The organism is Marinobacter sp. F3R08 (genome assembly GCF_018860425.1).
GTDB lineage: Bacteria > Pseudomonadota > Gammaproteobacteria > Pseudomonadales > Oleiphilaceae > Marinobacter.
Genome location: NZ_JAHKPI010000015.1, coordinates 456232 through 513902 on the forward strand (window position 1 = coordinate 456232; position 57671 = coordinate 513902).

53 protein-coding genes and 1 tRNA gene (2 of these 54 only partly in view) are annotated in these 57671 nt (G+C 54.6%); 28 read left to right on the forward strand and 26 right to left on the reverse strand.

The features are described from left to right. The 8 genes from thrS to KO499_RS11185 form a co-directional block, all read left to right on the forward strand. Window positions 1–450: the 3' end of a threonine--tRNA ligase gene (gene thrS, locus KO499_RS11150; RefSeq protein WP_215983809.1), read on the forward strand. It extends 1476 nt beyond the left edge of the window; 450 of the gene's 1926 nt are visible here — the last part of the coding sequence; the start codon falls outside the window, past its left edge; it ends in the stop codon at window positions 448–450. Beyond that, on the forward strand, window positions 447–992 hold the full coding sequence (gene infC, locus KO499_RS11155; RefSeq protein WP_228339913.1) for a translation initiation factor IF-3: 546 nt from the start codon (window positions 447–449) through the stop codon (window positions 990–992). Before thrS ends, infC begins: the two co-directional genes overlap by 4 nt. 94 nt (window positions 993–1086) lie before the next feature. Continuing rightward, window positions 1087–1278, forward strand: coding sequence for a 50S ribosomal protein L35 (gene rpmI / locus KO499_RS11160; protein WP_215983810.1), 192 nt, complete (start codon window positions 1087–1089; stop codon window positions 1276–1278). Window positions 1279–1328: 50 nt separating this feature from the next. Then, a complete protein-coding gene (gene rplT, locus KO499_RS11165; RefSeq protein WP_215983811.1) occupies window positions 1329–1682 on the forward strand; it encodes a 50S ribosomal protein L20 in 354 nt (117 codons plus the stop codon). A 151-nt stretch (window positions 1683–1833) separates the two neighbouring features. Next, on the forward strand, window positions 1834–2832 hold the full coding sequence (pheS, locus tag KO499_RS11170; RefSeq protein ID WP_215983812.1) for a phenylalanine--tRNA ligase subunit alpha: 999 nt from the start codon (window positions 1834–1836) through the stop codon (window positions 2830–2832). Between the two features lie 59 nt (window positions 2833–2891). After that, entirely contained in the window at window positions 2892–5264 is a 2373-nt protein-coding gene (gene pheT / locus KO499_RS11175) for a phenylalanine--tRNA ligase subunit beta (RefSeq protein WP_215983813.1), read from the forward strand. 3 nt (window positions 5265–5267) lie between these two features. Further along, window positions 5268–5570: an integration host factor subunit alpha gene (ihfA, locus tag KO499_RS11180; RefSeq protein WP_007151838.1), complete on the forward strand. Its 303-nt coding sequence runs from the start codon at window positions 5268–5270 to the stop codon at window positions 5568–5570. Then, window positions 5551–5916, forward strand: a complete 366-nt coding sequence (locus tag KO499_RS11185) for a MerR family transcriptional regulator (RefSeq protein ID WP_215983814.1) — start codon at window positions 5551–5553, stop codon at window positions 5914–5916. Before ihfA ends, KO499_RS11185 begins: the two co-directional genes overlap by 20 nt. A 124-nt stretch (window positions 5917–6040) precedes the next feature. Here the strand turns inward: KO499_RS11185 and cyoE are convergent, their stop codons facing one another. From cyoE to KO499_RS11215, 6 genes are all read right to left on the reverse strand, one after another. After that, complete coding sequence (gene cyoE / locus KO499_RS11190) at window positions 6041–6931, reverse strand: heme o synthase (RefSeq protein ID WP_215983909.1); 891 nt, start codon at window positions 6929–6931, stop codon at window positions 6041–6043. Next, the gene (gene cyoD / locus KO499_RS11195; RefSeq protein ID WP_215983815.1) at window positions 6931–7257 is read right to left on the reverse strand and encodes a cytochrome o ubiquinol oxidase subunit IV; all 327 of its coding nucleotides are present in this window, start codon (window positions 7255–7257) and stop codon (window positions 6931–6933) included. The genes cyoE and cyoD overlap by 1 nt, the downstream gene beginning before the upstream one ends. Then, a complete protein-coding gene (gene cyoC / locus KO499_RS11200) occupies window positions 7257–7883 on the reverse strand; it encodes a cytochrome o ubiquinol oxidase subunit III (protein ID WP_215983816.1) in 627 nt (208 codons plus the stop codon). The genes cyoD and cyoC overlap by 1 nt, the downstream gene beginning before the upstream one ends. A 2-nt stretch (window positions 7884–7885) precedes the next feature. Then, a complete protein-coding gene (cyoB, locus tag KO499_RS11205) occupies window positions 7886–9883 on the reverse strand; it encodes a cytochrome o ubiquinol oxidase subunit I (protein ID WP_215983817.1) in 1998 nt (665 codons plus the stop codon). A 4-nt stretch (window positions 9884–9887) separates the two neighbouring features. Next, window positions 9888–10820, reverse strand: coding sequence for a ubiquinol oxidase subunit II (gene cyoA / locus KO499_RS11210; protein WP_215983818.1), 933 nt, complete (start codon window positions 10818–10820; stop codon window positions 9888–9890). 341 nt (window positions 10821–11161) lie between these two features. Continuing rightward, entirely contained in the window at window positions 11162–11350 is a 189-nt protein-coding gene (locus KO499_RS11215; protein ID WP_215983819.1) for a DUF2892 domain-containing protein, read from the reverse strand. Between the two features lie 128 nt (window positions 11351–11478). Here KO499_RS11215 and KO499_RS11220 point away from each other — a divergent pair, with 128 nt between their 5' ends. After that, entirely contained in the window at window positions 11479–12102 is a 624-nt protein-coding gene (locus KO499_RS11220) for a Crp/Fnr family transcriptional regulator (protein WP_215983820.1), read from the forward strand. Window positions 12103–12179: 77 nt separating this feature from the next. On the opposite strand, the gene KO499_RS11225 is transcribed toward KO499_RS11220, so the two are convergent. The 3 genes from KO499_RS11225 to KO499_RS11235 form a co-directional block, all read right to left on the reverse strand. Beyond that, on the reverse strand, window positions 12180–12563 hold the full coding sequence (locus KO499_RS11225) for a hypothetical protein (protein WP_215983821.1): 384 nt from the start codon (window positions 12561–12563) through the stop codon (window positions 12180–12182). Between the two features lie 489 nt (window positions 12564–13052). Next, window positions 13053–13994 (reverse strand): hydroxymethylglutaryl-CoA lyase, encoded by a 942-nt coding sequence (locus KO499_RS11230; protein ID WP_215983822.1) that lies wholly within the window; start codon window positions 13992–13994, stop codon window positions 13053–13055. A gap of 10 nt (window positions 13995–14004) precedes the next feature. Beyond that, the gene (locus tag KO499_RS11235) at window positions 14005–15210 is read right to left on the reverse strand and encodes a CaiB/BaiF CoA transferase family protein (protein WP_215983823.1); all 1206 of its coding nucleotides are present in this window, start codon (window positions 15208–15210) and stop codon (window positions 14005–14007) included. A 149-nt stretch (window positions 15211–15359) separates the two neighbouring features. Between KO499_RS11235 and KO499_RS11240 the strand changes: the two genes are divergently transcribed. The 4 genes from KO499_RS11240 (at window position 15360) to KO499_RS11255 (ending at window position 19447) form a co-directional block, all read left to right on the forward strand. Next, window positions 15360–16274, forward strand: a complete 915-nt coding sequence (locus tag KO499_RS11240) for a LysR family transcriptional regulator (RefSeq protein WP_215983824.1) — start codon at window positions 15360–15362, stop codon at window positions 16272–16274. Between the two features lie 262 nt (window positions 16275–16536). Further along, window positions 16537–17517 (forward strand): TRAP transporter substrate-binding protein, encoded by a 981-nt coding sequence (locus KO499_RS11245; RefSeq protein WP_215983825.1) that lies wholly within the window; start codon window positions 16537–16539, stop codon window positions 17515–17517. A 95-nt stretch (window positions 17518–17612) separates the two neighbouring features. After that, complete coding sequence (locus KO499_RS11250; protein ID WP_215983826.1) at window positions 17613–18149, forward strand: TRAP transporter small permease; 537 nt, start codon at window positions 17613–17615, stop codon at window positions 18147–18149. 2 nt (window positions 18150–18151) lie between these two features. Further along, window positions 18152–19447, forward strand: a complete 1296-nt coding sequence (locus KO499_RS11255) for a TRAP transporter large permease (RefSeq protein ID WP_215983827.1) — start codon at window positions 18152–18154, stop codon at window positions 19445–19447. A gap of 755 nt (window positions 19448–20202) precedes the next feature. On the opposite strand, the gene KO499_RS11260 is transcribed toward KO499_RS11255, so the two are convergent. Further along, window positions 20203–20279: transfer RNA gene (locus KO499_RS11260), tRNA-Pro, on the reverse strand. A 115-nt stretch (window positions 20280–20394) separates the two neighbouring features. Beyond that, window positions 20395–22038 (reverse strand): FMN-binding glutamate synthase family protein, encoded by a 1644-nt coding sequence (locus tag KO499_RS11265; RefSeq protein WP_215983828.1) that lies wholly within the window; start codon window positions 22036–22038, stop codon window positions 20395–20397. A gap of 251 nt (window positions 22039–22289) precedes the next feature. Here KO499_RS11265 and KO499_RS11270 point away from each other — a divergent pair, with 251 nt between their 5' ends. Continuing rightward, window positions 22290–23882, forward strand: a complete 1593-nt coding sequence (locus KO499_RS11270; RefSeq protein WP_215983829.1) for a BCCT family transporter — start codon at window positions 22290–22292, stop codon at window positions 23880–23882. Between the two features lie 63 nt (window positions 23883–23945). On the opposite strand, the gene KO499_RS11275 is transcribed toward KO499_RS11270, so the two are convergent. The 4 genes from KO499_RS11275 to KO499_RS11290 all read right to left on the reverse strand — a co-directional run bounded on the left by KO499_RS11275 (window position 23946) and on the right by KO499_RS11290 (window position 27743). After that, on the reverse strand, window positions 23946–24893 hold the full coding sequence (locus KO499_RS11275; protein WP_215983830.1) for an alpha-L-glutamate ligase-like protein: 948 nt from the start codon (window positions 24891–24893) through the stop codon (window positions 23946–23948). A gap of 1 nt (window position 24894) precedes the next feature. Further along, window positions 24895–26412 carry an inactive transglutaminase family protein gene (locus KO499_RS11280; RefSeq protein ID WP_215983831.1) on the reverse strand — a complete coding sequence of 506 codons (1518 nt, stop codon included), beginning with the start codon at window positions 26410–26412 and terminating at the stop codon, window positions 24895–24897. Continuing rightward, window positions 26409–27107, reverse strand: coding sequence for an ATP-dependent zinc protease (locus KO499_RS11285; RefSeq protein WP_228339879.1), 699 nt, complete (start codon window positions 27105–27107; stop codon window positions 26409–26411). Before KO499_RS11285 ends, KO499_RS11280 begins: the two co-directional genes overlap by 4 nt. A 246-nt stretch (window positions 27108–27353) precedes the next feature. Continuing rightward, window positions 27354–27743: a hypothetical protein gene (locus KO499_RS11290; RefSeq protein ID WP_215983833.1), complete on the reverse strand. Its 390-nt coding sequence runs from the start codon at window positions 27741–27743 to the stop codon at window positions 27354–27356. Window positions 27744–28239: 496 nt separating this feature from the next. Here KO499_RS11290 and rmuC point away from each other — a divergent pair, with 496 nt between their 5' ends. Together rmuC and KO499_RS11300 are read left to right on the forward strand one after the other, a co-directional pair. Then, entirely contained in the window at window positions 28240–29664 is a 1425-nt protein-coding gene (gene rmuC / locus KO499_RS11295; RefSeq protein ID WP_228339917.1) for a DNA recombination protein RmuC, read from the forward strand. A 5-nt stretch (window positions 29665–29669) separates the two neighbouring features. Continuing rightward, the gene (locus KO499_RS11300; RefSeq protein WP_215983834.1) at window positions 29670–30524 is read left to right on the forward strand and encodes a hypothetical protein; all 855 of its coding nucleotides are present in this window, start codon (window positions 29670–29672) and stop codon (window positions 30522–30524) included. A 1-nt stretch (window position 30525) separates the two neighbouring features. On the opposite strand, the gene KO499_RS11305 is transcribed toward KO499_RS11300, so the two are convergent. After that, the gene (locus KO499_RS11305) at window positions 30526–31545 is read right to left on the reverse strand and encodes an AraC family transcriptional regulator (RefSeq protein ID WP_215983835.1); all 1020 of its coding nucleotides are present in this window, start codon (window positions 31543–31545) and stop codon (window positions 30526–30528) included. A gap of 195 nt (window positions 31546–31740) precedes the next feature. On the opposite strand from KO499_RS11305, the gene KO499_RS11310 reads away from it, so the two are divergent. Both KO499_RS11310 and KO499_RS11315 read left to right on the forward strand, forming a co-directional pair. Continuing rightward, entirely contained in the window at window positions 31741–32877 is a 1137-nt protein-coding gene (locus tag KO499_RS11310) for a CaiB/BaiF CoA transferase family protein (RefSeq protein ID WP_215983836.1), read from the forward strand. Window positions 32878–32979: 102 nt separating this feature from the next. Beyond that, window positions 32980–35646 carry a penicillin acylase family protein gene (locus KO499_RS11315; protein ID WP_215983837.1) on the forward strand — a complete coding sequence of 889 codons (2667 nt, stop codon included), beginning with the start codon at window positions 32980–32982 and terminating at the stop codon, window positions 35644–35646. A gap of 74 nt (window positions 35647–35720) precedes the next feature. On the opposite strand, the gene KO499_RS11320 is transcribed toward KO499_RS11315, so the two are convergent. Together KO499_RS11320 and KO499_RS11325 are read right to left on the reverse strand one after the other, a co-directional pair. Next, window positions 35721–38558 (reverse strand): MECDP-synthase, encoded by a 2838-nt coding sequence (locus KO499_RS11320; protein ID WP_215983838.1) that lies wholly within the window; start codon window positions 38556–38558, stop codon window positions 35721–35723. Window positions 38559–38864: 306 nt separating this feature from the next. Continuing rightward, window positions 38865–39638 (reverse strand): enoyl-CoA hydratase, encoded by a 774-nt coding sequence (locus tag KO499_RS11325; RefSeq protein ID WP_215983839.1) that lies wholly within the window; start codon window positions 39636–39638, stop codon window positions 38865–38867. A 181-nt stretch (window positions 39639–39819) separates the two neighbouring features. Between KO499_RS11325 and KO499_RS11330 the strand changes: the two genes are divergently transcribed. Further along, window positions 39820–41334: a fumarate hydratase gene (locus tag KO499_RS11330; RefSeq protein WP_215983840.1), complete on the forward strand. Its 1515-nt coding sequence runs from the start codon at window positions 39820–39822 to the stop codon at window positions 41332–41334. Window positions 41335–41417: 83 nt separating this feature from the next. Here KO499_RS11330 and KO499_RS11335 read toward each other — a convergent pair whose 3' ends face one another. Then, window positions 41418–42872: a protein adenylyltransferase SelO gene (locus KO499_RS11335; protein ID WP_215983841.1), complete on the reverse strand. Its 1455-nt coding sequence runs from the start codon at window positions 42870–42872 to the stop codon at window positions 41418–41420. 76 nt (window positions 42873–42948) lie between these two features. On the opposite strand from KO499_RS11335, the gene KO499_RS11340 reads away from it, so the two are divergent. From KO499_RS11340 to KO499_RS11360, 5 genes are all read left to right on the forward strand, one after another. Further along, complete coding sequence (locus KO499_RS11340; RefSeq protein ID WP_215983842.1) at window positions 42949–43887, forward strand: hypothetical protein; 939 nt, start codon at window positions 42949–42951, stop codon at window positions 43885–43887. A gap of 11 nt (window positions 43888–43898) precedes the next feature. Next, window positions 43899–44714, forward strand: coding sequence for an HAD-IIB family hydrolase (locus KO499_RS11345; protein WP_215983843.1), 816 nt, complete (start codon window positions 43899–43901; stop codon window positions 44712–44714). Between the two features lie 14 nt (window positions 44715–44728). Next, complete coding sequence (locus KO499_RS11350) at window positions 44729–45952, forward strand: glycosyl transferase (protein ID WP_215983844.1); 1224 nt, start codon at window positions 44729–44731, stop codon at window positions 45950–45952. Next, window positions 45949–47688: a sugar phosphorylase gene (locus tag KO499_RS11355; RefSeq protein WP_215983845.1), complete on the forward strand. Its 1740-nt coding sequence runs from the start codon at window positions 45949–45951 to the stop codon at window positions 47686–47688. The genes KO499_RS11350 and KO499_RS11355 overlap by 4 nt, the downstream gene beginning before the upstream one ends. Before the next feature lie 101 nt (window positions 47689–47789). After that, complete coding sequence (locus KO499_RS11360; protein ID WP_215983846.1) at window positions 47790–48758, forward strand: NAD(P)H-quinone oxidoreductase; 969 nt, start codon at window positions 47790–47792, stop codon at window positions 48756–48758. A gap of 31 nt (window positions 48759–48789) precedes the next feature. On the opposite strand, the gene KO499_RS11365 is transcribed toward KO499_RS11360, so the two are convergent. Beyond that, entirely contained in the window at window positions 48790–49815 is a 1026-nt protein-coding gene (locus KO499_RS11365) for an NADP-dependent oxidoreductase (RefSeq protein ID WP_215983847.1), read from the reverse strand. Window positions 49816–49919: 104 nt separating this feature from the next. Beyond that, window positions 49920–50828: a DUF1853 family protein gene (locus KO499_RS11370; RefSeq protein WP_215983848.1), complete on the reverse strand. Its 909-nt coding sequence runs from the start codon at window positions 50826–50828 to the stop codon at window positions 49920–49922. A gap of 72 nt (window positions 50829–50900) precedes the next feature. Between KO499_RS11370 and KO499_RS11375 the strand changes: the two genes are divergently transcribed. The 3 genes from KO499_RS11375 (at window position 50901) to KO499_RS11385 (ending at window position 53215) form a co-directional block, all read left to right on the forward strand. Next, a complete protein-coding gene (locus KO499_RS11375; protein ID WP_215983849.1) occupies window positions 50901–51341 on the forward strand; it encodes a VOC family protein in 441 nt (146 codons plus the stop codon). A gap of 103 nt (window positions 51342–51444) precedes the next feature. After that, entirely contained in the window at window positions 51445–52869 is a 1425-nt protein-coding gene (locus KO499_RS11380) for a hypothetical protein (RefSeq protein ID WP_215983850.1), read from the forward strand. Then, window positions 52841–53215, forward strand: a complete 375-nt coding sequence (locus KO499_RS11385; protein ID WP_215983851.1) for a hypothetical protein — start codon at window positions 52841–52843, stop codon at window positions 53213–53215. Before KO499_RS11380 ends, KO499_RS11385 begins: the two co-directional genes overlap by 29 nt. A 45-nt stretch (window positions 53216–53260) precedes the next feature. Here KO499_RS11385 and KO499_RS19905 read toward each other — a convergent pair whose 3' ends face one another. Continuing rightward, on the reverse strand, window positions 53261–53791 hold the full coding sequence (locus KO499_RS19905; protein ID WP_323133340.1) for a cold shock domain-containing protein: 531 nt from the start codon (window positions 53789–53791) through the stop codon (window positions 53261–53263). A 223-nt stretch (window positions 53792–54014) separates the two neighbouring features. Here KO499_RS19905 and KO499_RS11395 point away from each other — a divergent pair, with 223 nt between their 5' ends. After that, a complete protein-coding gene (locus KO499_RS11395; RefSeq protein ID WP_215983852.1) occupies window positions 54015–54233 on the forward strand; it encodes a SlyX family protein in 219 nt (72 codons plus the stop codon). 65 nt (window positions 54234–54298) lie between these two features. Here KO499_RS11395 and dapE read toward each other — a convergent pair whose 3' ends face one another. The 4 genes from dapE to dapC all read right to left on the reverse strand — a co-directional run. Then, window positions 54299–55435 carry a succinyl-diaminopimelate desuccinylase gene (dapE, locus tag KO499_RS11400; RefSeq protein ID WP_215983853.1) on the reverse strand — a complete coding sequence of 379 codons (1137 nt, stop codon included), beginning with the start codon at window positions 55433–55435 and terminating at the stop codon, window positions 54299–54301. Continuing rightward, on the reverse strand, window positions 55422–56450 hold the full coding sequence (dapD, locus tag KO499_RS11405) for a 2,3,4,5-tetrahydropyridine-2,6-dicarboxylate N-succinyltransferase (RefSeq protein ID WP_215983854.1): 1029 nt from the start codon (window positions 56448–56450) through the stop codon (window positions 55422–55424). The genes dapE and dapD overlap by 14 nt, the downstream gene beginning before the upstream one ends. A 90-nt stretch (window positions 56451–56540) precedes the next feature. Beyond that, on the reverse strand, window positions 56541–56882 hold the full coding sequence (locus tag KO499_RS11410; RefSeq protein WP_215983855.1) for an ArsC family reductase: 342 nt from the start codon (window positions 56880–56882) through the stop codon (window positions 56541–56543). Then, window positions 56879–57671, reverse strand: the 3' portion of a protein-coding gene (gene dapC, locus KO499_RS11415; protein WP_215983856.1) for a succinyldiaminopimelate transaminase. It continues 410 nt past the right edge of the window; only the last 793 of its 1203 coding nucleotides appear in the window; its start codon lies off the right edge, out of view — the gene reads right to left on this strand; it ends in the stop codon at window positions 56879–56881. The genes KO499_RS11410 and dapC overlap by 4 nt, the downstream gene beginning before the upstream one ends.

Sequence of the window (57671 nt, forward strand, 5' to 3'; positions counted from 1 at the left end):
GGCGCCCAATATGTTGCGGATAACTCCGAGCGGAAAACGCCGGTTATGCTGCACCGGGCAGTACTGGGCTCTTTTGAGCGTTTTATTGGCATCCTGATTGAAGAATACGAAGGTGCATTCCCGACCTGGCTGGCGCCGACTCAGGTAGCTATCCTCAATATCACCGATAATCAGCGTGATTATTGTCAGAATCTGGAGAAAAAATGGGATTCTTTGGGTTATAGGGTTAATGCTGACTTGAGAAACGAGAAGATCGGCTTTAAAATTCGCGAGCATACTCTTAACAAGGTTCCCTATCTTGTCGTTGTAGGTGACAAGGAAATCGAAAATAACGCGGTTGCCGTACGTACCCGCAAAGGTGAAGATTTGGGAACCCTATCGCTTGAAGCGTTTGAACAGCTGCTGGCTGATGACATTCAACGCAAAGGCAGAACCAAGACGGAGATCTGATTATTAAACAGCGAACGAATCGGGGTGGGCGCACACCAAAGGCGCCGATCAATGAGAATATTGACGCAACCGAAGTCCGACTTATTGATGCCGAAGGCAATCAGGTCGGTGTAGTGCCAATAGAGGACGCCATTAAGCAAGCTGAAGAGGCGTCTCTTGACCTGGTCCAGGTTACGGATTCCGATCCGATCGTCTGTAAGATAATGGACTACGGCAAGAAAATCTTCGACGAGAAGAAGGCCAAGGCGGCTGCTAAGAAAAAGCAGAAGCAGACGCAGGTCAAAGAGCTTAAGTTCCGACCAGGAACTGAAGAGGGGGATTATCAGGTCAAACTACGCAACCTGGTACGTTTCCTTGAAAACGGGGACCGCGGCAAAATCACTATTCGCTTCCGTGGGCGTGAGATGGCACACCAGGAAATTGGTATGAAGCTCATGTCTCGCATTGAAACGGATATTGATGAGCTGGCAACGGTTGAGATGCGGCCGAAAATGGAAGGCCGGCAGATGACCATGATAGTGGCGCCCCGCAAGAAGAAGTGAACCTGATCGGGTGCTTGTCCCCCGCGCACGCGGGGGATTTGTCGTTCAGGGACACGTTATTGTTTACTTAAAAATAGAATGCGGAGTTTTAAAAATGCCTAAGATGAAAACGAAAAGCGGAGCTACCAAGCGGTTCAAGAAAACCGCCACTGGCTTCAAGCACAAGCAGTCCTTCACCAGTCATATTCTGACCAAGAAGACCCCCAAGCGTAAGCGTCAGCTCCGTGGTACCAAGCTGATTGCCAAGTCTGATGTGGCGTCTATCAAGCGTATGACCGCGTGCTGATTCAGCCGCAAATGATTCCTGCAAAGGTTTAAAGGTAGAAGGATTAAAGTATGGCTCGTGTAAAACGTGGTGTGGTCGCACGCCGTCGTCACAAAAAGATTCTCAATCAGGCCAAAGGTTACTACGGTGCTCGTAGCCGTGTATTCCGTGTTGCCAAGCAAGCGGTTATCAAGGCCGGTCAGTATGCTTACCGTGACCGTCGTAACCGTAAGCGTGCTTTCCGCGCTCTGTGGATTGCCCGTATCAATGCTGGTGCCCGCGCAAACGGTTTGTCGTACAGCCGTCTGATCGCTGGCCTGAAAAAGGCTAACGTTGAAATCGATCGTAAGGTTCTGGCCGATCTGGCTATGAACGAGCAGCACGCGTTTGCTGCCGTTGTTGAGAAGGCCAAAGCGTCCCTGTGATTGCTTAGCTCTTTCATCGATTGCTGATCGATATGGGCGCCTCATGACATCATGACGGCGCCTCCTGATAGGGGAAGGGCGCGCTCTTCCCCTATTTTTGTTTGTACGGTTTCGTTTTTAGCACTTCCATTTCTGGTTTGGAGCAGGGTCAATGGAAAACCTGGAACAGTTGGTTCAGGACGGTTTGTCGGCGGTCGATAGCGCTGACAGCCTGCAGGCACTTGATCAACTACGTGTTGAATATCTTGGTAAGAAGGGTGTAATTACCCAGCAGGCGAAAACCCTGGGAAAACTTTCCGCCGAGGAACGTCCTGCTGCCGGCCAGAAGATTAATGAAGCCAAGGGGCAGGTGGAAGCGGCGATCAATGCGAAGCGCAGCGACCTTGAGCGTGCCGCCATTGAGCAGAAGCTCGCCAGTGAGTCCATTGATGTGACTTTGCCTGGCCGTGGTCATGACCTTGGTGGGTTACACCCGGTTACCCGAACTCTGCAGCGAATCGAACACTTCTTTGCACGGGCTGGCTATACGGTGGAGCAGGGGCCGGAGATCGAAGACGACTATCACAACTTCGAGGCACTGAATATTCCCGGGCATCACCCGGCTCGCGCCATGCATGACACCTTCTACTTTAATCCGGGCACATTGCTGCGAACGCATACCTCGCCGGTCCAGATTCGTACGATGGAAGCGGGCAAGCCGCCATTCCGCATGATCTGCCCGGGCCGCGTTTACCGTTGCGATTCGGATATGACCCATACCCCGATGTTTCATCAGGTAGAGGGTTTGCTTGTGGAGAAGAACGTCAGTTTCGCAGACCTTAAAAGCACCGTTGAGGAATTCCTGAGAGTCTTTTTCGAGCAGGATCTTCAGGTGCGTTTCCGGCCTTCTTACTTCCCCTTTACAGAACCATCCGCTGAGGTGGATATCGAGTGGGGAAGGGAAGCTGATGGCAGCGTCAAGTGGCTAGAGGTCATGGGTTGCGGAATGGTTCATCCCAAGGTATTCGAGCATTGCGGAATTGATGCTGAGGAGTACCGTGGCTTTGCATTTGGCATGGGTGTGGAACGCCTGGCCATGCTTCGCTACGGAGTGAACGACCTGCGGATGTTCTTTGAGAACGACTTGCGCTTCCTGCGTCAGTTCCGTTAACAGACGACGCCAGGCATCCAACCAAACAGGCATAACCGCATCAGGACAAGGCAATAACCATGAAATTCAGTGAACAGTGGCTGCGCGAGTGGGTTAATCCGCAAATCGGTACCCAGGAATTGATGGACCAGATTACGATGGCCGGGCTGGAGGTGGACGGTTTCGAGCCGGTCGCTGGTCAGTTTAGTGGCGTGATCGTTGGTGACGTTCAGTCGGTGCAGCCGCATCCGGACGCCGACAAGCTGCGGATCTGCCAGGTGAGCGACGGCACCTCTGAAGTACAGGTAGTCTGTGGTGCTCCCAATGTCCGCGAAGGTCTCAAGGTGCCCTTTGCGGTGGTTGGTGCGGTTCTGCCCGGAAACTTCAAGATCAAGAAAGCCAAGCTGCGCGGACAGCCCTCCGAGGGCATGCTTTGCTCTGAATCGGAACTTGGGCTCTCAGAAAGTCATGATGGCCTGATGGAGCTTCCGGCGGATGCTCCGGTCGGCCAGGACGTTGCGGATTACCTGCAACTGAACGATGTCACTATCGATGTGGACCTGACACCGAATCGCGCTGACTGCCTGTCGATCAAAGGCATTGCGCGGGAGGTAGGTGTACTGAACAGTATGCTGGTCGACAGCCCGGCTATCGAACCGGTGGAATCGGTGCACTCCGAGGTTCCCGACATCCGGGTAGAGGCGCCTGCGGCTTGCCCCCGGTATCTTGGCCGCATTCTACGAAATGTGAATCTGCAGGCCGAGTCTCCATTGTGGATGCGGGAAAAGCTTCGCCGTTCGGGCATCCGCTCCATTGACGCAGCTGTGGATGTTACGAATTACGTGATGCTGGAGCTTGGCCAGCCCATGCACGCATTTGATCGTGACGAGATCAATGGCGGGGTTGTTGTCCGTATGGCGCGGGTCGAGGAAAAACTGGTCTTGTTGGATGGCCAGGAGGTCGAGCTGACCCCGGGAACTCTGGTGATCGCTGATCATGAAAAGCCGATCGCTATTGCCGGTGTGATGGGCGGTGAACATTCGGGCGTCAGCTCGAAAACGCGCGATCTGGTTCTGGAGTCGGCCTATTTTGACCCGATTACTTTGGCAGGGAAGGCCCGTCATTATGGTCTTCACACCGACGCATCTCACCGCTTTGAGCGGGGTGTTGACTTCAAGCTCGCCCGCGACGCCATGGAGCGGGCAACCCGCTTGCTGATGGAGATTGTCGGCGGTGAGCCCGGCGAGATTGTCGAGGTTAGCAGCGATGAGGATCTACCTGAAGACCGGACTGTTGATCTGCGCGCCCCGCGTCTTAACGACGTTCTGGGTATGGAGATTGACCGAACGACTGTTGAAGAGATTCTGACCAGGCTTGGTCTGCGTGTTGGTAAGCTTCTGAAAGACGGGTGGCGGATAAGCGTGCCCAGCTTCCGTCCGGATATAGCCATTGAAGAAGACCTGATTGAGGAAGTCGGTCGCATTTATGGTTATAACAACCTGCCTGTGACCGAACCAACCGGTTCTCTCGGTCTCCGTCCAGAGCAGGAGGCCGTTCGCCCGGTCTCGGCCATTCGCAACTTCTTTGTGGATCACGGCTATCAGGAGGCTGTGACCTACAGCTTTGTAGATCCAAAAGTACAGCAACTGGTTGATCCTGATCGGCAGGGAATAGCTCTTGCGAATCCGATTTCCTCTGACCTTTCGGTCATGCGCACGAGTCTCTGGAGTGGCCTTCTGAAAACCGTGGCTTACAACCAGAACCGGCAGCAACCGCGCATTCGTCTGTTCGAAACGGGTCTCCGTTTCCTTCAGGAGGGTGATCGGATTGATCAGAAACCAATGCTCGCAGGCGTCGTTGTCGGCAATCAGTACCCGGAAAACTGGGCAAACGGTCGCAGAACTGCCGACTTCTTTGATGTAAAAGGAGAGTTGGAGAGTCTGTTCCGTTTGCTAGGTATTGAGATCGACTTTATCGGGGCTCAGCATCCAGCCCTGCATCCGGGGCAGACAGCGGAGCTGATGCGTGGCGGTGAGCACGTGGGCTGGCTTGGTACCTTACACCCACAAGTTCAGAAAAATCTTGAACTTAATGGCACGATCCTGATGTTTGAGCTATTCTTGGATTCAATCGTTGCCGGATATGTGCCTAATTTCAAAGAAATTTCAAAATTCCCGGAAGTTCGTAGGGATTTGGCTATTATTATCGGAAGCGAAGTAGCATTCACTGATGTAGAGCGTGTAGCGAGAAAGCATGCCGGTGAACAGCTGACTACGTTGCGAGCGTTCGATGTCTATGAAGGTGAAAGTCTGGGTGAGGGGAACAGAAGCCTCGCTCTGAGTCTCTTCTGGCAGCACCCGGAACGTACACTGAACGAGGATGAAGTGCATTCGCTTTTCAACGGTGTGATCGACGCATTGAAAGAAGAGTTGGGGGCAACACTGAGGAGTTGAGAGATGGCAGCATTGACAAAAGCGGAAATGGCAGAGCGGCTGTACGAGGAATTAGGCCTGAACAAACGCGAAGCCAAGGAAATGGTAGAAGCTTTTTTCGATGAGATCAGAGGCGCTCTCAGCCACAACGAGCAGGTGAAGCTGTCCGGTTTTGGTAACTTCGATTTGAGGGATAAGAAGCAGCGGCCGGGACGGAACCCGAAGACCGGTGAAGAAATTCCTATCAGTGCACGGCGTGTCGTTACGTTTCGTCCGGGGCAAAAACTAAAGCAAAAAGTAGAGGCGTATGCTGGAACCCAGTCATAACAATGAGCTTCCCACGATTCCGGGGAAACGTTATTTCACCATTGGTGAAGTGGCGGATCTTTGCGCGGTAAAAGCGCACGTCCTGCGGTACTGGGAGCAAGAGTTTCCACAGCTGTCGCCGGTAAAGCGACGGGGTAACCGCCGTTATTACCAGCGTGCTGATGTTATTACCATTCGCCAAATCCGGAGCCTGCTCTACGATCAGGGCTATACCATTGGTGGAGCCAAGCAGAAGCTGAGCAGTCATGAGGTAAAGGACGATACCTCCCAGTATAAGCAGTTGATCCGACAGATGATTACTGAGCTGGAAGAAGTGCTTGAGGTGCTGAACGCGCCGGCCAAATAAAGTCTTGGTAAATCTGCAAAAAAACCGGTACAGCGACACTGTGCCGGTTTTTTTATGTTTGAATTAAACCCCATATCGGTATTCGGATCACCATCAAAGGTATTGCTCAATACAGAGCGTTCGGTCATAGGAGGCTAGGGGGAAGGTGGCCGCTGAGTGCCATCATCAGGCTTATGGTGCACACGGTCAGGATAGAAAACCCGAAACTGCCTCTGGCCCATTTGACCGTTTCAATTGTGCTATAGCCCGACACACCGATCTTTATCCAGTAAAGCCCCATCATCAACGTTACTATGAAATAGGCGATGCCGGTGTATCCGGCCACCGTCAGGCTCAGTGCAGACAAAGTGAAAGCTATCGTGTAGGCCAGACTGTGATGCTTGGTGGTCCTTATCCCTTCCTTGACCGGTAGCACCGGAATCCCGGCTCGCTCGTAATCATGGAAGCGGAAGATGGCGATGGCGTAGGAATGGGGCATTTGCCACAAGCTGAAAGTCGCCAGCAGTATCAGGGCTCCTACGTCGAAAGCACCGGTGACAGCGCAGTAGCCGACCACCGGAGGAATGGCTCCAGAAAGGCTGCCGATCAGGGTGCCATGCACAGAGCGACGTTTGAAGTACAGGCTGTAGGCGCCGACATAGATGCTAAATCCGAAGGCGGCGAGCCCGAAAGTAAGCAGGTTGATCTCAAGCAGCAAAGTGAACCCGGCCAGACCGAGGAGGGTGGCGAAGCCCAACGTGGTTGTCGGGGTTATGGTTCCCTGCACCATGGGTCGATCTTGGGTGCGCTCCATCCGCGCATCAATGTCGCGATCAATCAGATTGTTGAATGTGCAGCCAGAGGCTATAACCAGAGCCAGCCCGACCAGCGTTACAACGAACAGGCCCGGATTGAACTCACCCTGGGCGGCAAGGAAGAAGCCGCCCATCACCGAGACAGAATTGCCGAAAATAATGCCGGGCTTGGTGAGTGCGATGAACTGCCTGAGCACGTCTTTTACCGACGTGCCCCGCATTACATCAAGTTGAGATTGAGGTGATACAAGATCCATACCGAGCCACCAATTAACAACGCAAGAATCAAGGCGGTAAAGAACACGAATGAGCCGGATTCCCGGCCCTCCCGGGTCTTCAGGTTCATGTGCATGAACAGGATGAGCTGCACGAGAATCTGCAGCACCGCCATAATAGAGATGCTCATCACCACTGTGGTTTTCTCGAATCCGCCCTGCATAACCATGCCGAAGGGAATCAGTGTCAGAGCGATCGACAGAATCAGCCCCGTGGTATAGGACTTTACGCTGCCGTGACTTCCGGTGTCGTGGGATGCAGAAGTGCTCATTACAGGACTCCCATCAGGTAGACAAAGGTAAATACGCAGATCCAGACGATGTCCAGGAAGTGCCAGAACAGGCTTAGGCAGAGAATACGCGGGCGAGTCCTGTCGGTCAGGCCCTTGCAGGAAAGCTGAATGACCATGATCAGCATCCAGATCAGACCGAAAGTGACATGCAGCCCATGGGTTCCAACCAGGGCGAAGAAAGAGGACAGGAAGCCGCTGCGATCCGGCCCGAAGCCTTCAATGATCAGGTGATGAAATTCATAGATTTCCATGCCGACGAAGCCGGCACCAAACAGAAAGGTGACGACCAGCCAGCCTTTGAGTTGTTGCAGTCGGTCTTTGTTCATGGCCAGCACGGCCATGCCAAAGGTGAAGCTGCTGAGCAGCAACAGGAATGTCTCGATCAGAACGAAATCCAGTTCAAACAGATCTCCGGACATCGGCCCGTCTGCTGTGCCGTTATGCAGCACAGCGTATGTCGCAAACAGTGAGCCGAAGATGATCAGATCGCTCATGAGATAGATCCAGAAGGCGTACATTTTCGTGCCAGTTGCATCGTGATGCTCGTGGTCACTGTGGTCGCCGCTGATCGGAAAATCGTGGTTGGTCATGGTATTGGTTGTCATGGTTACGCCTGCATCTGCAGCTGCAGCTGGTTATGGTGTTCGGTTTCGATCCGCTTTACTTCGTCGGCAGGGACGTAGTAATCGGTATTGTCATTGAAGATCCGGGCTATAAAGGCGGCAAAGATTCCGAAGGCGCCCACGCCGGCCAGCCACCAGATATGCCAGACCAGGGCAAAGCCCAGCACGATGCTGAAGGCCCCGATAACCGGACCGGCAACCGTGTTGCGCGGCATGTGGACATCGCTGTATTTGATGGTCTCGGGATTGGCCAGCTGTGCCTTGCCCTGAGTCTTCTGCTTGTCTTCCCAGAAGCTGTCAATCGAATGGATTTCCGGCAGGTGGGCAAAGTTGTAGTAGGGGGGCGGGGAGGGTACTGCCCACTCCAGAGTGCGGCCATTCCAGGGATCACCGGTGACATCACGGTTGTCCCTGCGATCACGGATACTGACGTACAGCTGGATTGCCGTGCATAGAATGCCGCACAGGATCAGGACCGCGCCAACCCAGGCAACGATCATCAGTGGCTGCCACTCCGGATTGGCATAGGACTGCATACGGCGAACCGCGCCATAGAAGGCCAGGATGTACAGTGGCGTGAAGGCCAGGTAGAAGCCGGTAATCCAGAACCAGAACGAGCGTTTACCCCACTTTTCGTCGAGTGTGAATCCGAACGCCTTTGGGAACCAGAATGTGTAACCGGCCATCATCCCGAAGACAACACCGCCAATAATCACATTATGAAAATGAGCGATCACGAACAGACTGTTATGCAGCACGAAATTCGCCGCCGGCACTGCCAGCATCACACCGGTCATGCCGCCGAGGGTGAAAGTGATAATGAATCCGAGAGTCCACAGTACCGGGGAGGTGAACTCCAGGCGGCCGCGAAACATGGTAAACAGCCAGTTGAAAATCTTCACACCGGTCGGAATTGCGATGATCATCGTCATGATGCCAAAGAAGGCGTTTACATTGGCTCCGGCACCCATCGTAAAGAAGTGGTGCAGCCAGACAACGAATGACAGGATGCCAATGGACAGTGTTGCCCAGACCATGGTGTTGTAACCGAACAGACGTTTCTTGGCGAAGGTTGAAATGACTTCGGAAAAGACCCCGAACGCGGGCAGAATCAGAATGTACACCTCGGGATGACCCCAGGCCCAGATGAGGTTGACGTACATCATCATATTGCCACCCAGATCATTGGTGAAGAAGTGGAAATCCAGGTAGCGATCCAGTGTCAGCAGGGCGATTGTTGCTGTGAGTATGGGGAATGCCGCCACAATCAACACGTTGGCAACCAGACAGGTCCAGGTGAAAATAGGCATGCGGAACAGAGTCATGCCCCTGGTGCGCATCTTCATGATGGTTACGAAGAAGTTGATCCCGGTGAGAGTCGTACCGATTCCTGATATCTGTAACGCCCATATCCAGTAATCGACCCCGACTCCCGGGCTGTAGGTGGCCTCGGAAAGGGGCGCATAGGCGAGCCAGCCGGTCCTGGCAAACTCACCGACGAACAGCGACACATTCACCAGAATCACGCCCGCTGTGAACAGCCAGAAGCTCAGGTTGTTCAGGAACGGGAAGGCCACATCGCGAGCACCTATCTGCAAAGGCACCACCAGGTTCATAAGGCCAATAACCATCGGCATGGCGACGAAGAAGATCATGATTACGCCGTGAGCGGTGAAGATCTGATCATAGTGCTCCGGTGGCAGATAGCCTTCTGCGCCACCAGCGGCCATGGCCTGCTGGGTGCGCATCATGATGGCATCGGAGAAGCCACGAATGAGCATGATCAGGGCAACCAGAAAATACATGATCCCGAGTTTTTTGTGGTCGATGGAGGTGATCCATTCGTTCCACAGATAGGCCCACTTCCGGTTGAAGCTGATCCAGCCGACGCCCCCCGCACCAATGAGGGCAATAACCGCAACCGTGACCATGATAATCGGCTCATGAAACGGGATTGAATCCAGTGTTAATTTTCCGAACATAGTCTTACTCCCCTGGCTCTGCGTTCACGGGGTCGCCGTATACCGCGTTTCTGTTTTCACCATGCTCTGAGCGCCGCTTGTGGGGTTTGCGGAAGCTGTCGAGAATGTGGTTGTAAAGCTCTGGTGTCACTGTCGAGAAATACTGAACCGGGACAGACGTGGAAGGTTCGGCCAGTTTCTGATATTCGCCTGTGAAAGACAGAGCATCGCCCGAGGCCCTGACCTTTGCTGCCCAATCCTCAAAAGCCTTCCGGGACAGGGAGTGCGCCTTGAACGTCATTTCGGAAAATCCGGCGCCACTGTAGTTGGTGGAACGGCCGTCAAAACTGCCTTTTTCATCCGCGATGAGGTGCAGGCTGCTATCCATTCCTGCCATGGCATAGATCTGAGTGCCAAGTGTCGGGATCCAGAAAGAATTCATGACAGAGCCGGAGGTGATTCTGAAGTGGATGGGTTTGTCGACCGGGAAGGCCACTTCATTGACGGTGGCTATGCCTTGTTCGGGATAAATGAAGAGCCATTTCCAGTCCAGCGAGACGGCCTGGATTTCTATAGATTTCTGAGTGTTGTCTGTCGGGATGGGACTCTTGGGGTTCAGACTATGGGAGGTCACCCATGTGAGAATGGCCAGTGCCAGAATGATCAGACACGGTACCAGCCAGACAACCACCTCAATCGCGGTGGAATGGGCCCAGTTCGGCTTGTATGATGCCTCGCTGTTTCCGTCGCGGTATCGGTAAGCGAACAGCAGCGTCATGACAATGACGGGAATAACAACGATGAGCATCAACGCAAAGGCGGTAATGATCAAAAGCCGCTGCTCTTCTGCAATCTGTCCTTTGGGATCCATGAGCGCAGAGCTGCATCCCGACAGAAGTAGTGGCAGGGCCGGCGCCATTAACCCGCCAAGAGTGCGTAAGTGGTTCTTTCTTTTCATTTCTCAACCTCATATAAGCTGCGCGCCAAGAGTTTGGTGCCAAGCTTACAGGTAGTTAGCTAACCAATATGGGTAAGTTTCCCCGCACTGGAAGGCGAGCTCTTGAACTCGACTTGCCCGAGAGGTTTGGCCCACGCTGAAAACGGCAGAATATTGGTGGAAGTTGTTTCCGGATTCCAGTCGTTAATTGATCTGGATCAATTTAAAGGGGAGGTCGACGTGTGAGGTAGTTGGTCGTTGGCGTTGCGGTTTCTGAGGGTTTGCTTGTGATGATTGTTATACGCGGCGGTTGCGGCCAGGGACTTATACCCTGGCCAACCCGGTTTTCTGCATCTGAATGGTTACTGCTTTTTGCAGGTCCTGATGCCCAGTAGCGAATAGGCAGGACAGTTCCCTGTTAGAGCGGTTGCCAGGGGGATCAGGCCTATCCAGCCCCAGGGTGTTTGTGGGCCGACAAAAACAAGGACCAGAAGTACAATACCCACAATGGCGCGAATGCTACGGTCCGCAGATCCCATATTAATATTCATGATTCAATCTCCTTGGGTGTTATGAACGGTCGAGGCTGACCTTAGCGCCTGCATTCGGATTGTTCAGTGATAAAGTCACAAAGAACCGGGCTCTGGATCAGATACTCTCGCTCTCTATGGAAAGACCGATGATTAAACACAGCATTTTGGAGAAGCTGCCTGAAGGTCTCCGGGGTGATGCCCTGAGCCGATTGCAGCCGGTTCGCGTTACGCAGGGAACCATTCTTTTCCGGGCCGGCGATCCTTGCCAGGGGCTTCCGCTGGTGCTCGATGGAACCGTCAAAGTTCAGATGACAGGTTTGTCCGGAAACAGCATCGTGCTGTATCGGATGGGAGCAGACGACATATGCACGCTCTCAATAGGCTGCCTCATGACAGGCGATGTTTTTAGGGCAGAGGCGGTGGTTGAGGAAGATGCCGAGGTGTATATGGTGCCTGGGAGGTTGTTCGACCGCTTGATGGATCAGTCTGCAGATTTCCGGCTTGGTATTATGGAATCATACGGGCGTCGCTTGAATGATCTGATGCTGCTGGTGGAGGAGGTGGCATTCAGGCGTATGGATGAGCGCCTTGTGCAATGGCTTGAAGCCAGGGCTGGGCCGGGCGTCATCACGATTACCCATCAAGAGCTGGCTGTTGAATTGGGCACGGCCAGAGAGGTGGTCAGCCGGCTTCTGAAAGAGCTTGAGCGAAAAGGCAAACTAAAGCTGGCCCGGGGACGGATTGAGGTCACTAAATTGTTGGTTGGCTAGGCGTCAGACAGCAAAAAGCCCGAACCTTTCGGTTCGGGCTTTTTGTCGGAATCTGGTCGGGACGGTAGGATTTGAAGTTATTTTCTACACCTTGTCGCCCGCTCTCGCACGGTGGCTTTTGGGGCTGCCGGCGATCCAGGAGACACCGTGAATGTAGAGAATCCGGCGGTTGGGTGAGCTCCTGGTGCAATCACCCACTCCCCCTTTGGGGCACCGTTTGCTGTGGGATGGATTGCCGAAATGAATGTCAGGTCGTCGTTCATGGTATCCATATACTGCCGCAAGGCTTTGATTCGAGCCGGTCCACGAACGCCGTCATTTGCAGTGGGCATGCCCTTATTCTTTTCCGGCACGTGCCGGCGAGCTTCAGATCGCTTCTTGAGGCTGGTCGCTTCTTCTTTACGCTCCACACCGTGTTTCCGACGCAGGAAAAACACCACCAGAACCACCAGCGAGACCATTGTCAGTCCAAGCTACATCATGGCGAACCAGGCGATTCCGAAAATCATGTGCGACCCTCGCGTTGTTTGGGGCCGCTCATTGATGAGCTGTAATGCAGGTACTGGGACACTGGGCTACTGTATTAAACATCACGGTTTAGCTTGTTTCTCAATTTAATCTTGTTGCGGTTTTCGCAGATGCTCAGTTTAACAATTCCAACCAGAGATGACGTCATGCTAGAAACCATATTTCACGGGGTTCTGGGGGGCAGGGCTTGGCTAGAAGAGGTCTTCCTTGCACTTCGTGCCAATAAAGAACGGTGCAACGGCTGAGGTGTACAGTTTTGTGGAGCAGAAAAGTAGCAGTGGGAATTAGGCGTCCTTCGACGAAGCGTTGGTTCAGCACTCCGGTTCGTTCGAAAAACGTCTTCAGCTCAGCCCTCACCGAAAGGTGAGAGCTGAGCAGTCTAAAAATGCACGCTTTTAGATAGGTTTACCCAGGGCTAAATCTCAGACATGGGTTGCTGGTATTGCATAACGACGAGTCGATTTTCCTGCTTTCACCACCTGACCGGGTACGTCGTGGCCAATGAGGTCGGGGAGAGTGGAAGCCACCGCAAGCAGTGCGTCCAGATCGACACCGGTGTCTACGCCCATGGCTTCAAACATATGAACAAGGTCTTCGGTGCATACATTGCCTGTTGCACCAGGGGCGAAGGGGCAGCCGCCCATCCCACCCAGAGAAGCGTCGAAGCGTTTGATGCCAGCCTGCCATGCAGCCAGCGCGTTTGCCAGTCCCATACCGCGCGTGTTATGAAAGTGCAACGTGAACGGTGTTTCTGGCCAGCGACTGAGCACAGCTTCGCAGAGATGTTTTACCTGGGCCGGGTTGGCCATACCGGTGGTGTCGCACAGTGTTATGCCCTGAATGCCCAGGGCAACCAGTTTTTCAATTAGTTCCAGTACTCGCGATTCGGGCACCTCGCCCTCAAATGGGCAACCGAACGCGGTAGAAAGCGAAGCATTGATAAATACACCGCTGCTTTCACTGACATTCAGAATATTCGCGAATTGCTCAAGAGATTGCTCCGGTGTCATGCGCAGATTGACCCGGCCGTGGCTTTCGCTGGCTGACATAACGAGATTAATTTCGTCGACCTGGCAAGCGAGTGCCCGTTCAGTCCCTTTCACGTTGGGCACCAAAACCGTCATGTCGACATTTTCCCGGCGTTGAATGGCGGTCATGACATCAGCGGCATCCCTGAGATTGGGGATCGCTTTAGGTGAAGTAAACGAAGTCGCTTCTATACGTCGCAGACCCGTGGCAGAAAGCGCATCAATCCAGCGGATTTTTTCTTCTGTGGGCACGAATCGCGCTTCAATCTGCAGGCCATCCCGGGGGGCAACCTCATTAATTTCTACCTTCGAGGGACAGGATAATGGCTGGTTCATGACGCTCTCCTTAGATGATTCCTGCTTGGCGCAGTTTGTCTCGCGTTTGTTGATCAATCCCCAGCTCATCCAATACGCTGTCAGTATGTTGACCAAGGGCGGGTCCGCCATCCCCGAGGCGTCCAGGGGTAGCGCTAAGCTTCGGAAGAACGCCCGGTACTTTTAATGGTTTTCCGTTGGGGCGAGTAAAGGTTTGAATCATTTCCCGGGCCAGATAGTGAGGGTCGTGGGCGATATCCTCTGCGGTATAGGGGTAGCCTGCCGGCACACGGGCATCATCCAGGGCTTGAAGAATGGTATCCCGAGTGTGCTTTTCCGCCCAAGCCTGAATCGCCGTGTCGATCATCTCGGCTTGTCTGCTTCTCCCGTCGTTATGAGCCAGCGACTCGTCGCGGGCCAGGTCTTCTCTGCCGATCACGCCCATCAAACGTTTGAAGATACTGTCGCCGTTACCCGCAATTAGAACGTAATCGCCTCCCTTGCAGCGGTAGGCATTAGAAGGAGTGATGCCGGGCAGCGCGCTGCCACTGGGCTCGCGAACCTTACCGCTGGCATCGAATTCTGGTAACAGGCTTTCCATCATCGCGAACACTGACTCATACAGTGCCACATCAATTTCTTGGCCCTGGCCACTTCGGTTACGTTCCTGAAGCGCTAACAGTGTGCCGATTACAGCGTAGAGGGCTGAAAGCGAATCGCCGATACTCACGCCAACTCGCATTGACGGTTCCCCCGGCCGGCCAGTGAGGTAACGTAGTCCACCCATAGCTTCGCCAATCACGCCAAAACCGGGCTTATCGCGGTAAGGCCCTGTCTGCCCGTAGCCGGAGATGTGTACCATAATTAGTCGAGGGTTGAGTGCCGAAAGCACTTCCCAACCAAGTCCCCACTTTTCAAGTGTTCCTGGGCGGAAGTTCTCTACTACCACGTCTGCTTCGGCGGCGAGCTTGCGTGCGAGTGCCTGCCCCTCTTCTTTGTGTAAATCCACTGCCACCGAGCGCTTGTTGCGGGTCTGCACATGCCACCATAGCGAAGTGCCTTCTTCAAGCATACGCCACTTCCGAAGTGGATCGCCGGTTCCTGGAGGTTCGATTTTGATTACGTCAGCTCCGAATTCTCCTAAAAGTTTGGTCGCGAAAGGCCCTGCGATCAGCTGGCCAAGCTCGAGCACTTTTAAGTCTTTTAGTGGAAGTTGGCGCTCTTCGGAAGCATTCATAAAGCTATCCTCTAATCGATGATGTTATTGTTAATCATCAGTATGAGTTAGCCTCGAATGGCCCACAATCAGGCAATCGGCAACAAAGGGTTCGTGACTGACGAAGGTGTGCGCTAGCATATGCACGTTACCTCTCAGGAGTTTGTTTTATGCGTCGCTTCGATTTCGTCACTCTTCAACTTTTTATTGCTGTGGCAGACGAAGGCCGCCTAACGGCTGCTGCCGAACGGGAGCATCTTGCACTCGCTGCGGTAAGCAAACGTATAAGCGACCTGGAAGAGTTGGTGGGCACTACATTATTTTATCGCCGCCCCAGGGGTGTCGAACTGACCCCAGCGGGCCGCGCGTGTTTGCACCATGCTCGGAATATTCTGGATAACATGGAGCGACTGCAGGCCGAACTAAGCGAATATGGCGAAGGCGTCCGTGGCCACGTGCGAATCCACTCTAATACGTCGGCTATCATTGCGTTTCTTCCGCAGGATCTCAGTGCTTTTTCTCGCCTTTACCCCGAAATTAAAATTGACCTGGAAGAGCGGGTAAGCAGCGATATCATTACCGCTGTGCGCGAAGGACTTACCGATATCGGTATTTTCGCTGGGCATGTGGCGGCGCCTGATCTTCAGCAGGTTTCGTACCGACAGGATCGGCTGGTTTTAATGACCCCCTTTGACCACCCTTTGGCTGGACGTGAAAGCATCGCCTTTAATGAAGCGCTGGCATACGATTTTATTGGCTTGCAGCAGGATGCTTCTTTGCAAGCACTGTTGTATGAGCAGGCTAACCTGGTATCCAAAACACTTCGAATGCGTATCCAGGTACGTAGCTTTGACGCTATTTGCCGCATGATTCACCACGGTATGGGCGTTGGTGTGCTGCCTGAGCGAACGATCTACCGTGATCTGGGTGATTTGCAGCTTAAAAGTATCCCGCTTAGTGATCCTTGGGCGCAGCGCGAATTGGTAATTGGTATGCGTCGGTATACCTCTTTGCATGTCACAGCCCGACACCTAGTGGACCACCTTACTCAGAAGAGCAAGCCAATTAACTCCGAAGAATCATAGGTTCTGATTCAGTGCTGACCGAGCGACATGACCTTTAAGCATCTGGTATTGGCAGGAGGTGTGCCGGGTCATATTTAGTGCAGCCCCAGCATCGGGAGGGCGGCTCCAACCATCGTCTTTAACGAAGGATGCCTTCATCAGTGCCGACTTGAGCCACTTGATTGTTTGCTTCAATATCAAATGAGCCTCGCCTACGAGAGCGAAACGATAAGAGCATTTGAGAAGAATCAAACATCCAATAACAACGTTAGAGATTGATCCTATGCGGAAACAACTGTTTGCCACACTGGCTACTCTTGGAATTTTAACGACGACCCCCCTCGCTTTAGCAGCCCCGATCGAAATTCAGGTTAATAACACCATGAGTGAAGGCGGATCGGAAAGCGCTGCGGTAGAACGCTTCGCTGAATATTTAGAAGAGCAGGCCCCGGGCCGCTTTGAGGTGCGCCCCTTTTTAGCGGGGTCGCTGGGCGGCGAGAACGCTATCTTGGAATTACTCAACCTTGGCCAAACCCAGATTGCACTAACCGCCGGTAACTGGCGTCAGCAGTATGCACCTGAGTATGACGTTATCTCTGTTCCTTTTGTTTTCACTACTTGGGATGAAGTGGACGCCTATATGGAGAGTCCTTCGGGTCAAGCGATGATCAAGCAAGGGGAGAGCAGAGGGGGCTTCACATATTTAGGTACCCAGCACCGCGGTCCGCGGCACATGACGGCCGACAAGGCCATTGATTCGCCAGATGATCTCCAGAGCTTCCGCTTGCGCTTGCCTGCGCTGCCAGTGTGGATGGAAGTTTGGAAGGAAGTTGGTGCTCAAGTGGTGAACGTTCCAGCGCCAGAAATTTATCTCGCCATGCAAACGGGCCAAGTTGACGGACATGAGAACTCGCTCTCTTCACCCTACACTCGCCGCCTCTGGGAAGTGCAGGATTACGTTATTATGACTAGTCACGTGCAGTATCCATGGGCTTGGGTAGCGAGTACGCGTTGGTGGAGTGGTTTGGAAGAGACGGATCAGAAGCTGATTAAGGAGGCCGTCGAAGTGGCCCGCCAATTTGGCTCTGATCGGGAAAAAGAACTCGACGATTTTTACCTGGAAGAGTTGCAGGATAAAGGTATGACCGTTATCCGGCCTGACGTTGAGCCTTTCCGTAAAGCCGCGTTACCCGCAATTGATCGTGTGATGTCCGAAATGAAAGACGGCGTACGCGACGATGCGCTGGGTGACGAAAGCGAGTAATACACGGTTGGAATGAATAGCGTCGGCCTATAAAGGGTCGTCGCTGTGTTTCCATAAGAGGCAAAAACGTTAGTTATAGTCTGGGGAATTATCCTGTGTATAACGCTGTAATGCCCAAAAGTGGGCCAGATCGTATTGTTTTTTATACGCTGCGCTGGGTAACCCGTCTATGTGACGGGATTGGTGTGGCGTTGATGGTCGCCATGCTACTACTGATTGTGGCGTCCGTAATTGCCCGTGACTTGGTAGCAGCGGGCATGCCCTGGACCGAAGAGATGGCGCCTATGTTGGCCATCTACGCGATTGGTTTTGGGGCAATATCCGCTTGGGTGCGAAGCGAGCATCTTGTTGTTGATTTGTTTAGCAATAGGCTGTCTGGGTTTGCTAAAAATATGCAGTATCGACTCACTGCACTGATCTCCGTCGGCTTTTTCTCTCTCGGCGCCTGGGGCGCATGGATTATGTCGGCTGTGAGCTCCAATAATACCACTGTGTCTCTTGGTATTAGTTTCAGCTATCTCTACTACGGTATCTTTTTTAGTTTTGTGGGCATAGCGCTGATAGCTGTGTGGCAGACCCTGCGTGGTCCGGTAGCGTGGTTGGAATCGCATCATGAAGAAGAGGTGGATTAGCCGTGACTGAACTCCTGATTTTTGTCGGTGGGTTGCTAGTTCTCATGGTGATTGGCTTACCCGTTGTTGTTGCCATTGGTGTGACTTCGTTCATTGCTTTAATGGTTACAGGTACGGGCAGTTTGCCTGTGGAGCTGTTGCCCTTAAAAATGGTTCAAACGCTTAATAACTTTACGCTGCTGGCCATTCCGTTGTTTATTTTGGCAGCTAATATCATGAATATTGGCTCTACCACTACGCGTATATTTGACTTTGCCACGGCACTAGTCGGCTTTACCAAAGGTGGCTTGGGTCACGCTAACGTAGTTGCGAGCTCAATTTTTGCGACCATGTCAGGCACTGCTGTGGCCGACGCTGCCGGGCTTGGTAGTATTGAAATCAAAGCGATGAAAGAGCGCGGCTATGAGCTTGGTTACTCTACGGGTATAACCGCAGCATCCAGTGTAATCGGGCCAATACTGCCGCCCAGTATTGCGCTGGTAGTCTACGGCTGGTTAGCCAACGTTAGTATTGGCGGATTGTTTATGGCAGGTCTGCTGCCAGGCATCCTAATGGCGCTGCTGCTGATGGGTATGACCGTATTTCTAGGCGCAACCGGTAGGGTAGTGATGCCCAAGCCTACTCCGTTCGATGCAAAAGAAGTCGTGCGCACCGGTAAGCTGGCAATCTTGCCGTTGATGATGCCTGCGATAATCGTTGGCGGCATCTGGGGCGGCATCTTCACTCCCACAGAGGCGGGTGCTATCGCTTCGCTTTACGCGGCGATTTTGGGTGGGCTGATCTACCGTGAATTGAAGTGGCGAGATCTGTTTGACGCGTTCAACCGCACTTTGATGTTTAGTGCTGTTATCCTGCTGATCATTGCTGTATCCAGCTTTTACGGTTGGATACTGGTCCGTATGGGTATCCCTCAGGCGTTGGCAGGTCAGGTCGCGAGCATCGATATGCCCACGATTATGCTGCTGATATGTTTTGCCCTGTTCTTCTTGCTGATTGGCTGCTTTATGTCGGTGATCGAAAGCATCCTGATTTTTACCCCGATTGTCGTACCAGCAGCGCTTAGCGCTGGGCTAGACCCCGTGCACTTCGGCATTGTCATGGTGATCGCGCTTTCGGTGGGAGTCATCACTCCGCCGTTTGGTACAGTACTATTCTTGATGGTGAGCATTACAAGGCTGCGCTATGGCCAGGTGGTCAAGGCTATAATGCCTTTCCTGCTGCCAATTATCGCTACGATCTTGCTGCTAATCGCTGTTCCGGGTCTAGCCACGTGGCTGCCCCACGTCATGGGCTACTAATCAACCTCCATCCCCCTCTTTTTTCTTTGGTTAGTCACGCCAGGGCGGCCGTTGCGGGCCAAGAGGGGGTTCCCGCTGTCCACGGACCGTTGTAGACGGCTGACAAGCCTCGATCCTGAACTGCAGTTCTATCTCGCATTTCGGGACTATAGAATTGCCCGCCAATGCAGTCGAAGATGTCTGATAGCCCCTCGCTCCGGTTGCGGTAATACTGGTGGTGATCTCGTTCCCGTTTGAGTATTCAAAAAACACTTGCAGGCAGCGATGTCTTTAAAGTAGCTGGCGGCGCTAATGTAATTCATCAGTGGTTAGAGTCGAGATACTGCTGATAACCTCAGTTGTTCCGGTCCGGCCGCAAAATCAACGCGATTCCTCAAGTGGCCATCGTCACAGCTCAGATCACTCCAGGCTGAACCTGACGGTGGTGCGCAGATGTGTGGGGTTAAGGTAGTGAGGTACGATGATTCATTAACTCTGTTCGATGTTGGCATCGGATAAAGGTGCAGGAGCTTCGTGAGTAATGCTGTGAATTGAAGGATGGTCTTATAGGGTGGGATAGGGAGCGTCGCGTGTAAGCGGTTTGGCAAGGTTATGGTTCGTCTTCACAGGTGTTGCAGGGACGGGTGAGGTGATATCACGTACTCCTCCGCACACAGGCATATCCAAGAGGTATGCGAGACGGGTGTGGGAAAGGTAGCTTTCCAGAAACAACAAAGCCCGGCTCTTTCGAGACCGGGCTAAGTGTTTGATAAATCTGGTCGGGACGGTAGGATTTGAACCTACGACCCCTTGCACCCCATGCAAGTGCGCTACCAAGCTGCGCTACGCCCCGATTCACTGTTCGCCACCCAGAAAGTTGAGAGTATTCTCAGTGGCTTAGCGGGAGCGAAGTCTACACCAGCCCATTGAAAAAATAAACAACCTGCGGCGATTTTGATGTCAGTTTCTCAGCGGAGCTTGGTCTCCCGGAGTTTCAGGACAAACTCGGGCGGTTCGAAGCTATCTGACCGGGCGATTTCCCAGTATTTATCAAACACCGGAAGGCCGGTCTTGCCGTCAAGAAGGGCGCCGGGTTCAAGGAAGGAAAACAGTCCCATATAGGACTCGACTTCATTCCTGGAGATCCGTCGGACGATATGCTCGGGGCCGAGTTCTGAGGGGTGGCCCAGGCCAGAGGCTTCGAGCAGATTCTGGAGTGCATCCAGAGTGTTTTTGTGGAAGTTGTATACGCGCTGACTCTTGTCTTCAACGTCAAGCTTGTTGCCGCGTCTGGGATCCTGAGTGGCAACTCCGCTTGGACAGCGTCCGGTATGGCAATTGAGCGCCTGAATGCAGCCCAATGCGAACATATAGCCTCGGGCAGCATTGCACCAGTCAGCGCCCAGTGCCAGGGTGCGCGCAATATTAAAGGCCGAGGTAATCTTGCCAGCTGCGCCGATGGCAATATCTTCGCGAAGGTTGGTGCCCACCAGTGTGTTATGAACCAGCAGAAGCGCCTCGGTCATCGGCATGCCGAGCCGGTTAATGAATTCCAGAGGCGCTGCGCCAGTACCTCCCTCGCCCCCATCCACAACAATGAAGTCGGGCTTTCTGCCGGTCTCCAGCATGGCTTTAACGATGGCAAACCATTCCCAGGGGTGACCGATGGCCAGCTTGATTCCTACAGGCTTGCCTCCGGACAGTTTTCTCAACCGATCAATGAATTCCAGCATCCCGACCGGGGTGGAGAATGCCGAATGGCTGGCAGGAGAAATGCAGTCCTCCCCGACAGAGATGCCTCTCGCTTCGGCGATCTCGGGTGTTACCTTGGCGCCAGGCAAGATGCCCCCATGACCGGGCTTGGCGCCCTGAGATAGTTTGAGCTCTATCATTTTCACCTGATCCAGAGCGGCATTCTCTCGAAACATGTCTTCGTTGAACGAGCCATCTTTATGGCGGCAACCAAAATAGCCAGAGCCAATCTCCCAGACCAGGTCGCCACCGGCTTGGCGGTGGTAACGGGAAATAGAGCCCTCTCCGGTATCGTGGTAGAAGCCCCCCATTCGGGCCCCGGTATTCAGGCTGAGAATGGCATTGGCTGAAAGCGAGCCGAAGCTCATGGCAGAGATATTGAACACGCTGGCACTATAGGGTTTGTCACAATTCTTTCCGATCAGTATCCGGAAATCGCTGTTTGAAAGGCGGGTCGGGACCAGAGAGTGATTCATCCACTCGAAGCCTTCATCGTACATGCTCAGCTGCGAGCCGAATGGGCGCTTGTCGAGAACATTTTTGGCGCGTTGATAAACGATCGTGCGCTGTTCTCTTGAGAATGGCCGTTCTTCGGTATCTGACTGGATGAAGTATTGCCGGATCTCGGGACCGATGGATTCGAGCAGATACCGGACGTTGGCCATGATCGGGTAGTTACGGCTAACGGTGTGTTTTCGCTGAAGAAGGTCGTAGGTTCCGAGTGCGGCAAAGGCACCAAAAAATGCCGGGAAGAGATAGCTCGCGTCCAGGGTCAGAGCCAGAGCCAGCGAGATAAAAAAGCCCGCAATACTCAAGGCGTAGACAGTATAGCGAAGCGGAATGGTCTTGGTTTTCTCCATGGGTTCCTCTGAGTCCTGTAAAAGCTGGGCGATCGTGATGATGCTTGAGTATAACCGCACCTATATAGATCTCTAATCGATTGATTGCCGCTCTGGCTGGCCGGGCACGTTGTTTGATCTATGCTTTAGTCTGCTATCGCAAAAATACTGCGCTTTGATGTTTTGAGTTCAAAACATTATCATGACGCGCTTGTAACGTTTGAAAATCCGATTCTGAATAAACGACTTACCAAATCAGGAGGCGCCATAACGTGGGCGAGGTAGTTAAAGACGAATATCAGACGGACTACGTGGCCGGCCAGGACAATATTACGCCGTTCGGGCTGGATCTCCACGCACCGGTATTTCCGATTACGGCGATACTGGTTGTTGTGTTCGTGATAGGCACCCTGATGTTTCCCGGGCAGGCAAAAGAACTGCTTGATGGGGCAAAATGGGACATTATCGCGACGTTTGACTGGTTTTTCCTGATCAGTGCCAACATCTTTGTGGTGGTGTGTCTGGCCTTGATTGTTCTGCCGATGGGTAAAATCCGTATCGGCGGTCAGGATGCCAAACCCGAGTTTTCCACTCTGTCATGGTTTTCCATGCTCTTTGCCGCGGGCATGGGTATTGGTCTTATGTTCTGGGCGGTTGCTGAGCCTGTCGCATACTACACAGGCTGGTACGAGACGCCATTCAACGTTGCGGCCAACACGCCTGAGGCCCGTAATATGGCCATGGGCGCAACCATGTATCACTGGGGTCTGCACCCGTGGGCCATTTATGCGGTCGTGGCTCTCTCCCTGGCGTTTTTTGCCTTCAACAAAAACATGCCGCTGACTATCCGCTCGGCTTTCTTCCCATTGCTGAAAGACAAGGTCTGGGGCTGGCCTGGTCACATCATTGATGTTCTTGCCGTTGTAGCCACCATCTTTGGTCTCGCGACGTCACTCGGTTTCGGTGCGCAGCAGGCGGCCTCCGGTTTGAACTACCTGTTCGACACAGGTGGCGGAACCAATGTCCAGATGGCGATTATTGTTGGTGTTACCGCCTGTGCACTGATTTCAGTACTTCGTGGCCTTGATGGCGGTGTAAAAGTACTGAGTAACATCAACATGGGCCTGGCGGGACTGTTGTTGTTCTTTGTTATTTTTGCTGGTCCGACAATGACTGTGCTGGAAACCCTTTGGGTAACCTCGTCCAGCTATGTTGGCAACGTGTTGCAGTTGAGTAATCCTTTTGGTCGTGAAGACGAAGCCTGGTTCCAGGGCTGGACTGTCTTTTACTGGGCATGGTGGATCTCCTGGTCACCGTTCGTAGGTATGTTTATCGCCCGCGTATCGAAAGGCCGCACGGTGCGTGAATTTGTCACTGCAGTACTTATCGTTCCGACCGTCATTACCGTAGTCTGGATGAGCACCTTTGGTGGCTCGGCCCTGGAGCAAATTCAGGAAGGTATTGGTGAACTGGCTGCGAACGGTCTGACGGAAGTCTCGCTGGCCATGTTCCAGATGTTTGCAAATCTGCCGCTGACCGGAATCCTGTCGTTCGTCGGTATTATTCTGGTACTGGTGTTCTTTGTGACCTCCTCAGACTCCGGCTCGCTGGTTATTGACAGCATTACTGCTGGTGGCAAGACCGACGCCCCGACAGCTCAACGCGTTTTCTGGGTAGTTGCTGAAGGTGCGATCGCTGCCGCACTGATCTTCGGTGGCGGTGAAGATGCCCTGGGTGCTATTCAGGCGACCGCAATCAGCGCGGGTCTGCCGTTTACGGTGGTTCTGCTCATTATGACCTGGGGGCTGCTCAAGGGCCTCAGCCATGAGCGTCAACTCCTGATCGCGAGAGGTGAGCTCACCTGAAGGTGGACTGAAACGAAAAACCGGGGCTTCGGCCCCGGTTTTTTTGTGTCTGGTTGGTGGATCTCAGAAGCTGGCGAACTTCTCCATGGCGAAACGGGATCGTTCCAGTGGCGTAAAGTGTGGCCGCTTGAGCGCTTCGATTGTCCGGAGACGGGGCAATAAACCCTTGCCGTTCGCCATCTGGATGGCAAGCCCCGGCCTGGCATTCAGTTCCAGTAGCAGCGGGCCTTCATTGGCATCTACCACCAGATCCACGCCCATATAGCCCAGCCCTGTGGCTTCATAGCATCGTGACGCCATTTCCAGCATTTCGTCCCACGCTTCGATCTGGATATTCTCCAGTGCCAGACCGGTGTCCGGGTGCAATGTAATGGGACGGTTGAACTGAACGGCATTCAGGCTTCTTCCTGAGCCTATATCCAGGCCAACACCGACTGCCCCCTGGTGCAGGTTGGCCTTGCCGTCTGATGCGGTTGTCGCAAGCCTGAGCATGGCCATAACGGGGTAGCCCCGGAAAACAACGATCCGGATGTCGGGAACGCCCTGATGAGAATACCTGGCCAGGGAAGGCGCAGACTCGACAAGATTCTCGACGATGGCGACATCGGGTGTGCCTGCCAGCGAATAGAGTCCGGCGAGAATGTTTGTCAGGTGGCGTTCAAGGAATGACGAATCCACTCGCGAGCCAGAGGCCTTGATGTAGTCTTCCCCATCACGCCCGGTAATGACGGTTATGCCTTTGCCGCCAGAACCTTTTGCTGGCTTTATGGCAAACCCCTCCAGGTCTTCTGCCATCTCGCGAAAGTGCGATATTTCGTGCTGCTGGCGCACAATCTGAAGAAGTCTTGGGGTTTTTACACCGTACTCAGCAACCACCAGTTTGGTTTTCAGCTTGTTATCTACCAGCGGGTAGGAGGAGCGCTCATTGTACCGGGCAATGTAATCGACATTGCGCTGGTTCATATTGAGCATTCCCAGCCTCTTGAGTGTTCGCGGCGCTATCCAGTTCATATCAGTCGTATGCCTTCATCGGCGTGAAGCGCCTCAGTTCGCTGAGTTTGTAACCGGTGTACTGGCCCATCAGCAGGATCAGACCGAGAATAACGAGGTGCAGCTCAGGGAAGTTAAAGGTGAGATGGCCTGCCAGCGGGGCACTCATAAGGAGATAGGCACAGATCGCGACGAACAGGCTGCCGGCACCCTGAACCAGAACTTCATGAGCGCCTTCTTCTTCCCACAGGATGGACATGCGCTCAATTGTCCAGGCAATAATAACCATCGGGAAAAAGGTTACCGTCATGCCTGTGTTGAATCCCATCTGATAGCCGATGATACTCAGGCCGGCCGTGATGAAAATCACGAGAATGATCAACGCGGAGATCCGCGATACCAGCAAAAGGTTGAGGCTGGAAAGGTAGCCGCGCATCAGCAGGCCAATGGCTACGACTGACAGGAAGGCAATCAGACCCGGTACCAGTGTGGTCTGGACGAAGGCCACAGCGATCAGTACTGGCATGAAGGTGCCAGAGGTACGAATGCCTATCACAATCCGCATGAAGGCCACCATGAGGGCACCGAGCGGTAACAGTAACAGCATCCGGAACATGCTTTGTTCTTCGATTGGCAGCTCGTAAAAGCTCAGAAAGCCAAGACCACCCGAGGCCGATTCCATGGTTGCCAGCTGCAAGGCGGGTACCGTCTGCCTGAGCATGGAGAAGCGTACGTCGGAGTTTTCTCCGCCAACCACGTCGAGCAATGACGTTGAGCCCTGACGCCATAGAAGGAGGTGGTCAGGTACTCCCTGCTCGCCTGTTGTCGGATTGAACGTAAGCCACTGTTCGCCGTTGTAAATCTGCAGATAAGGCATCAGCTGTTGCCGGCGACGGGCATCTTCGAGTCTCAGGCCATCGGCAATTCTGGCGGCGATGCCACTGTGATTCAGCATGTCGACCAGAAGATCCAGATAGTTTTCTTCCGATACCAGTAACGTTGTGTTCTGCGTCCGGGTGTCCGGCTGCATCAGTCGGATCAGCTCGCGGGTCATGCTTTCTGGTGTGCTTGATCTGGCGTTGGCCTGATCCAGAATTTCCTGAACGGCGGTTGCCTGAGGTTCTTCCCAGAAAGTTCTGGGGGTATTCGGTTCGCGGGCCGGGATCGACGACTGGGCATTTGGATCCGGAATGAACTGGGCTTTGAAATAGAGAGTTTGCGGGCCGGAGGCTTCTCGCTTGCTCCACTCTGCACGGCGGCTGCCTGAACTATCAATGATGGAGAAACCGTAGCCAGGCGATGCTGCCTGTTCGGTAAGAATGCGAAATCCCGGAGGCTGTTCGGGAATGTTGAGGCTGGCCAGCACAGGACCGTCGCCAGCGTCGAAATCAATTCTGGCTTCAATCATCCAGACCGGGCGTTGCTCTCCTGTCAGCCAGGGAATCCCAAGTTCAATATGCCTCCAGACGGCAAGAGAGATGCCGGCGGTAATCAGGAGGAGGACAGCGATGTAAAACGGCAGGCGAGAGCGGCTGGTCACGATTCGTTCCCATTGCTTTTGCGGATGGACTCGGGGAGATCGGTGGCGTATTCCTTGCCAACGTCTATCAACATCACGTCGCGCAGAATGTTCCGCCCGATCAGAACTTCGTAGGTCAGGTTGGTTCGGTCGGCCAGGGTGAACTCGGCTACCTGTTGATGGTCGCCGATAAAGAACTGAAGCTCAACCACGACCCGGCGCTCTGCTTCTTCCGCGCTGGCCTGAATGACGCGAACCCGGCGGGAGATCTCCTTTTCCAGTGTCACGAAGGTGTCAGTTCCCGGAACCGGTACATCAAACCGAACCCAGTTGTTGCCGTCCCGCTCGAACCGGGTAATGTTGCGTGCGTCGATCGAGGAGGTCTCGGCACCACTGTCAATACGGGCCTTGTAGATCAACTCTGGACCGGTCAGATAGAAATTTTCCACTTCGCCGACTATGACTTTACCCCTGAGGCGGTCGGCCCGGCCTTTCGATGTCTCAGCCGCAGAACACTGGTTCTGGATCCGCACTGGCGGACACTCCGGTTTTTCAACCTGGGTGGCGATTGCATCCAGTATGGTTTGCGTTGTGGTTTGGTTCTGGGCGATGACCTGTTCATGCCGAACGGCTGCGTTTTCCTCCATGGTAACGAGAGTCGCGCGTTGGCTCTTCATGGATGTACCGAGTTCCTTCAGGTCATGTTTGGGAACCATGAAATAGCGGTCCGCCGAACACCCCGCCAGCAGAAAAATCCCTGCGAGTGTGGTTACGGAGAGCTTAGGCAGTCCAGCCCGAAAACAGTTCAAACCCATGAAAAACCCCTGAGCTGGCAGACTGTCACGCCCGAGTTTGGAGGGCTTTGACGGTCTGTGCGTGTGAAATAGGCGTAATAAGGAGGCGAAGTATACAGCATCTCACCTGTGTGTTTGATTTACAGATGGTTAAGGGGAGCGCGGTGATTAGCGTGAAAGTATATTCCCTTCACCCAGAACCGTTTCTGAACGAAGGTATTCCTGAATCAGGGGAGAGCAGTTGAGGTAAAACAGTAACAGCTCGCGTTGTACGTCCTGATCCTGGATGCGAGCCGCATAACTGATCAGTTCCCGGATAACCTCGTCGCTTCCGTTTTCGTTTGAAGGCACTCCGAAATTTTTGCCATACCGGGCCTTCAGCAGGTTGGTCAGGCGCTCAAGATGAAATTCACCGGTATGGGTGATATGAGGGCGCATTGTGAATGACGCGCTGTCGACGTTTGGTCGCTGGTCGAACAGGCCTGAATGGTTTTCTTGCCGGCAGCCGTCATCATGGAGAAACTCCGCTTCCAGTTTTCGCCACAATTCTTTAAGCATGATCGGTCGTCCGTTCTGATCTGTTTCTGGCCCGGCAGGTGGTTAACAAAAGGTAATAACTGCGTGTCAGTTACCCATTTTAACCTTGTAGACGATATTACGTTGGGCGTCCATAGGCAGATGACCGCGCATTCAGTTATTGCCAAGCAGTCGTGGTCCCTGTCCGCACTTCTGAATAGACCGACAGGGTCCCGGGGAAAAGGTTCCGTTCCTGGGTTAGACTGTTCTGCAGCTGGAATATCCAGACCGTTTACAAACCACGGATACCCAACAGGAGAAGTACGCGGTGCCTGAAGCCGTCACAGAATTGATGTTGTCCCGGCCCGACCTGATGGCTGGGTTGATGGTTGCGTTGTTTATGGCGGCCATTGTTATGTCTGCTTTTCTGGCGAAAGCCGTTGCCGAGAAACGCAAACGTGCTCTTGAGCTGGCGGCGCTGGAAGCTTCAAGAGCAACCACCGAAAAAGCCCTGATTGACGCCGAACACGAGCAAGCTATGGAGGCCCAGCGCAGGGAGCAGCTTGAACTGGTGCTTTCGAACCTGCGCGACAAAGCCGGCCGTCTTGAACCGGACATCGAGCATTGGCGGCAACACGCATCCGGTCTTGAAAGCAGGCTTGCAGGTCTCGAATCAGATCTGGAAGGCCGCAAACAACGACTGGGACAGCTTGAGACTGAGCGCCAGATGCTTCAGGTGAGGGTTGACGACGCTTCAAGGGAGCTGGGCGAGGCTCGGGTTGCGTTGCGGGAACAGGAAGTGACGATCGAAAAGGAGCGCCGGTCCGCCAGTGAAAAGCTGGAGCTGCTTGAGCGTAATCGTGATGCCTTGAAACAGGAGTTCGAAAACCTTGCCAACAAGATTTTCGAGCAAAAGAATGAGCGGTTCAGTCAACAGACCAGAACCAGCCTGGACACTTTGCTGAGTCCGTTCCGTGACCAGTTGCAGGATTTCAGGAAGCGTGTTGAGGACGTATACACGACGGAAACCCGGGACCGTCAGGCCTTGCGGAGTGAAATCAAGTCGCTGCAGGATCTGAACCGCCAGATTACCGAGGAAGCATCCAATCTGACCCGCGCGCTGAAGGGAGACAAGAAGGTACAGGGAAACTGGGGTGAGTTGATCCTGGAACGGGTGCTGGAAAAGTCCGGTTTACGAAAAGGAGCGGAGTACGATACCCAGGGCAGTTATCGGGACGCTGATAACCAGCTGTTCCGGCCGGATGTCATCGTGCATCTGCCGGACAACCGTAACCTGATTATCGATTCCAAAGTCTCACTGGTAGCTTATCAGCAGTGGATAACGGAGGATGAGGATTCTGCGGTAAAACAGGATGCGTTAAAACAGCATGTTGAGGCTGTGAGAAATCATATCCGTACCCTCAGTGAAAAGGACTACAGCCAGCTCAATGGTCTGCACTCTCCGGACTTTGTGTTGTTGTTCATGCCGATAGAACCCGCTTTTGTGGCAGCATTTCAGCAGGACGAGAACCTCTTCGCAGAAGCCTTTGAGCGAAAGATTATTGTGGTAACTCCAACCACCCTGTTGGCCACGCTGAGAACGATCGAAAATATCTGGCGTTACGAACGCCAGAGTCAGAACGCGCGGCGAATCGCTGAGCGCGCCGGCGCGGTTTATGACAAACTTAGAGTGTTTGTAGAAGCGATGGAACGCCTGGGCAGCCAGTTGCATACTGCCCAGGGATCCTACGATTCCGCCATGAATACTCTGACTCGCGGACGCGGCAACCTGATTTCCCAGGCGAACCGCTTTGTCGAGCTTGGCGTTCGGGTGAAGAAAGAATTGCCAAAAGGCATTATGGATCAGGCTGAAGTCGATGCCGGTGAAGAATCGGATAACACTGAAGACAACGAAATGGACACACAAGATCAGGCGATTGGTGCAGATAACCAGCAGGAGTAAATGCCATGGCAGTATCATTTGGAACATATCGCCGCTTTGCCCGGGGAGCCGTTCTGGCTTCCATTTTCCTGGCTGGCCCGGCCTTTGCGCTGGCACCGGAGCATGAAACCCGCAGGCTCATGCTGGCCACTGAAGAGGCCGTAATGGCTGAGAACTGGGGGGATGCCGCTGAGTATCTGAACCGGTTGCAACAACTGGAAGGCGAAAAACCGGCCGACTATTACTTTTACCGGGGCAGGGTGATGTTGCAGTCCTCTCACCTGAATGAAGCTCAGTCGGCTCTGGAAACCTACGTCAGCCAGGTCGGAACTGAGGGGCCTCACTATCAGGAATCCCTGAAGCTGATTACCTCGATCGAAAAGACCAGAAAGGAAAGTGCTCTGGCACCCCAGAGTGCCGGAGAGAGCGAGCGGGTGGCGGTTATCGAGCCTGCAGGTGATGGCCGTGTTGACTCCCTTCGCAAACTGTACCTCGCCGATTCAGATCGTGAGGCCTTGACGTTGCATATCAACAGCCTGCTGGAGTTGGCCGGGTGGCGCCGTGATAAGGCGGTCGTAAGGTTGGATCGGCCCGCAGAGGTTGAATATCGTCTTGGCACCCAGGGCGATGAACTGCAGATTCAGGAAATCAGACGGACTGAAGATGGCCGGATACTGCGTAGCACAGAGCAGATGTCGGTATTTGGTATCAACCCGAAGGTTGAATGGCGTTGCGAAGCGACGGTATCTACCTGCTGGGTTTACGACCCGCGGGACGGTTCCCGCCTGCTGCAGCTGGCTGAAAACAGGGACCGGGCAGAAGAAATCGCTGAGACTCTGGGGCACCTGATTCGCACGGTACAGGCGCCCTCCGGGTCCTGATTCAGCAAATGACATTGCCGCGTTCGCCCTCGCGGTATGCGCCGGGCGTCACACCGGTCCACTTCTTGAATGCGCGGTGGAAGGTTGATGGCTCGGTAAAACCGACCCTGGCGGCAATGTCGTTGATAGGAAGTTCCTGTCGACTCAGGTAGTAGATTGCCATATCCCTGCGCAACAGATCCTTGATTTCCTGGAACGACGTATTCTCCTGCTTCAGCCGACGCCGCAGTGTCTGGGGGCTGGTGTGCAGTTCGGTTGCAATCCATTCAAAATCCGGTAGCGGCCTGGATAAATCTCTCCCGATCAGAGCCCGGATACGCCCGGTGAAAGTATTGCTCTCGTCTGGCCGGGAGAGCAAGTCTGCCGGAGAGGTCTTCAAAAACTGCCGCATCTCCGGCTTGTCCCGAATGACTGGCGCCGACAGGAATCGCTTGTCGAACGTGAGGGCGGTTTTGTCGGACTCGAACGCCAGCGGGCAATGGAAAATGTGCCGGTACTCGTCGCCATGGGCTGGTCGGGAATAGTCGAATTCAGCTCTCTCCAGCTCAATGGGTTGGCCAATCAGCCAACTGCCCAGCCGGTGCCAGATCACTGGTATGCTTTCACGCAGGAAAAAACTGGGATCGTTAATTTCGCCTTCTATTTGCGTAACCAGGCGGGCCTTGGTCTCGCCAATCTCAAGCTCCATTGAAACCATTGGCTCAAACAGACGAGAAAACTGAAAGGCCTGACGGTACACGGATTCCAGGTTAGGGCAATCAATCACCAGTGCGCACATAGTGGCAAAGGTTCCGGTCCGTGCACGTCTCGGACCAAGCCCCATGAACTCGTCCTCCATCCGGTTCCAGAGCACCTGCATGAGATGGCTGAAATGGTTACTGCTTACGCGGGCCATTTCTATACGTAGCAGATCTGGAGAGATTCCGGCGTCCCGGAGCATTTTCCGGGTATCAAAACCAAGTCTCTCGGCACCTACTAAAGCAGCCTGAACAAAGTGCTTCGAAACTGTCAGATCGGACATCACGTTCGCCATTCCATAGAAACAGAACCCATCATAAAACCCCCATAGAACAATGCAACTGACGCTGAATGGACTGCCTGGTAGAAACGGTCAATCGAAATGACGGAACCGGCGGTTGGCCCCGATGACAAAACCGGGCAGCATGAAGGAAACGAACGCTGTTCGGACAATTCTGATAATAAAAAGGAGATCATCATGTCGGGTCCTCTGACGTCGCTGAAAGTTCTGGATTTCAGTACCTTGTTGCCTGGCCCATACGCCACCATGCTGCTGGCGGATATGGGGGCGGAAGTGTTGCGTGTGGAGGCGCCCGACAGAGTGGAGCTGACCCGCGTAATGCCTCCCCACGATGGCGACGTGAGTACGGCTCATGGTTTTCTGAATCGGGGCAAAAAGTCGCTTGGGCTCAATCTCAAAGAGGCAGGGAGCCGGGAGATAGTCCTGGAACTGATCAGGGAATATGACGTTGTGGTGGAACAGTTTCGCCCGGGCGTGATGGACAGGCTTGGTATTGGCTACGACGTTCTCAAAGCGGTCAATCCGAGGCTCATCTATTGTGCAATCACCGGTTACGGCCAAACAGGCCCTTATAAGGATCGGGCAGGCCACGACATCAATTACCTCGCCCTGTCAGGGGTCAGTAGTCACTGTGGCCGTGCCGATAGCGGTCCACCACCCATGGGGATCCAGATTGCTGATGTTGCGGGCGGGTCCCATCATGCGGTTATGGGTATTCTGGCTGCGGTAATACATCGGCAACAGACCGGAGAAGGGCAGTTTGTTGATATCAGCATGACCGATGCGGCGTTCGCGCTGAACGCCATGTCGGGTGCAGCCTGCCTCGCCGGTGGCGAGGAGCAGAAGCCGGAGCGCGGGTTGCTGAATGGAGGCTCCTTCTACGATTATTATCAAACCCGCGACGGCCGCTGGCTGTCGGTTGGTAGCCTCGAACCCCAGTTCGCCTCCCGCCTGTTCCATACCCTCGGCATCTCTGATGTTACGAGCCTCGCCATGAGCCAGAATCCTGAGCATCAGCAACACCTGAAAGCGGTTCTGAAAGAAACCATTGCTGCAAAACCTCTCGCCGAGTGGCGGGAAATCTTTGCTGATCAGGACGCCTGTGTGGAGCCGGTACTGACTATTTCAGAAGCGGCAGAGCACCCTCAGCTCAAGGCAAGAGATATGGTGATAGGCGTTGACAGAGGAGATGGCACCCAACAGCCGCAGATCGGCTTTCCGATCAAGTTCGAGAAAACGCCATCGGCAACCCTCCGCATCGGGAAAATGCTTGGGGCAGATAACGATCAGTTTCTACAGAAGACAAAAAAGTGAATAAGTATTCAGTTTCATCTGGTTGAAAAGGAGGGCTCTGCTAGTTTTAAACATGTCACCGGGAACGGTGGAACCGTAGTGAACAAATATAAGGAATACACTATGAAGCTCAGGAAAATGCCGGGTGGCTGTCATGCCCTCGGGTTCACGGCCGCAATGCTTGGCAGCGCTCTGCTGGCCGGTTGTTTCGATGGTAACAGTTCGTCTGAATCCTCTCAGGCTGAGGTAGACCCCAAGCTTTTCCCGGCTGATGGCCAGCTTGAGGCGACCATCCGTCGAACCACGGGAGGAGTTCCTCACATCATCGCTGAAGACCTGAAATCCGCTGCATTCGGGCATGGATATGCTCAAGCGCAGGACAACGTCTGTATGTTGGCTGAGGCGGTCGTTAAGGCCCGAAGCGAAAGGGCAAAGTATTTTGGGCCGGGGCCGGATGCGGGATTTGGTGTTGGTATCAACATTGTTAATGATTTCAGCTACAAGGCTCAGAAAATTTACTCTGGTGCCGAGGCTGAGTTCCCGACTCTGACTGCGGAAAGCCGTGCCCTTATTGAGGGCTTTACTGAAGGTTATAATCGCTTTGTCAATGAAAGCGATGCCTCTGACTTCCCTGCAGAATGCGCTGATCAGGATTGGGTCACACCGATAACGCCAGTGGATTTGCTGGCTCATTATCGCATTGTCGGCCAGTACGCCAGCGGCGCCTTATTCGCAACTGGCGCCGTTTTCCTGGCAGTTCCCCCTGGAGAAAGTCCGGCTCCTGCGCCGGTCAGCTCGATTGCCAACGTCGAGGACGTTAACAAGCTCCTCAAGAGTGTGGTCGCGACAGCAGAAGCAGGAGCGAAGTCACAGACCAACTTTTCGGATATGGGGCTCGCCAGCAACGCGTGGGGTATTGGTAGTACCTTGACCGAGCAGGGCCGCGGTGCATTGTTGGCAAACCCGCACTTCCCATATACCGGGCACCGGCGCCTCTATGAGGTTCAGATGACCGTGCCAGGTTATCTCAATGTTCATGGCGCTGGCTTGCTGGGCACGGCGATTCCGTTGATCAATTTTAATGAGAACCTTGCCTGGTCTCACACGGTAACAACCAGCCGCCGGTTTACCTGGTATGAATTGGTGCTCAAGGATGGTGACAACCTGACGTACGTTAAGGACGGAGTTGAGAAACCAATCACCACAGAGACCTATCAGATCGAAGTCGATATGGGGATGCCAGACCCGATTGTGCTGGAGAGGACTTTCTATTTCTCCGAGTACGGTCCGATGATTGCTGCCAATGCAGTAAGTAGCCAACTACCAGCCTGGGGCGAGAACGGTGCACTGAATACCGCCTCAATGGTGGCTCACACCTATCGTGACGCAAATGCCAATACAGGCGGTCTTCTTGATACCTGGTTGGGAATGAGCCGAGCCAGCAATCTTGAGGAGTTCCAGAGTGTGTTCAAGAACTGTGGTTCTACACTCTGGACCAACACAACCTATGCGGATGACCAGGGTAATGCGTTCTACATCGACAGCAGCTCGGTACCGAACCTCTCCGAAAAAGCCATCGCGCTCGTGAATTTCAGAAGAGCTGGCAGTGCCGCTTACGCCGGACTGTTTGATCAGGGCGTAACACTGCTTGATGGCAGGCTCTCGCAGGAAGACTGGGTCGAGACTGCATGCGGTCCGTTGGCGCCTTATGAGCAGAAGCCAAAGCTTGTGAGATCAGATTGGGTCCAGAACTCCAATAGTAGCTACTGGTCCACAAATCCGGACGAGTTCCTGACGGGTTTCTCACCCTTGTTCGGTGATGAAGAGGCGCCCGTCAATGCTCGTACCCGGCTGGGTATCAAGATGCTCCAGAATTTGATGGATCCGGGGTTCCCGGATGCGCCGCTTCCTGCTGGGCAGGATGGAAAGTTCAGCGCGGAAGAGCTGATTGGCGTTATCTGGAACAATCGGGCGTGGTATTCAGAACAGTTCCTGCCGGAACTGCTGCAGCGATGTGATGCCATTGGTAGCACGCCGGTGAATGGCGTCGATCTGGCGTCCTGGTGCCAGTCCCTGAGCAACTGGGATGGCCTCTATAATCGCGACAGTGTCGGAGCCCATATTTTCAGGGTGTTTATGGCCAACTATCGTAACGATATGGACTCGGATCTGACCACGCCATTCAGTCCGGCAGATCCTGTAGGCACGCCTGCGGACCCATCCCTGGAGAATGCCGGGACTGCAAGCGATACCATGCTTCTGGCCCTTGCAGAAGGCGTGGCCGCTTTACAGTCTCAGGGCATTGTGCCGAGCGCGGCTTTGGAGGACGTGCAATATTACCGCGCTTCGGGTGGTGTTGCTCCCGGGTCAGGTGGGACGCCGGTATTCCAGATGCAGCCAATTCCCTGGCATGGCGGTGATGGCAATATTGATGGGGCCTTCAATGCGATCGGTGTTGTGACAGATCCGTTCCTGGAAGACACCCGCTTCCCACGTATAGCACCGTCCACAATTGATAATACCGGCGGGCTGTCGGACGGAACAGGCGGTGTCGATGGCTGGCTGATGGCCAGAGGTACTAGCTGGCATTTCGGGCTGGAGTTCACTGACAACGGACCGGAGGCCTACGGCCTGGTGAGTTATTCGCAATCCACGGACGCCATGTCGCCGTACTTCAGTGATCAGAGTGAGCAGTATGCCAACAAGCAATACCGCCAGTTGTTCTTCGCTGAAGAAGACATCCAGGCCAATCTGTTGCCGCAAGGTGAAACCGTGATCTCTACGGACTGACGTTTGGAGTAGAACAAAAAAGCCCCGGCGATGCCGGGGCTTTTTTTTTCAGGGTCTACAGGTTCCGCTGCAGATTATTGGTCCTGATCCAGAGAGTTGGCCAGAGTTGGACTGGTTCCCAGAGCGTCAATGTTACTTGGCGTTGCTGGTACGGACAGACCGCTCAGAGCCTGGGCCGTTTGAGAGACCATGACCGAGAAGGCGGCACTTGTCACCGCAAAGCCACCCGGGCAGGCATCGTTGGGCGCCTGAGGGGCAATAAAGGTGCTGTGATTCGCTGTGGAGCATGGGTTGCTGCCGTCGAAGAAGACCGCAACCGGCGTGCTGGATCCTGAAGTGTCGCCTGCCTGCAGCAGGTTCAGGTCAGCACCATCTGCGAGATTGGAGCCGCCAGCGCCAAGGTCCAGCAGTGCCATCAAAGGCTCTGTGCCCGTCAGCGGTGCGGAGTAGGCAGGGCTTAGCGGATTCTCGTTAGCTTCGTTGGGAACGGTGGTGTCACCAACAACTTCCGAGACAAGCAAATTACCCGTGGAGTTGCCCAGGGACTTCGCGAAGTTTACGGGGTCTCCGGAATCAACAATGGACTGGAACACGTAGAAGAAACTCTCGAAGTCTGAAGTTCCTTGGTTCACACCAGCATTGGCAAGTCCGCCCAGAACCTGGCCGGAGAATGCCGGCGAATTCTCGATCAGACGAGTAACCTGGCCGCTGGTGCTGTGGAGAACCACCGAGCTGAGAGTCGGGAACGTAAAGCTACTGAGTGGAGCTCCGGCCTGCGCATAGGTTCCGTTCACGGTTGCGTTCAGAGTTGGATCGTTTGCCAGAGAGGCAAAAACGGTCCCTGAAATGCCTCCGAGGGAGTGGCCGATAAAGTTCACTGGCACGCCAGCCAGGTCGCCTGGGGCGAAGTCCTTGTTGATGTCAAACGTCTGGATTGACGCGGCAACATTCAGCAGGTCAACAACGCCCTGACGCAGGTTGTCGCGGCTGTTCATCATATTCAGCGGGTTGATGAACAGGCTGCCTGATGAGATGTCGGTCAGAGGCGCTTCTACCGCCTGCAGAGAGGCATTTGCGGTGTAGCCGAAGTGACGCTCGCCGATGTAGTCAGCTGAAATCAGGGCGTTGAGTTGCGCAATAACGGCCGCCTGGTTTGGATCGCTGGGGTTGAGTACACCAATGGCTGCTTCCACGTCTGCGATGAGCGCTTCTGCATCCAGAGGCGCAAGCCCGGCTATGGTGCCTGAAGTCGCGCCAGCCAACCCATGAAGAGGCTGATCGACAGCCACTACTGACTGACATGCACTCTGGGCCAGCAGAATCGCCGGGAGCATTGAAACGCTTCGATCCACGGTGATTCCGTGTTGGAAAATGGTCACACCGTTCGGTTTCGTGCCATCAACGCATGCGGCAGGACGAGATTCGGTTGAGGGATTGAAAACGACCACGGGCACTGTAGTGGTTGCGTTCTGCTGCGGGAACGGGAAATAACCGTTAACGTTCAGGGTGCCGTCGATGTCCCGCAAGAACGAGAAGACGGTCTGGCCTGGCGCCAGGTTTTCATTCAGGTCCGCCTCAAGACTTGTGCTGCCGCTCCAGCTGCCTGTCACAATGCCTGTACCGGTTTCGCCTGGCAATGACTGGAAATACGGGAGAGCAATGGCCCCTTCAGAAACTTGTACCTGTTGGGCTGCCTGGGCAATGGCGTTGGTTGGGTCTGCTGCCAGTGCCTGGATTGTGGCGAGGTTAGTCGCAGGTTCTGGGGCATTAAAAAATGAAGGACGGGGCACAGGCATGTGAAGCGTATCACCTACTTCTGCGCCAATCGCCGCCTGCAGATCCGCCGGTTCGGTGAGCGGCGTGATGGTTGCCAGTGCAGTGATGGAAGCCAGTTCCTGAGCTGAAAGCGTTGCAGGATCAAGTTGTCCGGCACCGAGTTGGCCTGCCAGTGTCGCGATTTCACCCAACTTGGTTGTCAGTTCGGAGAAATTCAGTTCGGGATAATTATCCCGGACGGCTTTCAGCTGGGCTGTAAAGCCGATCTTCTGACCGAGAGCCGTACCGAACGCGGCTGGCGCCATCATTGCGCGCAACACGTCTGTATCGGAGTTCGTAGTGAACGTGTACGCCAGCGCTGATGCTGGAGTGTCCTGTGGAATCGCCTGGGCCAGGAACCCGTTCGCCAGAGCATCGGCAGCCTGAAGAATTGATTGTACGTTGGCCAGGGCCGGGTTACCCAACACTCCATTCGCCAGGTTGACGTCCTGAACCGACCTTTCAATAGGCTGGCCGTCGGCACCAACAATGTTGTCAGTTGCTACGACGAGGTATTTTTGTCCTTCCGCGAGTGGTTCCAGAGGGACAATTCTGATTGCATTATTACTTCCACCGTCAATGCTCACCACGTCAGCGCGGAAATTGGGGAGTGAAGCCAGATCGAAAGGATTCGCTTGGTCAATGCCCGATGGATTGGTGTTGGGCAAGGCATCCGAAAGACCTTCAATGGCGTCGTTCACATTGAGCGGTAACAGAAAGACAGTTGCACCGGCCTGAACGGATACTGGATTCAGTGATCCGTCAAACTTAAGGGTAAAGGCACCGGAAGTGGAGAAACCTGACAGGTCATTTACTGCGTCATCCGCCGGTGACGTACCGGTAGACAGTCCTGTGAAATCGTAATTGGCGCTCTGGGTGGCGCCCAGCAACAGAATCAGATCTGCGTTGATCGGGAATTTCGGATCGACTGAAATCGGGTTGGGGTCGTAAACCGGGCGGACGATCGATGTATCGATCGTCGTATCTTCAATCTGGTAGTCCGGATTAGCATTCGCCCCCGTCTCGCCACTATCAAAGCAGCCTGTAAGTCCAACGGAAGACGCCACGGCAAGACTTATTAGAGTTTTCTTGAACATGGGTGGAACCTTTTCCTGTTGTTGTGTCGTTATGTTCGGCAGCTGACGGGGCCGGTCTGATCCGGTAAGCCCGTTGTCAGTGGCCTGTCCTGCTTAAACTGTTGTCCGAAATTGTAGCCAGCGCTGTAAGCCAATTTCTGTAGCTCTGACTATAGCGACAGTATGGCAAGTGTTGATCAGCCAAAAGTGTGATTCTGACGGATTGAATCCTCCCCGCACGGTTGGAGTTCGGTCATTGTGAAAAATAGTTGCCGGTTAACCGTTTGTCGAATTCCGGCAACCGGGGAAACGTGGCGTGATCGAGGATTATTCGAAGCGAGAGAAATCCGGTTGACGTTTCTCCATAAAGGCCCTGAACGCTTCGGCAGCTTCGGGGGATTTGAGTCGCTTCGAAAACACCGATCCCTCTTCAAGCATGGTTTTCCTGAGAGCTTCCATGGTCGGTTGGTTCAGAAGCGATTTGGTGGCGCGAATGGCTGCCGGAGCCTTTGTTGTCAACCGCTGGCAGGCTTCGAGTGCAATAGCTTCGGTCTGCTCAGGTTGGCAGACGCGATTGATCAGACCAAGACGAAAAGCTTCGTCGGCGGAGAATGTTCCACCCAGCATCAGGAGTTCAGCTGCACGCACCCGGCCAATCCAGGAGGGCAGCAGCAGGCTGGATCCTCCTTCAGGACATAGCCCAAGGCTGGCAAAAGGCATCTGGAAGGCGGTGTTAGTCCCGGCGAAGACCAGGTCGCAGTGCAGTAGCATGGTGGTGCCGATACCAACGGCCGCACCATTCACCGACGCCACTACGGGTTTGGTTGCGCTGGCAAGTAGTAAGAGGAAGCGGCCGACCGGCGTCTGTTCGAACTCGCCGGGCAGTCCGGCGGCAAATTCGCCCAGATCGTTCCCGGCGGTAAAGCATTCGTGGCTTCCCGCGAACAGCACACAACGGATCTCGACATCGTCCCGCGCTTGTTCGAGAGCGTCACCAAGGGCGGTATACATGGCGTGAGTGAGTGCATTCTTGCGCTCTGGCCGGTTGAGTCGAACGATGAGAATCCGGTCTTTGGTTTCGGTGAGTATGAGGTCAGCCACGGTGTCTCCTGGATGTTATTTTAGTTTGATTAGGATGATACCTTTTTCCGGTTTGGCTTTTCACGGTTTTTACAAGACCTTCGCAGCTGTCGAATCGCTCGCCATATCGGATTTTCTGGTAAACTCTCGCCTCCTGATTTTTGATGACACGACATAACGATATCAAGCTGATGAGGCGCCTATGACCACCGTAATCCGCCAGGACGACCTGATTGAAAGCGTAGCGGACGCGCTGCAGTTCATTTCTTACTACCACCCGAAGGATTTCATCCAGGGCGTCTATGAGGCCTACCAGAGGGAAGAGTCCCAGGCGGCCAAGGATGCCATGGCCCAGATTTTGATCAACTCGCGCATGTGTGCGCAGGGCCATCGCCCAATCTGTCAGGACACCGGCATTGTGACGGTATTCGTGAACGTTGGTATGAATGTTCAGTGGGACTGCGATATGCCACTGGATGACGTGATCAATGAAGGCGTTCGCCGCGCCTATACCCATCCGGATAACGTATTGCGCGCATCCGTGCTGGCCGATCCGGACGGCAAGCGCCAGAACACCAAAGACAATACGCCGGCCATCATCCATTACAAGATCGTTCCGGGTGATACGGTTGAAGTGCATGTTGCTGCCAAGGGCGGCGGCTCGGAGGCCAAGTCCAAGTTTGCGATGCTGAACCCCTCTGATTCGGTCGTGGACTGGGTGCTCAAGATGGTGCCTCAGATGGGCGCTGGCTGGTGTCCGCCGGGCATGCTGGGCATTGGCATTGGCGGTACCGCTGAAAAAGCCATGGAACTGGCCAAGGAATCCCTGCTGGATCCGATCGATATTCATGATCTGAAAGAGCGCGGTGCTTCCAGCCGGGCAGAAGAACTTCGCCTGGAACTGTTCGACAAGGTTAACGAGCTGGGTATTGGTGCCCAGGGTCTCGGCGGCCTGACCACGGTTCTGGATGTGAAAGTGAAGGACTACCCGACCCACGCGGCCAACAAGCCGGTGGCAATTATCCCGAACTGTGCTGCAACCCGTCACGCTCACTTTACCCTGGACGGTACCGGCCCTTCACTGCAGACGCCGCCGAGCCTGGATGACTGGCCGGAGATCACCTGGGAAGTGGGCGACAATGTGCGCCGGGTCAATCTGGATACTGTAACTCCGGAAGACGTGAAGGACTGGCAGCCGGGTGAAACCGTTCTGCTGAGCGGCAAGATGCTGACCGGTCGCGATGCTGCCCACAAAAAGATGGTGGACATGATCGAGAAAGGTGAGGAGCTGCCGGTAGATCTGAAGGGCAGGTTCATTTATTACGTGGGTCCGGTTGATCCGGTGCGCGAAGAAGTGGTTGGTCCTGCCGGCCCCACCACAGCGACCCGCATGGATAAGTTTACCCACACCATGCTCGAGAAAACCGGCCTTACCGGTATGATCGGTAAAGCGGAGCGCGGACAGGTGGCTATCGACGCCATCAAGGAGTTCGGTGCGGTGTATCTGATGGCAGTCGGTGGATCAGCCTACCTCGTGTCCAAAGCGATCAAGCACGCGGAAGTGGTTGCCTTCCCGGAAATGGGTATGGAAGCCATCTATGAGTTTGAAGTGGAAGACATGCCGGTGACGGTGGCCGTCGATTCCCGTGGCTCTTCTGTGCACCAGACCGGACCCGCCGAATGGCACGAAAAGATTATCGCTGCCAAGGCAGTTTGAAATCCTGAAGTCCGGATGAGATGAAAAAGGGTCAGATGAAATGCTCATCTGACCCTTTTTTATGATCGGCTATTCGCTCTCTGTCAGCTGGAACAGCTGATATTCAGGTGCTTGCCCCAATCGGGTGGTAAAGCAGCATAGGCTTCGTCTTCCGGCTGCTCATCGTATGGCCGTTCCAGAACTTTGAGCAGCGATTTCATGGGCTCGTAGTCCCCGTTCTGAGCTTCCTGGATAACCTGTTGGGCCAGGTAGTTTCTCAGCACGTACTTTGGGTTCACCTTACACATCGCGTACTCCCGCTCATCGTGGGCGCGGGATTCATTCAGAAGTCGCTCCTCGTAACGCTCCAGCCACTGATCTGCCACGCTGCGATCCACAAAAAGATCCCGTACAGGGCCGTAGCCCTTGCTATGGAGCCTGGACAAGGACCGGAAAAAGGCGGTGAAGTCCACCTGGTGCTCATGCAGCATGCTGAAGGTGTCCATGATCAGGTTCAGGTCGTCCGAGTCCTCGTTGGCGAGGCCCAGCTTGTCGCGCATGTTCTGCAAAAACCGTTCGTTGTAGGTCACCTCATAGCGGCGCAGAGCACGGCGTACGCCGTCCTCCTCCATCACGGGCAACAGGGCGGTAGCGAGAAACCGGCAGTTCTCAAAGCCCATTTGAGGCTGGCGGTTGTAGGCGTAGCGTCCACTCTGGTCGGTGTGGTTGCAGATGTAACCGGCATCGAAATCATCAAGGAACGCGAAGGGACCGTAATCGAAGGTGTCGCCGATGATCGACATGTTGTCGCTGTTCATCACGCCATGACAGAAACCCACCGCTTGCCAGTCGGCGATCATCCGGGCGGTGTGTTCCACCACTTCTTCAAACCAGCGGGTATAGCGCTCGTCGTCCGGCAGGCCAATCAGATGAGGGAAGTGCAGCGCAATGACGTGCTCGATCAGCGTTTTGACCGTTTCCGGGCCTTCGTGGTGAGCGGCGAATTCAAAGTGACCGAAGCGGATATGACTCTGGGCCACCCGCACGAGTGCCGCTGCGGTCTCAATGGATTCCCTGCGTACCGGATCTTTGGCGCTTACCATGAACAGCGCCCGGGTGGTGGGAATTCCGAGACCATGCATGGCTTCACTGCAGAGGTATTCGCGAATGGTGGAGCGAAGCACGGCCCGACCATCGCCGAAACGGGAATAGGGGGTCATGCCGGCGCCTTTGAGGTGCCAGTCCCAGCGGCGGCCGTCCGGCCCGACGGTTTCCCATAGCAGCAGGCCCCGGCCGTCGCCCAGCTCCGGGTTGTAGACGCCGAACTGATGGCCGGTGTATTTCATGGCGACCGGGTCCATGCCCTCGAGTAGCTCGGATCCTGCGCCCACACCGATCCAGTTTGACTCATCACCGGCGTGAAAGCCCATCTGTTCAGCCAGCTTGTGGTTAAAGCACACCATGTTTGCATCTTTCAGAGGCGAGGGCTGAACCCGGGTATAGAAACTGTCCGGGAGCTCCAGGTAACGATGCTCTACTCGAAACTCGTTGCTGCTCATAAAACGCCTATACTCCCATTGGTATGAATTCTGCTGCTGTTTCTCATCAATCATCTGTTAAAACCGGAAATCCAACGTGTCTGATCCCTTGTTAGAACAAACCGTCAGAGCCCTGATTCAACAGGAGGGGCTGCCCGATACCTACGCCGAAACGGTAGAACAGACCATAGTGCCGCTGGCAGACCGGATCTGTGCTCTCCATGATACGGAAAAGCGGCCGGTTGTGATTGGCATTCACGGGGCCCAGGGGACGGGGAAATCGACACTTACCCTGTTCTTGCGGGAAATCCTGGCTCGACACCGTAACCGTTCTACGGCCAACTTTTCCCTCGATGATATCTACCTTACCAGAGCTGAACGCCAGGACCTTGCCGAGCGGGTACATCCGTTGTTCAGAACCCGCGGTGTACCGGGTACTCATGATGTAGCGCTCGGACAACAGGTTCTGCACCGTTTGCGAAGTGCTGGTCCGGGGGGCACAACGCCAATTCCGTCCTTCGACAAATCAAGGGATGACCGGGTTCCATCGGAAGCCTGGCCTGCGTTCAGTGGCCGCGCCGAAATAATCCTTGTGGAGGGTTGGTGCCTGGGCGCGCTGCCAGAGAGAGATGACGCGCTTGATGAGCCGTTGAACCGCCTGGAAGCAGAGGAGGACCCACAGAGGATCTGGCGCACTTATGTAAATGAGCAGCTGAAAGGCGAGTATCGCCCATTTTTTGGTGAGACTGATTGCCTGGTCATGCTGAAGGCTCCCTCTATGGAATGCGTTCTGGAGTGGCGCCGTCTGCAAGAGCAGAAATTGGCCCAGAAAACCATGGGTGCACCAAAAAAGAGCGAGGCCAACAGTAATGCACAGAATTTGCGCATTATGTCGGATGACGACATTACCCGCTTCGTTATGCACTACGAGCGTGTGACCCGGGCCTGCTTGGCCGAAATGCCGGGCAGGGCGGATGTCCTTATCGAGGTGGCCGAGAATCACTCCCTGGGCTTGCCGACGTTTCGCGCTGAATAACGGAGACCCGCATGACAAGGCCTCATTTACTCATCTTTTCTGATCTCGATGGTACTTTGCTTGATCACGATGATTACTGCTGGCAGGCGGCGGCTCCGGCTCTGGCAAAGCTGAGAGCTGCGGGTATTCCGCTGGTTCTTAACTCCAGTAAAACCTTGCCGGAAATCAGGGCACTGCGGGAGGAGCTTGGGAATACCGATCCGTTTATCGTCGAAAACGGTGCAGCGGTGGTCATTCCAGTGGGCGCCTTTGGCAATGCAACTGACGAAGTGGTGAATTTTGGTGCAACCCGTGAGCGGGTTCTCGAGGTACTTGAAGATCAACGGCAAAAGGGTGCGCGATTCTGGGGGTTTGCTGACATGTCGGCGCAAGCGTTGGCAGAGGAAACCGGCCTGACGATAGCGGCCGCTGGACGTGCGAAGGAGCGGCATGGAACCGAGCCGCTGATATGGCAGGGAACGGATGACGAGCTGGAGATATTCGAGACGGCTCTCGCTGAGGAGAAGTTGCGGTTGGTGGCCGGTGGGAGGTTTCTTCATGCAATGGGTGTTTTTGATAAGGCCGATGGGGCCCGGTTCTTGCTAAATAAATACAGAGAGCAATATCGGGAGCAGGATGGCGATGAGCCATTGGTCGCTATTGCCCTGGGTGACAGCCCCAACGATCAGCAAATGCTGGAATCGGTGGATATTCCGGTGGTGATCCGGGGCGTAAACAGCGAACAGGTGCAGTTACCCGCGGCAAAGCACGCCATGCGCTCCCTCAAACCCGGCCCAGAAGGCTGGAATGAGTGCGTACTCAATATCCTGGTTGAGTACGGATACTGAAAAGGAGAGCCGCCATGGGCGACTTTTACCAGAATGGCATTATCACAACCCTTCATAACCTTGTTCGGCGTCCGGTGGAGGATCTGGAAGCGGAGTTGATGAGTTTTCGCAAGGCCCGGCCCATGTCACTGGTACTGCCATCGCTGTACTCCGAACTGGAAGGCCCGGCCCTGAAGAATATTGTCCACGAGCTGGGCAAGGTGCCGTATCTGGATCAGATTGTTATTGGCCTGGATCGTGCCAATGAACAGCAATACCGTCATGCCCTCGAGTATTTCGCGGAATTGCCACAGAACTTCAAGGTCCTTTGGAACGACGGCCCCCGTCTCAGACAGATTGACCTCAAGCTGCGCGAGCAGAATCTGGCGCCGACGGAAATGGGCAAGGGACGCAATGTCTGGTACTGCTTTGGCTATGTTCTGGCCTCGGGGGTCAGCAAGTCCGTCGCATTGCATGACTGCGATATCCTCACCTATTCAAGAGATCTCGTTGCTCGTCTTATCTATCCCGTCGCCAACCCAGGCTTCAACTACATGTTCTGCAAAGGGTACTACGCCCGTGTGGCCGATGGAAAAATGAACGGGCGGGTAAGCCGGCTCCTGGTAACACCACTCATTCGCGCTCTGAAGAAAGTCTGTGGTCCGAATGACTTTCTGGACTATCTGGACAGCTACCGGTATCCCCTGGCAGGGGAGTTCTCTTTCCGCACAGATGTAATCAATGATTTACGGATTCCCAGCGACTGGGGACTGGAGATCGGCGTACTTTCGGAAATGAAACGCAATTACGCCACCAACCGGCTGTGTCAGGTTGATATTGCCGATGTTTACGATCACAAACACCAGGAATTGTCCCCGGAAGATGCCAGTAAGGGGCTGTCTAAAATGAGCATGGACATCGCCAAGGCGCTGTTTCGTAAGCTGGCGACCAATGGCGAGGTTTTCTCCAACGAGAAGTTTCGTACCCTCAAGGCGACTTATTTCCGGATTGCACTGGATTTTGTGGAAACCTATCAGAACGACGCCATCATCAATGGACTGAGCTTCGACCGGCACAAGGAAGAAAAAGCGGTGGAGCTGTTTGCCCAGAACGTGATGCGCGCCGGTGCCTATTTCCTCGATAACCCGATGGATACGCCGTTTATTCCGAGCTGGAACCGGGTCACCAGTGCCATTCCTGATATCAAAGAGCAGCTGCTGGAGGCTGTAGAGTTGGACAATGAGGAGTTTCGGCCATGACCCAGCCTCTGAAAGCCAAACTGGTTTCCATGCTGGAAGTTGTCTATCCGGAACTGGATTGGGACAGTCTGTCGGATCAATTGCTGGCCACCATGGGGCTGGAGCCTGACCAGACGCCTCCGCCGGCACACCGGAACAACTGGGACGAAGAGGATGTGCTGCTGATCACCTATGCTGACACGGTGCAGCGTGCGGATGAAAAGCCCCTGCAGACATTGCACAGGTTTCTGGGCGACTGCTTGTCCGATACGGTGTCGTCGGTGCACATACTGCCGTTTTTTCCCTACAGCTCCGATGATGGCTTCTCGGTCATGGACTACCTGGCGGTGAATGAGTCACACGGAAACTGGGAGGATATTGAACGCATCGCCGGTGACTACAAGTTGATGGCGGATCTGGTCATCAACCACATGTCGGCCCGTAGCCGGTGGTTCGAGAATTTTCGCAAACGGATTGAGCCTGGAAAGGACTACTTTTTTGAAGGCAACCCCCGGGATGATCTGAGTGCTGTGGTGCGTCCCCGAACCTCGCCGCTTCTGAACCCGGTACAGACCGACGACGGCGAGCGCTACGTCTGGTGTACGTTCAGTGAAGACCAGGTAGATCTGAATTTTGCCAATCCGAAGGTGCTGGTCGAGTTTGCAGCTATTATCCGGAAGTATCTGGAGCGGGGGATCATACTGTTCCGGCTGGATGCGGTTGCCTTTCTCTGGAAGGAACCAGGCACGCCCTGCATTCATCTTCAGCAAACCCACGAACTGATCAAGATCCTGCGTCTGCTGATTGAGCACCATAGCCCTGATGCGGTTGTCATTACCGAGACCAATGTGCCTAACCGGGAGAATCTGACCTACTTCGGCAATGCCAACGAAGCCCATGTCATTTATAACTTTTCTCTGCCGCCCCTGCTGATCAATACGCTGGTGACCGGTGATTGCAGGCACCTGAAAACCTGGCTGATGAGTATGCCGCCGGCGCAGATGGGCACCACGTATCTGAACTTTATTGCTTCCCATGACGGTATCGGCATGCGACCGACCGACGGTTTGCTGAGCGATGAAGAAAAGCAGCGGCTGATCAATACCATGGACTCTTTTGGTGGGAAAGTGTCGTATCGACGGACACCGGATGGCCGGGATCAGCCCTATGAAATCAATATTGCCCTTTACGATGCGCTACAGGGTACGGCCGAATCGGGGCGGGATCACTGGCAAGTGCAGCGTTTTATTTGCGCCCACACAGTGATGCTGGCACTTGAAGGTATACCTGCCTTCTATATCCACAGTCTGCTGGCGACGGAAAATGATCTGGAGCGGGTGGAGCACACCGGCCGGCTGCGGTCCATCAATCGCAGTCAGTGGCAGTTGGATGATCTGGAGAAGAAGCTGGCGGACCCTCTGAGCCATCACAGTGAAGCGTTCAACGAGCTCAAGCGTCTGATTGCTATTCGCCGACAGCAGCCAGCATTTCATCCCAATGCTACTCAGTTCACCCTGCATCTCGGTCTTCAGCTGTTCGGCTTCTGGCGTCAGAGTATGCGCCGAGATCAATCAATCTTCTGCATTCATAACATCAGTGATGAAACTCAGCAGATTGCGCTAAGTGACATTAATCTGATCGGGACCGACCACTGGCAGGATCTGATTTCCGGAATGGCAATTGATGATTTGTCCGGTTCAATCACCCTGAAACCCTATCAGAGCGTGTGGTTGTCCAACCTCAGCATGACTACCTGATCAACCGGGACGCCATTGCTTGGCTGCCTGACGTCATTTGTGCAATGCTCGGAAAACATAGGGTATCCTGAGCCCACACGAGCAAGGCTGAGACGTTACACATGATCAAAGCAATCAAGGTAGCCGGGGGTAATCTCAGTTGGGATTCCTGGGAAGGACCGGGAGAGCCAGCGGCGGATCACGTTGAAATTGATGTTGTCTGGAGCGCTGTTAATCGAGCGGATCTGATGCAGCGCGCTGGTGTCTATCCGCCACCCCCGGGAGCGTCAGACATCCTCGGGCTTGAGGTCAGTGGCCGGATTGCCTCGGTTGGATCAGGCGTTACCCATTTCAAGCCTGGCGACGAGGTGTGTGCCTTGCTGACGGGTGGCGGGTACGCAACCCGGGTCGTGGTGCCGGCGGTGCAGGTGTTACCGGTACCCAAGGGCTTCTCTCTTGAAAAAGCGGCGGCGATTCCGGAGGTTTTTGCCACAGCCTGGCTCAACCTCTACCACGAAGCCGTGCTGAAGCCTGGGGAGCGTGTGCTTCTGCATGCGGGCGCCAGTGGTCTTGGGACCGCTGTGATCCAGCTGGCTACCGCTTTTGGTAACCCGGTCTTTGCAACTGCTGGCAATGACACCAAACTGGAGATTTGCCGGAAGCTCGGGGCCAGTGGCGTCTGGAACCGTAATGAGGGATCCTTTGTGGATGCCGTCACCTCCTGGGGTGGCGTCGATATGGTGCTGGACCCGGTAGGGGGCAGCTATATTGCAGAAGATCAGCGGGTTCTGAATGTTGATGGCCGGATCGTGCTGATCGGGCTGATGGGGGGGCGGATGGCCGAGGTAGATCTGGGCACCATGCTGATCAAACGGCAGCGCCTGATCGGGTCTACTCTGCGTTCCCGTACTGTTGAGGACAAAGGAGCGATGATGCAGGCGCTCTACCGGCATGTCTGGCCACTGCTGGCTGCTGGCCAGATCGAGCCTCTGATTGATAGCAAGTGGTCGATCGGGGATGCGGAAGAGGCGATGGCCTATGTGGCCGAGAACAGGAACATTGGAAAAGTTCTCCTGAACATCTCGGCCTGATCACAGGATCCATCGCACCTCGTTCAGTCAATCAATCAGCGATGTGAACCAGTTGCTTGCCGAAGTTTTTGCCTTTGAGCATGCCTTTGAAGGCATCAACGGCGTTTTCCAGGCCTTCGGCAACGGTTTCCCGGTATTTCAATTCACCGGAAGCAACCCGAGAAGCCAGGATATCGGTGATTTCCTGATGCTGGTCCTGCCACTCGGTTACCAGGAAAAAGCGGTGCTCGGGCACCGGATCAAGTGCTTTGAGTACGTGGAACGGGGTCTCGACACTGGCCATATCGGTAGCGTTGTAAGCAGAGACATAGCCACAGATAGGGACCCGCGCGCCGGGGTTAAGCAACGGAGCCACAGCTTTTGTGACCGCGCCTCCCACGTTTTCAAAGTATATGTCGATGCCATCAGGGCAGGCTGCTTTCAAGTCTGCCTCCAGGTTGCCCGCCTTGTAATCAACACAGGCATCAAAGCCGAGTTCCTTGACCACGTAATTACACTTCTCCGGCCCGCCGGCAACGCCAACGACGCGGCAACCTTCTGATTTTGCCGTTTGGCCAACAACGGTTCCCACCGGACCGGAGGCTGCAGAAACAACCACAGTATCGCCCGCTTGCGGTTTGCCAACGTGCATCAGACCGCAATAGCCGGTGCGGCCGGGCATTCCGGCCACGCCAAGGAAGGCCTGGAGCGGAACGTTGTCGTGTTGCTGGATTTTATACACCATCGGCGCATTGGCAGGAAAAGTAACGTACTCCTGCCAGCCTGAATAACAGGTGACCAGATCACCGACCCTCAAGGCATCTGAGCGGGACTCTACCACCCGGGCAACACTCTCGCCGACGATGGGTTCGTCGATGCCGATAGGGTCCATGTAACCTTTGGCGTCGTTCATGCGAGGGCGCATATAAGGGTCCAGTGACAGCCAGAGCACCTGAACAACGACTTCACCCTCCTCCGGGGATCGGACCGGGCGGCTTTCGAGTACCAGATCGTCCTGCTGAATTTCACCTTGTGGGCGCTGCTTGAGCACAACGGCTCGATTTTGGTATTCACTCACGTGATTTCTCCGGTTGCATAATGAGACCAAATTAGGGTGAAGCAGAATCAAATGCCGGTCAACTCTTTATGCGCGACAAGGTTCCCGGGCCAGGAAGACAATCATCAATGATCGTTTTTTGGCCAGTCGTCTGGTACCACGAATAATCGTCGGGTTTCCTGCCAGAGCCCACTGGCCGGGGCAAGTTCGACTTTTGCGAACAGGAGGGGTACGTTGTGGCGCCTGATCGTATTCAGTGCCGCCGTCACGGCTTCTGTATCTGGCGGCCCGTCCTGACACCAGGGGCCGATCCAGTGGGGTTTGTTCAGTATCACCCAACCGGAAATGTCCGATGGCCTGATCTGATGAAGGTAGCACCATTGCCCGCGCAGATGATGGGCAGGGACATAGCCGGGGGCGACAACATTTTTTGTGGCGGGGTAGAACAGGTATCCGGGCATGAAAATGCGAGGCGTCACTGGTCCGGTAATGCCGGCTTCGGCAAGCAAGCTCCGGGCCTCCGGGAGCAGGGTTCGCTGGCTCTGCTTGTGTAACATCCGATCGGTTTTCAGATCCAGACGATCACTGGCATTCGGGCCGTACCACAGAGCTTGCTCTCCGGATTCAGGGACACCCAGATAGTATTTGATGGCAATTTCGTGATGCTCTATACAATTGTCGATGCGATTGTGCACCACGAAATCCAGTTCTCCGATGGTGCGCCCGTTCGACTGGATTTGCCGGTTCTGCAGAAGAATGTCCCAACCCAGCAGGTTTTCCAGCAACATCTGGTAGAGTCGCTCGACATAGAAGCCAAGCCGCCTCGGCGGTGCTTCTAGCAAAAGTGCCGGAGCTTCTCCGGGGTTTCGATCCCAGGCAATGAGCTTGTCAGTAACATCGTCAGAGAGATAGTGGGCCGGCTCAAAAGTCAGTGGCGACTGCAAAAGCTGAGGTGCCTGGCACAGCCAGGCAAGGTGTCGGACAGCAGGCGTGGTCAGTTCGAGCGTGCGGTCGTGCGCTGTTTTTGAATTCATGGGACCAGAATACCGTAAACTGTCCTCAAGGTGAGGCGATGAATTCGCAATCAATCTTCTGAAGGAGTCCTCATGCAATATCTGCACACCATGATCCGGGTAAGTAATCTGGACGAGACCCTCCATTTTTTCTGCGACCTGCTTGGAATGGTTGAAATCAATCGGAAAAGCAGTGACAAGGGGCGGTTCACTCTGGTTTTTCTGGCATCGCCGGAAGATGAAGCTCGAGCCCGTGAAGACAGGGCCCCGATGATCGAACTCACGTACAACTGGGATCCGGAGGAATACACCGGCGGCCGGAACTTCGGCCATCTGGCCTATCGTGTTGATGATATCTATGGCCTCTGTGAGCACCTCAAGGCCAATGGCGTGACGATAAACCGCCCGCCGAGGGATGGTCATATGGCGTTTATCCGCACCCCGGATAACATTTCTATCGAACTGCTGCAAAAAGGCGAAGCGCTGCCGCCCCGGGAACCCTGGCTCAGCATGGAGAACACAGGCTCCTGGTGAGGCCGGCGGGGGACAGACCGTCCGGACGCCGGAAGTGATACGATAAAGACTCGCAACACGGATTTCGCATCAGGACGATGCATTCATAACATGGAGATGTTTGATGGAAGATTGGCAAGGATGCCTGGAACCCCAGTGTCAGACCGCTTTATTACGAGCACGTGAGAGCGTTGAGCGTCGCGGTGGCTCGGTGATTACCGTTGAAGACTACCTGCTTGCGCTGCTGGACTCTGCACCAGAGGTAACCCGTTTCCTGCGGGGTTGGGGCGTGGATATGGACGAACTCATCCGCACTGTTCAATGCGAACAGCCCATTGTGACCGAAGTTGGTGGCGAAGGGCAGCTATCATCCCAGTTGATGTACTGGTTTGCTTCGGCCCGGGAAACCAGTGGGTCGCCATGGCTGGGTTGGTCGCAACTACTTGAGACTCTCGTTCGCCACGCGGAGCGACTGCAGGAAAAAGCCTACGTGGCAGTCTTTGAGCTGGTCGCCCGCTGGCCGGATTTGTCGGAAGAGCAGGAGTCACCCTCTATAGATGATGATCAGAGAGTACCGGTGGTCGTTACCGATTCCGCATGGATTGAGCTTGCTGAGGATGTATCTATTAGCCTGGCGGCCTCTTCCTCAGCCATGATCTGGGTCCGTGGCGAGCGTGGGTCGGGCAAAACGGCATGGCTCCAGTCGCTGCTGCCTTCACTGGAACAGGATTACATAGAGCTGGATCTGAGGCGTGAAGCAGAGATCATGGCCAGCGATCTGCCGATTCTTCCAGTGCGCTCTGAGGGAGACGGCCCCGGTGGAGATGCTTCACGCTGGCCGGTATTGGTGCTGGACAACATTTCGCCAGCGGATCTGGTTGCATTGATGGATCTTCCGGACAGTCTTGCGCCGGCGCTGGTGCTTCAATGGGCGGGCCCCATATTGCTGCTTGGGCCCGGGGAACCGGGCGAAGATTCTGGCGCCAGACTACTGCAACACCGGATTGGCCGAACCCTTGATACCTTTGACATGCCGACCTCCAGCACGGGGCAGCGTCAGGCCATTCTGACCGCGCATCAGGCGGCCATTGAGAAACAGTGGAATGTCGAAATCCCTCGATCGGTTATCCGGTTCGCTGCGTCTCGCAGGAGCCGTTGTGTGAGCTTGCCAGGTGGCATGCTCCAGTGGCTGGAGAGGGCAGCTGCTCGTCTGAACCTCTTTGCCAAAAGAGGGCCTGCCGAAGCCGTTATACTGGCGGGGCAGGCAGACACCCTTAGACGTCAATCGCTGGTTGCGCTGGCCAGGAAGGAGTCTCTGGAGGACATCGAAGCGTCTCTGGAAGAGATACGGCTTCACCGGGCCGCTGTGGAAGTGGCGTGGCATGAGCGTAAGTCAGCCGGCAAACTGCGTCAGCTTTCGACGGACGATTTGAGACGGGAACTGGAACGCTGGGTTGCAGCTCGGCCCGGGCCGGTTCACTATGTGCTGCATTGTAATCAGCAGGATGGAGATTCAGCGGGTGCAGGATCTGGAAATTTACATTCGTGATCTGGAGGCGGGTGCCGTCTCCCGGTGGCTTGAGAGTCACCTGGACGAGCTGGCCCTGAATGATGATGAGGTGTCAGGCGTGGTCAAAGGCTCTGGTTTTTATCAGAGTGAGAGGCTGCGGATATCTCTTTATCCGGGGGCGTTCGGCAAGCGGTTTACGTCATTGGTCATTGAAGGAACAACACTGCCCTGGGGTAGCGATCTGGACTGCGCACGCAGCGCCTGGCGTGCAATGGATAGGGAAATTCGCTGCAGTCCCGGAGACTGGAAAGAAGGGGAGTCGGTAGAAGACGAAAAGTGGTGGCGCCTGGACCATCGGGGCGAGCAACAGGTAGTCTGGAACTGAAAGAGGCAGCCCACATAGGCTGCCTCTTCGTTATCAGTGGGCGATTCAGTCGCTCAGGATGGAGACATTATCGGCCTGAAGCCCCTTGTCCGCCTCAACAACACTAAAGCGCACCAACTGGCCCTGGCGCAGAACCCGGCGACCACGGCCGCGGATTGCACGGAAGTGCACGAAAACCTCATCGCCACTCTCGCGCACGATGAAGCCAAAACCTTTCTTGACGTTGAACCATTTGACGGTGCCTTCCTCATCACCCTCAGGGCTGTTTTCGTCAAAATCGTCATTATCGTCGTCGTAGTTCGGGTCTGCTGCAGGACTATTGGACCGGGAGGTGCTTCTCTGGCTGACCGGCTGCTTGGCTGCAAATGCCACGGCGAGAAATCCTGTAACACCGAAAACAATCAGAGCGATGATGTAGGCCGCGATACCACGGTTGCTACCCAGAGCCTCTACAAATTCACCAATGGCAATCAGGCGAAGTGGCTCGGGTGTAAACGACAGCAACAGGGCAAGCACCAGCGGTGCGGGGATGGCGATCAGGAGAGCAACAAGGATCGCTTTGGATGGATTACGCATTGACTGAAATTTCTCCGTTCTTGTAACGCTAACGATAAAAACCGGATGTCGGGTAAAATCACACATTCGGTCGGTGAAAACCGCCAGTTCCCCGAAAAACGGGAGCGCCGACGGGCAAAAGCGGCATCATACCAGATTATCCCGAGTGCTGACCAAGCAACGGGGTAAGCAGTGTTATCGATCACATTTTCGACAGATCTACCAAGGGGAGTGCCAATACCCAATGAACCAGAATGATCTGGAAACCCGACTGGACGAGCTGGAAACGCGTCTGGCCTTTCAGGATGATGTTATCAACACCCTGAGTGAGCAGGTTGCCAAGCAGGAAATGGATATCCGGGAGCTATGGGAGGCCAAGCGATTGCTACACAAGCAATTGAAGGATGTCTCGCCGTCCAATATCAAATCTGAGCAGGAAGAGACGCCCCCGCCTCATTACTGAGAAAAGGGGGCAGTGAAGCGTTCATCTGCCCCCTTTTTTGTTCTTCTGATCAGAGGTTTTGCTGTCTAGGCCAGCAGTTCGACCAGAATCTGTTCATAAATCTCAGACAGCGTGTTGAGGTCCTCCGCCTTCACGCATTCATCCACCTTGTGAATGGTTGCGTTGATGGGGCCAAGCTCGACCACCTGTGCGCCCGTCGGCGCAATGAAGCGGCCATCTGAGGTGCCTCCAGAGGTTGAAAGCTCGGTGTCCCGGCCTGTCACCTTGCGGATGGCATCCTGACTTGCTGAGACCAGGGCACCCTTGTCGGTCAGAAAGGGGCGGCCACTCAGGTGCCATTGCAAGTCGTACTTCAGGTTGTGACTATCAAGGATAGCCACCACGCGTTCCTCGAGGCTCTCCGCGGTATTCTCGGTGCAGTAGCGGAAGTTGAAGTGCACGAGGCATTCCCCGGGGACAATATTGCTACCAGTACCTGCTTCCAGTTTGGTGATCTGGAACGTGGTCGGCGGGAAAAAGTCGTTACCGTTATCCCAGAATTCCTTCGCCAGAGAGTCCAGGGCCGGAGCCACAGAATGAACCGGGTTTTCGGCCAGATGGGGATAGGCCACATGGCCCTGGATACCATGAACGGTCAGGTAGCCGTGCAGAGAGCCCCGGCGTCCGTTCTTGATGACATCGCCCACCTCACGGGTGCTGGAGGGTTCGCCAATCAGGCACCAGTCGATTTTCTCGTTCCTGGCCTCAAGCGTTTCAACGACTTTGACGGTGCCGTGTTGGGCCGGCCCTTCCTCATCGCTCGTGATCAGCAGGGCTATGGAACCTCTGTGATCCGGATGTTTTTCGATGAATCGCTCGCATGCGGTCACGAAGGCAGCGAGGCTGCCTTTCATGTCGGCTGCACCACGACCATGAAGAAAACCGTCTCTGATCACGGGATCGAAGGGTGGGTAGGTCCAGTTCTTTTCCGGACCGGTGGGTACCACGTCTGTGTGACCAGCGAATGCCAGTACAGGCCCACCGGAACCTTTACGGGCCCACAGGTTATCGGTGTCACCAAAGCGCAGGTTCTCACCGGCAAAGCCGAGAGGGGCCAGTCGTGACATCATCAGTTCCTGGCAACCGGCATCTTCCGGTGTGACGGACTGCCTGCGGATCAGGTCAATGGCAAGGTCGAGGGTAGGGGAATCAGTTGTTTGCATGCAGTTCTTCGTTCAGCTCAATGGCGGTTTTGTTGGTTTTGCACTCCACCGCGCCAGTCTGGCTGTTACGACGGAACAGGAGATCTGGTTGGTTGGCCAGGTCACGGGCCTTGATCACTTCAACCAGTGCGTTATTGTCATCCAGCAGGGCAACTTTGGTGCCGGCGGTAATATAGAGTCCGGCCTCAACCTTGCAACGATCGCCCAGTGGGATGCCGATGCCGGCGTTGGCGCCGATCAGGCAGTTTTCGCCAACGGCAATGATAATGTTCCCGCCACCGGACAGCGTGCCCATGGTGGAACAGCCACCGCCCAGATCGGAGCCCTTGCCCACCATGACGCCAGCGGAAATTCGGCCTTCGATCATGCTGGTGCCTTCGGTACCGGCGTTGAAATTGATGAAGCCTTCGTGCATGACGGTGGTGCCTTCGCCTACGTACGCGCCGAGGCGAACCCGTGAGGTATCAGCAATCCGGACACCTTTGGGAATCACGTAGTCGGTCATCTGCGGGAACTTGTCGACCGATTTCACTTCCAGCGTGCGTCCTTCAAGGCGCGCCTGAAGCTGGCGATCGGAGAGTTCGTTCAGGTCAACAGCGCCTTCGTTGGTCCAGGCCAGATTTGGCAACAGGCCAAAAATGCCGTCCAGCTTCAGGCCGTGGGGTTTTGCCATACGGTGGGAAATAAGGTGAAGCTTGAGGTAAACCTCCGGGGTGCTGGAGGCCGTGTCATCGGTTTCCAGAACGGTCACCACTACCGGGCGTTTGCTGTTTGCTGCTCTTTCGGCCAGGGCGGCCTGTTCGGTCTGGCCAACCTGACGCAGAGCGTTGGCGAATTGACTGAGCTGCTCAGCAGTGACGTTGATTGCCTGGTTGCCGCTGTTGTAATCAAGGGCGTTGGAGATGACGTCCATCAGGGTGTTGTCAGGTGTCATGACCGGCTGCTGGTAAAACACTTCCAGCCATTCGCCCTGATTGTTCTGGGTGCCGATACCGATACCAAATGCAAAGCTCATCTGATGGTTGCTCCTGTTTAGAGTGTGGGGGCAGAAGCAGGTATGCTTCTGTCCCGGGAGTTAGAATTTAAAATCGCGTTTGACCCGGGTTCAGGCCAGCCATGCCGTCCATTCGTCTGTTTTGAAACCCACAGAAATGCCCTCGGTTCTCTCAACGACAGGGCGTTTAATAATGGATGGGTTTTCCAGCATGATCTCGTGGGCACGTTGGGCGTCAATGGTATCACGAACCTCCTCGGGAAGTTTGCGCCAGGTGGTCCCGCGGCGGTTAATCAGGGTTTCCCAGCCTACCTTTTGTTCCCAGAGGGACAGCGTCTGGCTGTCCAGTCCATCCTTTTTGAAATCGTGAAATTCGTAGGCGACACCTTTTTCGTCAAGCCATTTCCGGGCCTTTTTGATCGTATCGCAGTTCCTGATGCCGTAGATTTTCATGCCTGATTTGCCTTCACAAATTCAACTATCCTCTGCGCTGCCTCGATACACTCTTCCAGCGGCGCCACCAGTGCCATCCTGACCCGGTTCTCACCAGGATTATGTCCGTCGACAGTTCTGGACAAATAACGCCCGGGAAGCACGTGAACGTTCTGTTGAGCCGACAGCTCGCGAGCAAAAAATTCATCATCCATCGGGGTCGCAGGCCACAGGTAGAATCCGGCGTCCGGAAAATCCACGTCCATCACCTCGCGAAGAATGGGTACGACAGCTTCAAATTTGGCACGATAAGCCGCACGGTTTTCCCGCACATGATCTTCATCACTCCAGGCTGCGATGCTGGCCAGCTGGTTGTGGATTGGCATGGCGCAACCATGATAAGTGCGGTACTTCAGATAGCCTTCGAGGATGTTGGCGTCGCCGGCCACAAATCCTGAGCGCAGACCGGGAAGATTGCTGCGCTTGGACAGGCTGTGGAACACAACGCAGCGGGCATAGTCGTCGCGGCCTATAGCCGCACAGGTTTGCAGCAGGCCCTCCGGCGGATTTCCTTCGTCCGGGTACAGTTCGGAGTAGCACTCGTCGGAGGCGACAATGAAGTCGTAACGATCCGCAAGATCAATCACTTTTTTCAGTGTTTCCCGGGGAATTACGGCGCCGCTGGGGTTGCCAGGTGAACACAGGAACAGTACCTGACATTCCTGCCAGGTGGATGCGGGCACCGAATCGAAATCCGGAATAAAGCCATTGCTGCTATCGCAGGCCAGATACACCGGGGTGGCTCCGGCC

Bases quoted from the DNA above. Each gene is read 5' to 3' on its own strand.
- pheS (WP_215983812.1), top strand. From the start codon at position 1,834: ATGGAAAACCTGGAACAGTTGGTTCAGGACGGTTTGTCGGCGGTCGAT.
- cyoB (WP_215983817.1), bottom strand. From the start codon at position 9,883: ATGTTCGGAAAATTAACACTGGATTCAATCCCGTTTCATGAGCCGATT.
- KO499_RS11395 (WP_215983852.1), top strand. From the start codon at position 54,015: ATGAACCAGAATGATCTGGAAACCCGACTGGACGAGCTGGAAACGCGT.
- ihfA (WP_007151838.1), top strand. From the start codon at position 5,268: ATGGCAGCATTGACAAAAGCGGAAATGGCAGAGCGGCTGTACGAGGAA.
- KO499_RS11320 (WP_215983838.1), bottom strand. From the start codon at position 38,558: ATGTTCAAGAAAACTCTAATAAGTCTTGCCGTGGCGTCTTCCGTTGGA.
- KO499_RS11220 (WP_215983820.1), top strand. From the start codon at position 11,479: ATGATTAAACACAGCATTTTGGAGAAGCTGCCTGAAGGTCTCCGGGGT.
- KO499_RS11290 (WP_215983833.1), bottom strand. From the start codon at position 27,743: ATGCTTAAAGAATTGTGGCGAAAACTGGAAGCGGAGTTTCTCCATGAT.
- rpmI (WP_215983810.1), top strand. From the start codon at position 1,087: ATGCCTAAGATGAAAACGAAAAGCGGAGCTACCAAGCGGTTCAAGAAA.
- KO499_RS11375 (WP_215983849.1), top strand. From the start codon at position 50,901: ATGCAATATCTGCACACCATGATCCGGGTAAGTAATCTGGACGAGACC.
- cyoC (WP_215983816.1), bottom strand. From the start codon at position 7,883: ATGACAACCAATACCATGACCAACCACGATTTTCCGATCAGCGGCGAC.
- cyoA (WP_215983818.1), bottom strand. From the start codon at position 10,820: ATGAAAAGAAAGAACCACTTACGCACTCTTGGCGGGTTAATGGCGCCG.
- KO499_RS11330 (WP_215983840.1), top strand. From the start codon at position 39,820: ATGACCACCGTAATCCGCCAGGACGACCTGATTGAAAGCGTAGCGGAC.
- rplT (WP_215983811.1), top strand. From the start codon at position 1,329: ATGGCTCGTGTAAAACGTGGTGTGGTCGCACGCCGTCGTCACAAAAAG.
- rmuC (WP_228339917.1), top strand. From the start codon at position 28,240: ATGGAGGCCCAGCGCAGGGAGCAGCTTGAACTGGTGCTTTCGAACCTG.
- KO499_RS11235 (WP_215983823.1), bottom strand. From the start codon at position 15,210: ATGAATGCTTCCGAAGAGCGCCAACTTCCACTAAAAGACTTAAAAGTG.
- pheT (WP_215983813.1), top strand. From the start codon at position 2,892: ATGAAATTCAGTGAACAGTGGCTGCGCGAGTGGGTTAATCCGCAAATC.
- KO499_RS11350 (WP_215983844.1), top strand. From the start codon at position 44,729: ATGGGCGACTTTTACCAGAATGGCATTATCACAACCCTTCATAACCTT.
- cyoE (WP_215983909.1), bottom strand. From the start codon at position 6,931: ATGCGGGGCACGTCGGTAAAAGACGTGCTCAGGCAGTTCATCGCACTC.
- dapE (WP_215983853.1), bottom strand. From the start codon at position 55,435: ATGCAAACAACTGATTCCCCTACCCTCGACCTTGCCATTGACCTGATC.
- KO499_RS11380 (WP_215983850.1), top strand. From the start codon at position 51,445: ATGGAAGATTGGCAAGGATGCCTGGAACCCCAGTGTCAGACCGCTTTA.
- KO499_RS11240 (WP_215983824.1), top strand. From the start codon at position 15,360: ATGCGTCGCTTCGATTTCGTCACTCTTCAACTTTTTATTGCTGTGGCA.
- KO499_RS11265 (WP_215983828.1), bottom strand. From the start codon at position 22,038: ATGGAGAAAACCAAGACCATTCCGCTTCGCTATACTGTCTACGCCTTG.
- KO499_RS11355 (WP_215983845.1), top strand. From the start codon at position 45,949: ATGACCCAGCCTCTGAAAGCCAAACTGGTTTCCATGCTGGAAGTTGTC.
- KO499_RS11335 (WP_215983841.1), bottom strand. From the start codon at position 42,872: ATGAGCAGCAACGAGTTTCGAGTAGAGCATCGTTACCTGGAGCTCCCG.
- KO499_RS11300 (WP_215983834.1), top strand. From the start codon at position 29,670: ATGGCAGTATCATTTGGAACATATCGCCGCTTTGCCCGGGGAGCCGTT.
- KO499_RS11215 (WP_215983819.1), bottom strand. From the start codon at position 11,350: ATGAATATTAATATGGGATCTGCGGACCGTAGCATTCGCGCCATTGTG.
- KO499_RS11285 (WP_228339879.1), bottom strand. From the start codon at position 27,107: ATGGTTCCCAAACATGACCTGAAGGAACTCGGTACATCCATGAAGAGC.
- KO499_RS11310 (WP_215983836.1), top strand. From the start codon at position 31,741: ATGTCGGGTCCTCTGACGTCGCTGAAAGTTCTGGATTTCAGTACCTTG.
- KO499_RS11345 (WP_215983843.1), top strand. From the start codon at position 43,899: ATGACAAGGCCTCATTTACTCATCTTTTCTGATCTCGATGGTACTTTG.
- dapD (WP_215983854.1), bottom strand. From the start codon at position 56,450: ATGAGCTTTGCATTTGGTATCGGTATCGGCACCCAGAACAATCAGGGC.
- KO499_RS11370 (WP_215983848.1), bottom strand. From the start codon at position 50,828: ATGAATTCAAAAACAGCGCACGACCGCACGCTCGAACTGACCACGCCT.
- KO499_RS11245 (WP_215983825.1), top strand. From the start codon at position 16,537: ATGCGGAAACAACTGTTTGCCACACTGGCTACTCTTGGAATTTTAACG.
- KO499_RS11360 (WP_215983846.1), top strand. From the start codon at position 47,790: ATGATCAAAGCAATCAAGGTAGCCGGGGGTAATCTCAGTTGGGATTCC.
- KO499_RS19905 (WP_323133340.1), bottom strand. From the start codon at position 53,791: ATGCGTAATCCATCCAAAGCGATCCTTGTTGCTCTCCTGATCGCCATC.
- KO499_RS11185 (WP_215983814.1), top strand. From the start codon at position 5,551: ATGCTGGAACCCAGTCATAACAATGAGCTTCCCACGATTCCGGGGAAA.
- KO499_RS11275 (WP_215983830.1), bottom strand. From the start codon at position 24,893: ATGAACTGGATAGCGCCGCGAACACTCAAGAGGCTGGGAATGCTCAAT.
- KO499_RS11225 (WP_215983821.1), bottom strand. From the start codon at position 12,563: ATGGTCTCGCTGGTGGTTCTGGTGGTGTTTTTCCTGCGTCGGAAACAC.
- KO499_RS11315 (WP_215983837.1), top strand. From the start codon at position 32,980: ATGAAGCTCAGGAAAATGCCGGGTGGCTGTCATGCCCTCGGGTTCACG.
- cyoD (WP_215983815.1), bottom strand. From the start codon at position 7,257: ATGAGCACTTCTGCATCCCACGACACCGGAAGTCACGGCAGCGTAAAG.
- KO499_RS11305 (WP_215983835.1), bottom strand. From the start codon at position 31,545: ATGTCCGATCTGACAGTTTCGAAGCACTTTGTTCAGGCTGCTTTAGTA.
- KO499_RS11230 (WP_215983822.1), bottom strand. From the start codon at position 13,994: ATGAACCAGCCATTATCCTGTCCCTCGAAGGTAGAAATTAATGAGGTT.
- KO499_RS11410 (WP_215983855.1), bottom strand. From the start codon at position 56,882: ATGAAAATCTACGGCATCAGGAACTGCGATACGATCAAAAAGGCCCGG.